This is a genomic window from Herpetosiphon llansteffanensis, assembly GCF_003205875.1.
Lineage (GTDB): Bacteria > Chloroflexota > Chloroflexia > Chloroflexales > Herpetosiphonaceae > Herpetosiphon > Herpetosiphon llansteffanensis.
Map to the genome: position 1 here is coordinate 1 of NZ_PUBZ01000092.1, position 57671 is coordinate 57671.

Annotated in this window: 48 protein-coding genes; 21 read left to right on the top strand and 27 right to left on the bottom strand. The window is 49.3% G+C overall.

Translation table 11 applies throughout. The features are described 5' to 3' along the window. The first annotated feature begins 470 nt into the window (after nt 1-470). Both C5S61_RS11500 and C5S61_RS11505 read left to right on the top strand, forming a co-directional pair. Nucleotides 471-1394 carry a phosphotransferase family protein gene (locus C5S61_RS11500; protein WP_110515200.1) on the top strand — a complete coding sequence of 308 codons (924 nt, stop codon included), beginning with the start codon at nt 471-473 and terminating at the stop codon, nt 1392-1394. Continuing rightward, nucleotides 1391-2836, top strand: a complete 1446-nt coding sequence (locus tag C5S61_RS11505) for a zinc-binding metallopeptidase family protein (protein ID WP_110515201.1) — start codon at nt 1391-1393, stop codon at nt 2834-2836. Before C5S61_RS11500 ends, C5S61_RS11505 begins: the two co-directional genes overlap by 4 nt. A 99-nt stretch (nt 2837-2935) precedes the next feature. Here C5S61_RS11505 and C5S61_RS11510 read toward each other — a convergent pair whose 3' ends face one another. Next, nucleotides 2936-3232: a hypothetical protein gene (locus tag C5S61_RS11510; RefSeq protein WP_110515202.1), complete on the bottom strand. Its 297-nt coding sequence runs from the start codon at nt 3230-3232 to the stop codon at nt 2936-2938. A 100-nt stretch (nt 3233-3332) separates the two neighbouring features. Here C5S61_RS11510 and C5S61_RS11515 point away from each other — a divergent pair, with 100 nt between their 5' ends. Continuing rightward, on the top strand, nt 3333-3668 hold the full coding sequence (locus C5S61_RS11515; protein ID WP_110515203.1) for a hypothetical protein: 336 nt from the start codon (nt 3333-3335) through the stop codon (nt 3666-3668). Here C5S61_RS11515 and C5S61_RS11520 read toward each other — a convergent pair. After that, the gene (locus tag C5S61_RS11520; protein ID WP_110515204.1) at nt 3641-3952 is read right to left on the bottom strand and encodes a hypothetical protein; all 312 of its coding nucleotides are present in this window, start codon (nt 3950-3952) and stop codon (nt 3641-3643) included. The genes C5S61_RS11515 and C5S61_RS11520 overlap by 28 nt on opposite strands. 79 nt (nt 3953-4031) lie before the next feature. On the opposite strand from C5S61_RS11520, the gene C5S61_RS11525 reads away from it, so the two are divergent. Beyond that, nucleotides 4032-4523 carry a hypothetical protein gene (locus C5S61_RS11525; RefSeq protein WP_110515205.1) on the top strand — a complete coding sequence of 164 codons (492 nt, stop codon included), beginning with the start codon at nt 4032-4034 and terminating at the stop codon, nt 4521-4523. On the opposite strand, the gene C5S61_RS11530 is transcribed toward C5S61_RS11525, so the two are convergent. From C5S61_RS11530 to C5S61_RS11555, 6 genes are all read right to left on the bottom strand, one after another. Then, nucleotides 4495-5007, bottom strand: coding sequence for a shikimate kinase (locus C5S61_RS11530; protein WP_110515206.1), 513 nt, complete (start codon nt 5005-5007; stop codon nt 4495-4497). The two genes, C5S61_RS11525 and C5S61_RS11530, sit on opposite strands and share 29 nt — an antisense overlap. 338 nt (nt 5008-5345) lie before the next feature. Next, the gene (aceA, locus tag C5S61_RS11535) at nt 5346-6638 is read right to left on the bottom strand and encodes an isocitrate lyase (protein WP_110515207.1); all 1293 of its coding nucleotides are present in this window, start codon (nt 6636-6638) and stop codon (nt 5346-5348) included. 169 nt (nt 6639-6807) lie between these two features. Further along, entirely contained in the window at nt 6808-8400 is a 1593-nt protein-coding gene (gene aceB / locus C5S61_RS11540) for a malate synthase A (protein WP_110515208.1), read from the bottom strand. A 464-nt stretch (nt 8401-8864) separates the two neighbouring features. Next, on the bottom strand, nt 8865-10550 hold the full coding sequence (locus tag C5S61_RS11545) for an MDR family MFS transporter (RefSeq protein WP_110515209.1): 1686 nt from the start codon (nt 10548-10550) through the stop codon (nt 8865-8867). A gap of 12 nt (nt 10551-10562) precedes the next feature. Beyond that, nucleotides 10563-11207 (bottom strand): TetR/AcrR family transcriptional regulator, encoded by a 645-nt coding sequence (locus C5S61_RS11550; RefSeq protein WP_164689390.1) that lies wholly within the window; start codon nt 11205-11207, stop codon nt 10563-10565. A 176-nt stretch (nt 11208-11383) separates the two neighbouring features. After that, on the bottom strand, nt 11384-12862 hold the full coding sequence (locus C5S61_RS11555) for an XRE family transcriptional regulator (protein ID WP_110515211.1): 1479 nt from the start codon (nt 12860-12862) through the stop codon (nt 11384-11386). A 204-nt stretch (nt 12863-13066) separates the two neighbouring features. Here C5S61_RS11555 and C5S61_RS11560 point away from each other — a divergent pair, with 204 nt between their 5' ends. After that, the gene (locus C5S61_RS11560; protein ID WP_110515212.1) at nt 13067-14077 is read left to right on the top strand and encodes a GNAT family N-acetyltransferase; all 1011 of its coding nucleotides are present in this window, start codon (nt 13067-13069) and stop codon (nt 14075-14077) included. A gap of 91 nt (nt 14078-14168) precedes the next feature. Here the strand turns inward: C5S61_RS11560 and C5S61_RS11565 are convergent, their stop codons facing one another. Both C5S61_RS11565 and C5S61_RS11570 read right to left on the bottom strand, forming a co-directional pair. Beyond that, nucleotides 14169-15905, bottom strand: coding sequence for a serine/threonine protein kinase (locus C5S61_RS11565; protein ID WP_110515213.1), 1737 nt, complete (start codon nt 15903-15905; stop codon nt 14169-14171). Nucleotides 15906-15916: 11 nt separating this feature from the next. Then, nucleotides 15917-16567 carry an FHA domain-containing protein gene (locus C5S61_RS11570; RefSeq protein WP_110515214.1) on the bottom strand — a complete coding sequence of 217 codons (651 nt, stop codon included), beginning with the start codon at nt 16565-16567 and terminating at the stop codon, nt 15917-15919. A 123-nt stretch (nt 16568-16690) separates the two neighbouring features. Here C5S61_RS11570 and C5S61_RS11575 point away from each other — a divergent pair, with 123 nt between their 5' ends. Continuing rightward, on the top strand, nt 16691-16906 hold the full coding sequence (locus C5S61_RS11575) for a response regulator transcription factor (RefSeq protein WP_110515215.1): 216 nt from the start codon (nt 16691-16693) through the stop codon (nt 16904-16906). Nucleotides 16907-17104: 198 nt separating this feature from the next. On the opposite strand, the gene C5S61_RS11580 is transcribed toward C5S61_RS11575, so the two are convergent. Further along, nucleotides 17105-18091, bottom strand: coding sequence for a helix-turn-helix domain-containing protein (locus C5S61_RS11580; RefSeq protein ID WP_110515216.1), 987 nt, complete (start codon nt 18089-18091; stop codon nt 17105-17107). 202 nt (nt 18092-18293) lie between these two features. Here C5S61_RS11580 and C5S61_RS11585 point away from each other — a divergent pair, with 202 nt between their 5' ends. The 3 genes from C5S61_RS11585 to C5S61_RS11595 all read left to right on the top strand — a co-directional run bounded on the left by C5S61_RS11585 (nt 18294) and on the right by C5S61_RS11595 (nt 20795). Continuing rightward, complete coding sequence (locus tag C5S61_RS11585) at nt 18294-18515, top strand: LuxR C-terminal-related transcriptional regulator (protein WP_110515217.1); 222 nt, start codon at nt 18294-18296, stop codon at nt 18513-18515. A gap of 260 nt (nt 18516-18775) precedes the next feature. After that, nucleotides 18776-19000 carry a response regulator transcription factor gene (locus C5S61_RS11590; RefSeq protein ID WP_110515218.1) on the top strand — a complete coding sequence of 75 codons (225 nt, stop codon included), beginning with the start codon at nt 18776-18778 and terminating at the stop codon, nt 18998-19000. A gap of 100 nt (nt 19001-19100) precedes the next feature. Beyond that, on the top strand, nt 19101-20795 hold the full coding sequence (locus C5S61_RS11595) for a CHAP domain-containing protein (RefSeq protein ID WP_110515219.1): 1695 nt from the start codon (nt 19101-19103) through the stop codon (nt 20793-20795). A 123-nt stretch (nt 20796-20918) separates the two neighbouring features. Here C5S61_RS11595 and C5S61_RS11600 read toward each other — a convergent pair whose 3' ends face one another. Together C5S61_RS11600 and C5S61_RS11605 are read right to left on the bottom strand one after the other, a co-directional pair. Further along, nucleotides 20919-22094 carry a MalY/PatB family protein gene (locus C5S61_RS11600; RefSeq protein WP_164689392.1) on the bottom strand — a complete coding sequence of 392 codons (1176 nt, stop codon included), beginning with the start codon at nt 22092-22094 and terminating at the stop codon, nt 20919-20921. Nucleotides 22095-22236: 142 nt separating this feature from the next. Beyond that, on the bottom strand, nt 22237-23064 hold the full coding sequence (locus tag C5S61_RS11605) for an STAS domain-containing protein (protein WP_164689393.1): 828 nt from the start codon (nt 23062-23064) through the stop codon (nt 22237-22239). Between the two features lie 254 nt (nt 23065-23318). Between C5S61_RS11605 and C5S61_RS11610 the strand changes: the two genes are divergently transcribed. Continuing rightward, on the top strand, nt 23319-25949 hold the full coding sequence (locus tag C5S61_RS11610) for a M16 family metallopeptidase (RefSeq protein ID WP_164689395.1): 2631 nt from the start codon (nt 23319-23321) through the stop codon (nt 25947-25949). 148 nt (nt 25950-26097) lie between these two features. Here the strand turns inward: C5S61_RS11610 and C5S61_RS11615 are convergent, their stop codons facing one another. Further along, complete coding sequence (locus C5S61_RS11615) at nt 26098-27216, bottom strand: trans-sulfuration enzyme family protein (RefSeq protein WP_110515372.1); 1119 nt, start codon at nt 27214-27216, stop codon at nt 26098-26100. A 148-nt stretch (nt 27217-27364) separates the two neighbouring features. On the opposite strand from C5S61_RS11615, the gene C5S61_RS11620 reads away from it, so the two are divergent. From C5S61_RS11620 to C5S61_RS11630, 3 genes are all read left to right on the top strand, one after another. Further along, nucleotides 27365-27907, top strand: a complete 543-nt coding sequence (locus C5S61_RS11620; protein ID WP_110515223.1) for a PadR family transcriptional regulator — start codon at nt 27365-27367, stop codon at nt 27905-27907. After that, nucleotides 27900-28703: an alpha/beta fold hydrolase gene (locus C5S61_RS11625; protein WP_110515224.1), complete on the top strand. Its 804-nt coding sequence runs from the start codon at nt 27900-27902 to the stop codon at nt 28701-28703. Before C5S61_RS11620 ends, C5S61_RS11625 begins: the two co-directional genes overlap by 8 nt. 74 nt (nt 28704-28777) lie before the next feature. Further along, entirely contained in the window at nt 28778-30154 is a 1377-nt protein-coding gene (locus C5S61_RS11630) for a wax synthase family protein (RefSeq protein ID WP_110515225.1), read from the top strand. Between the two features lie 464 nt (nt 30155-30618). Here the strand turns inward: C5S61_RS11630 and C5S61_RS11635 are convergent, their stop codons facing one another. Then, nucleotides 30619-32952: a Kelch repeat-containing protein gene (locus C5S61_RS11635; RefSeq protein WP_110515226.1), complete on the bottom strand. Its 2334-nt coding sequence runs from the start codon at nt 32950-32952 to the stop codon at nt 30619-30621. Between the two features lie 195 nt (nt 32953-33147). On the opposite strand from C5S61_RS11635, the gene C5S61_RS11640 reads away from it, so the two are divergent. Continuing rightward, a complete protein-coding gene (locus C5S61_RS11640; protein WP_110515227.1) occupies nt 33148-33759 on the top strand; it encodes a hypothetical protein in 612 nt (203 codons plus the stop codon). A 114-nt stretch (nt 33760-33873) separates the two neighbouring features. Continuing rightward, on the top strand, nt 33874-34590 hold the full coding sequence (locus C5S61_RS11645) for a phosphatase PAP2 family protein (RefSeq protein ID WP_164689397.1): 717 nt from the start codon (nt 33874-33876) through the stop codon (nt 34588-34590). Here C5S61_RS11645 and C5S61_RS11650 read toward each other — a convergent pair. Beyond that, nucleotides 34587-36155 (bottom strand): phytoene desaturase family protein, encoded by a 1569-nt coding sequence (locus C5S61_RS11650; protein ID WP_110515229.1) that lies wholly within the window; start codon nt 36153-36155, stop codon nt 34587-34589. The two genes, C5S61_RS11645 and C5S61_RS11650, sit on opposite strands and share 4 nt — an antisense overlap. A gap of 166 nt (nt 36156-36321) precedes the next feature. Between C5S61_RS11650 and C5S61_RS11655 the strand changes: the two genes are divergently transcribed. Together C5S61_RS11655 and C5S61_RS11660 are read left to right on the top strand one after the other, a co-directional pair. After that, nucleotides 36322-38547 (top strand): discoidin domain-containing protein, encoded by a 2226-nt coding sequence (locus C5S61_RS11655; protein ID WP_110515230.1) that lies wholly within the window; start codon nt 36322-36324, stop codon nt 38545-38547. Between the two features lie 88 nt (nt 38548-38635). Then, nucleotides 38636-39001 (top strand): cupin domain-containing protein, encoded by a 366-nt coding sequence (locus tag C5S61_RS11660; protein WP_110515231.1) that lies wholly within the window; start codon nt 38636-38638, stop codon nt 38999-39001. A 55-nt stretch (nt 39002-39056) separates the two neighbouring features. Here the strand turns inward: C5S61_RS11660 and C5S61_RS11665 are convergent, their stop codons facing one another. Both C5S61_RS11665 and C5S61_RS11670 read right to left on the bottom strand, forming a co-directional pair. Then, a complete protein-coding gene (locus C5S61_RS11665; protein WP_110515232.1) occupies nt 39057-39458 on the bottom strand; it encodes a hypothetical protein in 402 nt (133 codons plus the stop codon). A gap of 124 nt (nt 39459-39582) precedes the next feature. Further along, on the bottom strand, nt 39583-43875 hold the full coding sequence (locus C5S61_RS11670; protein WP_110515233.1) for a hypothetical protein: 4293 nt from the start codon (nt 43873-43875) through the stop codon (nt 39583-39585). Nucleotides 43876-44474: 599 nt separating this feature from the next. Here C5S61_RS11670 and C5S61_RS11675 point away from each other — a divergent pair. Further along, nucleotides 44475-46376 carry a cellulase family glycosylhydrolase gene (locus C5S61_RS11675; RefSeq protein WP_110515234.1) on the top strand — a complete coding sequence of 634 codons (1902 nt, stop codon included), beginning with the start codon at nt 44475-44477 and terminating at the stop codon, nt 46374-46376. A 266-nt stretch (nt 46377-46642) separates the two neighbouring features. Here C5S61_RS11675 and C5S61_RS11680 read toward each other — a convergent pair whose 3' ends face one another. From C5S61_RS11680 to C5S61_RS11695, 4 genes are read right to left on the bottom strand one after another with little or no spacing between them, the layout of a single operon-like run. Continuing rightward, nucleotides 46643-47194 carry a sigma-70 family RNA polymerase sigma factor gene (locus C5S61_RS11680; protein WP_110515235.1) on the bottom strand — a complete coding sequence of 184 codons (552 nt, stop codon included), beginning with the start codon at nt 47192-47194 and terminating at the stop codon, nt 46643-46645. Continuing rightward, on the bottom strand, nt 47191-48285 hold the full coding sequence (locus C5S61_RS11685; RefSeq protein WP_110515236.1) for a flavin-containing monooxygenase: 1095 nt from the start codon (nt 48283-48285) through the stop codon (nt 47191-47193). The genes C5S61_RS11680 and C5S61_RS11685 overlap by 4 nt, the downstream gene beginning before the upstream one ends. Next, entirely contained in the window at nt 48278-49504 is a 1227-nt protein-coding gene (locus C5S61_RS11690; RefSeq protein WP_110515237.1) for an MFS transporter, read from the bottom strand. The genes C5S61_RS11685 and C5S61_RS11690 overlap by 8 nt, the downstream gene beginning before the upstream one ends. Nucleotides 49505-49549: 45 nt before the next feature. Next, nucleotides 49550-50854, bottom strand: coding sequence for an NAD(P)-binding domain-containing protein (locus C5S61_RS11695; RefSeq protein WP_110515238.1), 1305 nt, complete (start codon nt 50852-50854; stop codon nt 49550-49552). Between the two features lie 276 nt (nt 50855-51130). Here C5S61_RS11695 and C5S61_RS11700 point away from each other — a divergent pair, with 276 nt between their 5' ends. From C5S61_RS11700 to C5S61_RS11710, 3 genes are read left to right on the top strand one after another with little or no spacing between them, the layout of a single operon-like run. Continuing rightward, a complete protein-coding gene (locus tag C5S61_RS11700; protein ID WP_110515239.1) occupies nt 51131-51481 on the top strand; it encodes a hypothetical protein in 351 nt (116 codons plus the stop codon). Nucleotides 51482-51515: 34 nt separating this feature from the next. Continuing rightward, a complete protein-coding gene (locus C5S61_RS11705) occupies nt 51516-51881 on the top strand; it encodes a hypothetical protein (protein WP_110515240.1) in 366 nt (121 codons plus the stop codon). A 29-nt stretch (nt 51882-51910) separates the two neighbouring features. Then, on the top strand, nt 51911-52264 hold the full coding sequence (locus tag C5S61_RS11710; protein ID WP_110515241.1) for a hypothetical protein: 354 nt from the start codon (nt 51911-51913) through the stop codon (nt 52262-52264). An 80-nt stretch (nt 52265-52344) separates the two neighbouring features. Here C5S61_RS11710 and otsB read toward each other — a convergent pair whose 3' ends face one another. From otsB to C5S61_RS11735, 5 genes are all read right to left on the bottom strand, one after another. Next, nucleotides 52345-53163 carry a trehalose-phosphatase gene (gene otsB / locus C5S61_RS11715; protein WP_110515242.1) on the bottom strand — a complete coding sequence of 273 codons (819 nt, stop codon included), beginning with the start codon at nt 53161-53163 and terminating at the stop codon, nt 52345-52347. After that, complete coding sequence (gene treS / locus C5S61_RS11720) at nt 53144-54790, bottom strand: maltose alpha-D-glucosyltransferase (RefSeq protein ID WP_110515243.1); 1647 nt, start codon at nt 54788-54790, stop codon at nt 53144-53146. The genes otsB and treS overlap by 20 nt, the downstream gene beginning before the upstream one ends. 16 nt (nt 54791-54806) lie before the next feature. Then, the gene (locus C5S61_RS11725; protein ID WP_110515244.1) at nt 54807-56276 is read right to left on the bottom strand and encodes an alpha,alpha-trehalose-phosphate synthase (UDP-forming); all 1470 of its coding nucleotides are present in this window, start codon (nt 56274-56276) and stop codon (nt 54807-54809) included. A 337-nt stretch (nt 56277-56613) separates the two neighbouring features. After that, nucleotides 56614-57195 (bottom strand): HDIG domain-containing metalloprotein, encoded by a 582-nt coding sequence (locus C5S61_RS11730; RefSeq protein WP_110515245.1) that lies wholly within the window; start codon nt 57193-57195, stop codon nt 56614-56616. A 189-nt stretch (nt 57196-57384) separates the two neighbouring features. After that, complete coding sequence (locus C5S61_RS11735; RefSeq protein ID WP_054533626.1) at nt 57385-57636, bottom strand: hypothetical protein; 252 nt, start codon at nt 57634-57636, stop codon at nt 57385-57387. Nucleotides 57637-57671 lie beyond the last annotated feature (35 nt).

Genomic DNA, 57671 nt, shown 5'->3' on the forward strand with positions numbered 1-57671 from the left:
TTCGAGCTTCGTCGGCAGCATCAGGTGTGTATAAGACACACAGGGGATCAGGAGCTAGGGGTCAGAATTTGAGCTAGCGGAAGCATAATCAGGAAAATCTGTGCCAATCTGTGGCTAAAATAACCTTCGTGTCCTTCGTGCTCTTCGTGGATCACATTTTTAACGCAGAGGCGCAGACAACAAGGGCTATCGGCTGAAGGCACTTGGCTATGGGGAAATCAATCTGAGCAATCAAAGCAATCTGTGCCAATCTGTGGCTAAAATAACTTTCGCGTGCTTCGGGGATTAATTATTAACGCAGAGACGCAGAGGAGTCGTGGCTATAGGCTGAAGGCTTTGGTCTTTCGGAACAATGGTTTGTATTTCCAATTTCGTCCGATAGCCAAAAGCCAATAGCCTCAAGTCCTGCGTAGCTTTTGCTTCAAGGTACAATCAACGTGGAGCACTATTCAGTTATTGGAGAACGTTTGATGCAGCTTGATCCACGTTTACAGCAAGCAATCGAAGCCGATTCGGGCTTTCAGCTCGAATACATCAGCTTTATCGGCGCTGGTTGGTTTGCCCAAGCTTATCAATTTGAACACCAAAATCAAACCTATGTCGTGCGCATCAGTAAGCACTACCAAGATTTTTTAAAAGATGCCTACGCCGCCCAGCACTGGGGCCAACATTTACCAATTCCGCCAATCCTTGCGCATCAGCAATTTGCTGACGGCTGGGTCTATGCCATTAGCCCATACATCGCTGGCCAAACCATCTCAGCGCTTGAACCACAACAGCTCAGCCAAATCCAGCCGCACCTGTTTCAAACAATGCACCAACTGCATCAACAAGACCTTGGCTCAAGCACTGGTTGGGGTTTAGCCAACGCTCAAGGCCAAGGCCGCTACCAAACTGGGGCCGAAGAAATTTTAGATATTGGCAATTATAAGTTTGATTACAATTGGCGAGAATGGTATGAGCGCCAAGACCAGACCGGCAGCTTATTGCGCCAAGGCTATCGCGTCATGGAACGATTGCTCAGCACAATCACCACCGAACGCTATCTTATGCATCGTGATTTTGGCTTTGATAATGTCATTTGCCAGCCGCAAGCGATTGTGGCCGTGCTCGATTGGGCCGAATTTGGCTACGGCGATTGGGTATACGATCTTGCTCAACAAAGTTGTAATGCTCAGACCAAAAACTATTTACACGCTTGGCTGCCATTTGCCCAACAGTACGATATAATTCCCGATAATTTGGAAAATCGTTTGCATTGCTATTGGCTGCACATGAACCTGACCGATCTGATTATGTCGCAGCTACGCAACGATTGGGCATGGCATCGCGACATTGTGCCAGAACTGACATGGCTGATCGAAAATCCTGTGCGAGTGAGGCTGAATTCATGAACATTACCACGCATCAAGAATTAATTGGCTGGCATCGCTATCTCGAACAACTAGGGCCGCGCCTAACCGGTAGCGAAGCTCATCAGCGCTTTATCGAATTTTTGGCCAGCGAATTAACTGCCCTCGGCTGCGAAGTCCAGCGCGATCGCTATTTTTTCACTCGATGGGAAGCCCAAGGTTGGGGCTTGGCACTACAAAACTCCAATGGCAGCGAAACAGCAATTGCCACAAGTTTTTATTACCCCTATTCCGGCTGCACGCCTGACGAAGGCATTGTTGGCGAATTGGTTGATTGTGGCAAAAGCCCAGGTAATTTTCAACAAGCAGCTGGCAAAATCGCCTTGGTCGAAGTTGCAGTTCCAGCCTTGCCAACCATGCTGTTTATTAACCCAACCAAGGCTGCCTTAGCCAGCACAACCCAACTCCCAAAAACGCTGCGCAACCCAACCCTTGGCTCGTTTCTCGGCGGTCCCGACCTGCAAGCAGCCAAAAAAGCTGGCGTTAAAGGCGTGATTTGCATGTGGTCAAACATCTCGCCAGCCAATGCAGAAGCCCAATATTTGCCCTTTACCAGCATCTACCAAGCTTGCCCAGCACTTTGGGTTGATCACATTACGGGCCAGCAACTCAAGCAGGCAGCTGCCCAAGGCCAACAGATTCGCTTCACGCTGCAAGCTACGCTAACCGAACAATGCCCAACTGAGAGTTTGTATGTGGTTTTGCATGGTCAAACATCCAACGAAAGTATTTTGGTTAACACCCATACCGACGGGCCAAACGCCCCAGAAGAGAACGGCGCGCTCGGCTTATTGGCTTTGGTACGTTGGTTCAAAAACCAGCGCCTTGAGCGCAATCTGATTTTCATTTTTGCCACCGGCCACTTTCAATTGCCCCAACTTGGCAAGCATGGTCAAGCCACCAGCACATGGCTCGCCGAGCACCCAGAATTATGGAACGGCCAGCAATTTCGGGCGGTGGCTGGCGTTACCTTGGAGCATTTAGGCTGTACCGAATGGCACGATAATCGAGCTTTCAATAGCTATCAACCAACGACCCAGCCAGAAATTGAGTTGACCTACACCACCAGCCCAATGCTTGAGCAACTGTATTACACCGCGCTCTTGCAGCGCACCAAACAGCGCGTACTAACAATCATGCCAATCAATGATATTTATTTTGGTGAAGGCGAGCCATTCTACAAAGCCAATATTCCCACAATTTCATTAATTCCTGCGCCCAATTATTTATGTGCCACGCCCAGCAATGCAGCCATCGATAAACTTGATTTTGATTTGATGCAGCAACAAATCGAAACCTTCGCTCGCGTGATTGGATTGATTGATCAAACCAGCACTGGCCGCTTGGGCGTTGCCGAATCGCAACCATTTAGCCTCGTTGGCAGCCTATTCCGCCGTATGGTTGGGGCAAATCAAGGGCACTAATCGCCTAAAGGTTCAAAATATAAAAATAAGGTGCTGAGTTGTCAATTTAGCTCAGCACCTTATCTATTTAATCCAAAATCATTTTTTTATTGCAAAATCTTATTCAAATTCCAAATCAATTTCATAATTGCCAAATAAAAAGCCGCGATAGCGCAACCAGCCACTCATATTTTCGCCAGCTTGATCGCGTAATTCAACTTTATACACCTGATCATTTTCGCCTGTGCGCCACAAATAGGGGCCAAGGCTCAGCCATGGGCGTTTGATCGCGACAATTTGATATTTTTGCTGCACAGCCCAATCTTCAATATGTTCATCGCGTTTGAGAATTTGATAGCGCCCAAGCAAAAATGCGCCACTCACAACCGCTAAAGTAACCAATACATACACTAGCATCAAAAAACTCTCCTTTCAAAACAATCTTGCTCTCAGTACGCAGTTAATAATTAAACGTTGCGCTGGCATCATTTTTGGTATGCAACCCCAAGGAGCAGCTATGCCAAAATATCCAACAACTCCCGATGGACGCTATTTTGTGGTCAATCAGCGCTTATGGCGTTGTAGCAACCCAAATCTAGCACCCGCAGAACGCCAAAATTTAGTCAATCAATTGATGCATGCTCGCCGCGCCGTTGGCCAAGCCAAGCGCCAACAAAACCAAGATGCTGAACGCACAGCTCGCGCCGAGGTTCAGCGTTGTAAAGTGGCGCTCGGCGAACGTGGCCCAGTTTGGTGGGCCGACCAAGCACCAGACTATAATCGGCGCTTGGTCAAAAACACGCCCTATTGGGAATGGTATCAAACTTACGCATCGGGACGAACATCAAGTTGATCGGAAAACAAACCCATAAACCAGCCACCACAACGTATCCACAAAGCGCGCGCCATGCCTTGCGGATCAATTACATCAACATAGAACACTGTTTGATTCTTGCCAGAACGCCAAAAAAATGGCCCCCGCCGCAGCCAGCGTTGTTCAAGCGCGATAATGCGATAGCCGTTGGCATTCGCCCATTGCTGAATTAAAGTAACCGAGCGCTTATGCTCAAATACAAGGAACGTTATGGTTAGCCCAACCAAACCGACAAATACTAAAAACGGAAATATTGAATCCATTGTAGCGATCCTTTCAAGCTCTCAATTCGTAGCATACATATCCTAGAGCTATACGCTAGGATACATGGAGAGTTTCAGCATGAACAATGAGCTATTTTTACGCCGTAAATGGACATTCAAAGCCCATAATTCGCAAGTAGTGATGATTAAACGCCCAGTCGAATCGAGCGAACATGTGATTATGAAGGCATTAATTTGGGCGTTGTATTTGCCCAACTATCCTGAGGCCCGGGTTGAAACCCCAATTGGCCTGCGCTATAAGCCCGATGTGATTGCGCTGGATAACCATGGGTTGCCGCTGTTTTGGGGCGAGGCTGGCCACGTGGGCATGGATAAATTGGAAACCTTGCTCAAACGCTATCGCCAAACCCATTTTGTGTTTGCTAAATGGGCCAGCAACGTAGAACCATTAACGCAGCTGATTGGCGAATTAACCAGCAAAATTAAACGCTCAGCGCCCATCGATCTGCTTTCAATTCCAGTTGATAGTGGCGAGCGTTTTTTTGCCGCCGATGGCACAATTACGGTTGAGCATAGCCAAATTAAGTATGTGCAGCTAACGCCGCCATAATTTGGCTGACCGTATGTTCGTGATCGTCGCGAGTGCACTGCACCGTAATATTGGCAAATTGTTGGTAGAGTGGCACGCGCTCGGCGTATAAATCGGCAAATGTTTGGCCTGGCTGCATCACAATCCCCCGCGAATCCATATCGCTGATGCGCGGCAGTAGTTCAGCAAATTCAATCGCCAGATAAACAATCGTGCCAAGCCGCTGGAAATTGGCCATGGCATCGGGGCTGTAAATTACGCTGCCGCCAGTTGCCACGACATATTGATCAAGCTCTAGCTCGGCACAATATTGATTTTCGACCGCGCAAAATTGCTCAGGGCCAAGCCGTTCGAGAATCTCAATCAAGCGGCCATGTTGGCGGGTTTGAATCACCACATCAGTATCGATAAAATCAAAGACCAACGCTTTGGCCAGTAAAATCCCCAGCGTACTTTTGCCTGAGCCAGGCATGCCAATTAAAATTACATTGCGATGCTGCGCCATTGCCAAATCTCCAAAACACAAGCGAGGTTGTATTATAGCCAAAAAACTCGCACCGCGATCTCATAGAGGGATCAGCGCGGTGCGAGCAATGCAGGGTATGTTTACCATCGCAAAACCGGCTCACTGGTTTTGCAATAGTCGCAGATCGAGTAGGATTTAGGATGTTGAAACCACGAAGAACACGAAGAGCACGAAGGCTAGGTTTTAGCCACAGATTTTTTAGATTATGTTCTATGCTCTATGCTCTATGTTCTATTTCCCTAAATCCTACTTTTCATTCCTCATCCCTCATCCTTCATCCTTTCTTTTCATCCTTCATCCCTCATCCTTCATACTTTCTAATGGGCTCCAACAAATTGTTCATGCTCGGTTGAGCCGCTCAAGGCGGTGGTCGACGAGTTGCCACCTGAAACTGCTTGAGCCACCATATCGAAGTAGCCAGTGCCAACTTCGCGTTGGTGCTTGACGGCGGTGTAGCCTTCGCTTTCGCGGTTGAATTCAGCTTGTTGCAATTGAACATAGGCGCTCATGCCTTGGTCGCGATAGCCAGTTGCCAAATCGAACATGCTGTAGTTCAAGGCGTGGAAGCCAGCTAAGGTAATAAATTGGAACTTGTAGCCCATTGCACCAAGTTCGCTTTGGAACTTAGCAATCGTGGCATCATCCAAGTTGCGCTTCCAGTTGAACGATGGCGAGCAGTTGTAGGCCAACAATTTGCCTGGATATTGAGCATGAATCGCTTCGGCAAATTTGCGCGCTTCTTCCAAATCTGGGGTTGAGGTTTCACACCAAATCAGGTCGGCATATGGCGCATAGGCCAAGCCACGAGCAATTGCTGAATCGATGCCACCGCGAATACAGAAGAAGCCTTCTGAGGTGCGTTCGCCAGTGCAAAACTCGCGGTCACGAGGATCAACGTCGCTGGTCAAAAGGTATGCACCATTGGCATCGGTGCGGGCGACGACCAAGGTTGGTACGTCCATCACATCGGCAGCCAAACGGGCGGCTTGCAGCGTGCGGATGAAGTGGCTGGTTGGGATCAAAACTTTGCCGCCCAAGTGGCCACATTTCTTTTCCGATGATAATTGATCTTCGAAGTGAACCCCAGCTGCGCCAGCTTCGATCATAGCTTTCATCATTTCGAAAGCGTTGAGCGGGCCGCCAAAGCCAGCTTCTGCATCGGCGATAATTGGCGCAAACCAGTAGGTGCCATCTTTCGCTTCCGAGTGATAAATTTGGTCGCAGCGTTGCAAGGTTTGGTTGATCCGTTTGACCACTTGAGGCACGCTATTCGCGGGATACAAGCTTTGATCGGGATACATTTGGCCGGCCATATTGGCATCGGCGGCAACCTGCCAGCCACTCAAGTAAATTGCTTTCAAGCCAGCTTTAACCATTTGCATGGCTTGATTGCCAGTCAGCGCACCCAACGCATGCACGTAATCTTCGCTGTGTAAGAGATCCCACAAGCGTTCAGCACCCATGCGAGCCAACGTTTGCTCAATAATGACTGAACCGCGCAAACGCACAACATCTTCTGCTGTATAATCGCGCTGAATCCCCTGCCAACGTGCGTCCGTTGCCCAACCCCGTTCCAGTTCTGTTGTTGAGATACCGTTCGTGGTGTTCATGGCTGACTCCTTTGTCAAATTACAATTGTGGCATGTAGCTCGTTACAATCGCCAAAGCGCTAGGGCAACGTCGCCAACGTAACGAGTGAAAATCAAATCTATCCTGACGTAGCGTTGCAGGTTTTAGTCATTGTTGTTTGATGCTAGCACCTGCACGCTGCCAATTTAATTAATCGATTTGGTCGTAAGCGGGAAGGGTGAGAAATTCGGTAAAGTTTGGATTGGCAACCAGTTGATCAAACAATTGGCTGGCCCGCGCATAATGACCGTTGCGATAGCGTTCTGCGCCAACTTCTTGTTCGATGTTGGCAAGCTCTTCAACAATCAACTCGCGTACCCATTCGAGGGTAATTTTGCGAAACTCTTCGGTAATGCCGTTGGGCTGATGCACCCATTGCCAAACTTGCGCCCGCGAGATTTCGGCGGTTGCTGCATCTTCCATCAAATTGTAGAGCGGCACGCAGCCTAAGCCACCAAGCCAAGCCTCGATATATTGAATGGCGACGCTGATATTTTTGCGCAAGCCTTGCTCGGTAATTGGCGCTGATGGCTCGAAACGCAACAAATCTTCGGCGGTAATTTCAACCTCAAGTTGTTTGCCAATTTGGTTGGCCTCAGGCATCAAGGCATCAAAGGCGGCTTTGGCCAGCGGAACCAAGCCTGGATGAGCGACCCATGTGCCGTCGTGGCCGTCGCGGGCTTCGCGCTCTTTATCTGCTTGAACTTTGCCTAGTGCTTCGGCGTTGGCTTGGGCATCGTGCTTAATCGGAATTTGAGCAGCCATACCGCCCATCGCATGCGCGCCACGGCGATGGCAGGTTTTGATCGCCAGCAACGAGTATGAGCGCATAAAGCGAGAAGTCATGGTCACGAAAGCGCGATCAGCAAGCACAAAATGCTCAAGTTTGGCAAATTTTTTGATGCAACTGAAAATGTAATCCCAGCGGCCACAGTTGAGGCCAGCAGAGTGATCACGCAATTCGTAGAGAATTTCGTCCATCTCGAAGGCCGCCAAAATTGTTTCGATCAAGACAGTTGCTTTGATCGAGCCATGGGGCAGGCCAAGTTGCTTTTGGGCAAAGACGAAAACATCATTCCACAAACGGGCTTCGCGATGGCTTTCGAGTTTTGGCAGATAGAAGTAGGGAGCAGAGCCACGGGCGAGCAAGGTTTTGGCATTGTGAAACAGATACAAGCCAAAATCGAACAAACCGCCAGCCATTGGTTCGCCATCGACGGTGACATGCTTTTCGAGCAAGTGCCAGCCGCGAGGCCGCACAAACAACACCGCAACGTGGTCGTTTAAGCGATAGGCTTTGCCAGCTTCGTTGGTGAAGCTAATCGTGCGATTGACCGCATCGCGCAAATTCAATTGACCGCTGACCAAATTATCCCAGCTTGGAGTCGTGGCATCTTCACAGTCGGCCATGAAGACGTTGGCTCCAGAGTTGAGCGCATTGATGATCATTTTGCGATCGATTGGCCCAGTGATTTCAACCCGCCGATTGCGAATTTCATCAGGAATTGGGGCAATTTGCCAGTCGCTATTACGAATATTGGCAGTTTCAGCGAGAAAATCAGGGCGTTCGCCTGCATCAAGTTGGCTTTGGCGTTCCACTCGTCCGTGCAATAAGTCACGGCGAGTTTGGTCAAAGCTGCGATGCAAAGCTGCTAAAAAGTGGAGAGCTGGTTCCGTCAACAATTCCGCCGCAGCGGGGGTGATGGGGGCGTTGATTTTCACGCCATGTTGCCGATCAGTCATGCGGTCGTTCCTTTCCGGTGCGTCACCATCGACGTTGGATTGGTGCATGGGTTTTGGTAAAAATATGCTTACTAGATAATTTTTACTATCTAGCGAATATTCACTGAGCGAAGAATATCACAATTTTTTATGACTGTCAAGCGAATATTCGCTGGCAGAAAATTTTGTATATTTTTTAATCCACGAAGGGAAGTGACTATAGGCTATGGGCTATTGGCTTTTGATTTGGCATTTCATCCCTCATAATTCATCCTTCGATTGCTCTGCTTTAAAAATTTAAACCGCGAAGAGCGCGAAGAATATTTTAGCCACAGATTCCCACAGATTGTTATGATTAGGCTCTTGGCTCTTGGCTTTTGATTTGGTATTTCATCCCTCATAATTCATAATTCATCCTTAAACAAAGAGGATCGAGCTACTGCTAGCCCGATCCCCAACAACCGATCCCCGATCCCTATATTTTATTAATGAAACGCTGCCATGCCAGCTGCGCCTGCTTCGCCATCTTGCTCAACTTGAGCAGCGGCTTTTTTACGTCCGCCACGGAGTTCGATTTCTTTGAGGAAGAAGACGACTACAAAGCCCAAAACTGTGATCCCAAAGCTGAAAATAAACACATGGTGAATGCCATCAACCAAGCCATATTTGACTGCGCCCAACAAGGTGTTGTAGAGCGCTTGGCCTTGTTCGCCACCCTGTGCAAACTGCGCCTGAATCAGCGATTGCGTTTCTGGCGAAAGCAAAATTTGCGGGTTGTTGAAGGCCGCTAAGCTTTCTGCTGGCACATTTTGGACAACTTCAGCAGGAATTGCTGCTTTGAAGGCAGGCAAATAGGCCGAGTTCATCACCGAACCCATCGCCGCCAAGGCAATCGTGCTACCAATCGAGCGGAAGAAGGTCAAGGCTGAGGTTGCTTGGCCAATCTTGTTTGGCAAGGCATTTTGGGTAATCAAGGTATACAGCGACATGCCCGCACCCATGCCCAAGCCCAAAATCACCATATCAATCGCCACATTGGTATTGGTCGAATTGAGGTCAAGTTGCAAGAGCATAAAGCCGCCGAGCACGCTAATCGCCATCCCAACAATTGCAATAATTTTGTATTTGCCAGTTGCCGCCACAATTTGGCCCGCCACCACGCTACAAATAATCGCGGTCAGCATCAATGGGGTCATAATCAAGCCGCTATTCGTAATCGAGGTGCCAATAACACCTTGCACAAACAATGGCAAGAAGAAAATATTACCAAACAGCGCCATATTCGAGATGATTGTAATCAGCACCGAAATGCGGAAAATGCTGTTTTTGAAGAGGCTTGGCTCGATAATTGGCTGGCCATTGTTGCGTTCGAGCCATGCTTCGTAGGCAATGAATGCGCCCAAAAACACAATCGATAAACCAAACATGCTCAAAACTTGAGTCGAAAGCCAGGCATACTTGGAGCCAGCCCAAGTGAAGCCCAGCAACAGCGGAACCGTGCCGACAACTAGCAAAATTGAGCCAATATAGTCAATTTTGACCCGTTGGGCTTTGCGGCCAAGGGTTGGCATCAAGAAAATCAAGGTCAAGAGCGCGATAATGCCCAGCGGCAAGTTGACGTAGAAAATCCAGCGCCATGAAACGTGTTCGGTCAGCCAGCCACCAGCGGTTGGCCCAAGGATGGCCGAAATCCCAAACACTCCACCAGTGATGCCTTGCCAGCGAGCGCGTTCGCGCGGCGTGAACAAATCGCCGACAATCGCCAAGGCAATCGGCATTAAGGCGGCTGCACCTAAGCCTTGCAAGCCACGAAAAATAATCAATTGGTTCATACTTTGGGCCGCGCCACACAAGCCAGAGCCAATCAAAAAGACAATTAAGCCAAAGATAAAGAGCGGCTTACGCCCAAACATATCTGAAAGCTTGCCATAAATTGGCACCATAACCGTTGAAGCCAACAGATAGGCCGTTGTAACCCAGGTATAGCGATCAAACCCGTGCAATTCGGTGATGACTTTGGGCATCGCCGTGCCAACGATTGTTTGATCAAGTGAGGCCAACAGCATCACCAAGAGCACGCTCAACATCGTGAGCAAGGTTTCGCGCTTGGTATAGCGTGGCTGTTCAAATTCGGCTGCTGCTGAAGCCGTTTGCTTAATTGCCGTTTCCATTCCGCGCCTTTCTTAAGCTTGCTTCCGTGAAATCCCATGGAAGAAAATTTGGATTATTTGAGGCAGCAACTCTTCAAACGCCACTGTTTGATCAGTTGTCAGATGATGATAGTTGCGAGGTGAAAGCAAATTGAGATACATCACAATCATCACTTTGGTTGAGATGTGCTGATCAAATTCCCCCTGAGCTTTGCCTTGCTCGATAATTGCCCGCAACAAACTGCGGGCATGATCGATGATTGGTTGGGTTCGTTCGTGTTTTTCGGCGAAGCGCGAACGCATATCCGCACTGCCAAACACTTCGAGAAAAATCTGCATGCGTCGCGCTTCGCTTGGATCGTAGGTACGTTGCAAAATCGCTTCCAAGCGTTCGCGGGCGCTGCTAGTGCTGGCAGCCACTTCTTCGATTACCTGCACAAAGTTTTGTAATTGCCGTTCCACCAAGGCAATCATCAAATCTTCTTTGCTGGGAAAGTGCAAATAGACCGTGCCTTTGGCAATGCCAACTTGGCCCGCAATATCGTCAATCGAGGTTTCGTGATAGCCACGCTCCAACAAAATGGTTTGGGCTGCCTCTAAAATCAGGCGCGCCCGTTCTTCGCGTTGGCGCTCTTTCAACGACACGGCAGGCTTGGTCGGTTTCTCAGGGCTTGGCATGCTCAGTTCCTTACGCTCAGCCATTATTTGACCATCAAATAAAATATGACTGATAAGTCAAATAATAACTCTAACACTATTCGATGTCAATTCGGTCATAAGTCCTAGGACTTGGGGTTAAATAATAACAGCGCCAAGGGCTGGCGCTGTTGCTGCTTGCGTTATGATTAACAACATTATGGCAATAAGGTACGCCGAATCTCAGCAATCGCGGCGTTACGGCGGTCGCGCAGTTGCTCACCCCACAGCACAGTTGGAACCGATTTCCGCACCGCACAATCGTCAATTGGGCAACGCTGGCAGGTTTCATGAATCACCGTGCGATGGATTGCAGGATCATCGACAAACTTGATCACCTTCGATAACTCAGACGTAAAGCGAAAACCAACTACAACGCTGCTACCGACGGTTGGCGTAAGTACCAAAGGTCGCGCAAAGCCAATATCCAAGAAACGATCTTGGCTTTCTAAAAATTGCGAAATTTGCACATCGACCAACGGCTGCTGCTGTGGCCCTGGCTGCTCAGATAAGTTGATCAGCAGGCGCGAGGCCAGCCAACGGCGACAATAATGCTCGTGTAAACCGATTCCACTTGGCAACAACAAGCGATTCATATTGATCCGTTTGATCAGTTTGTACGAACCCTCAACATTGTGAAAGCGCAAAAAGTGCAGCGAAATACCAAATGCCGCTGGAATAACCTCGCTAAACCGATAGAGCAACATTTCGGGCGTTACATCATAGTGATTGAGCATCGCCAGCAGCGGCTCGGCGCTCCACGTTGACTGGTTGAACAAGGTCGAAATATCGGCAATCATCGGCTGACGGGGCATTAATAAAGCTCCGCCAAAATACGAGGCTTTAAAATCGTTGGAAACTTGGCGAAACGACAACACTTGATCAGGCGTTGAGGTCACCGAGCGCTCGTTCAAGCCCAAAGCCGCATAGCCAAGCTCGCGGGCCAAGATAAATTTGCGCTGCAACTCATACAAATTTGAATTAATTAACAAAGTTTTGCGCGGCGTGTCGATATAGACCGCGCGATAATGCGAAAGCAACTCGTGATCAGCCAACGTGGTTTCATCAACCCGATAGCCAAATTGCTGCTGCAAAATCTGCTTGAGCTGCTCGATTCCCAGCGGAAACAGATTGAGTTGATATTTGGCAGCAAACGCTTCTGCTTCTTCTTCGATTTCGGGAAAATAATTTTCATGAATTTCTTGATACGAGCGTAGCGCCGCCCGAAAGAAATGCTCATCCTTCATATCGTATTGGCGCGCAATTTCCCAAATGGCGTGCAGCAAGGCGCTCGCTTTATCGGGAGCTTTGGTAAACAAGCCAACTAATTCATTAGGGTCAAGCTCAAATTCCTCGAAGGGAAAATGGCGTAACAACGGCGACGAGAGCATATTTTCAAGATAAGCCAACGCAGGATTCAGCTTAATCGAGACTAATTCGTCGTAGGCTTTGCCCAGCACATGGGCCATTTTAACAATTTTATCGGGCTTAGGATATTTGCGACCCTTCTCCATCTCGGTCACATACGATGGCGATAACTCGGCTCGTGCAGCAAATTCGGTCAGACTTAAATTGGCTTCGAGGCGGGCTTGACGCAGTTTCATGCCAAAAATTAAATTAATAACATCAGTACTCATTCGATTCCTTCATGCTGCAAAGTCTCTGAACATAGCGTGAGGCAAACACTCTCACTTAACTATACCATCAGAATCGATTGGCCTGATTATACTCAGTCGCAAGGCGGAGTTTGGGAGTCGGCCTAAGGCTGATGGCAAAGCGCGGCCAGCAAACGATACTTGAGCGCAGCAACCCATCATTACTGTAGGAGCAGCCAAAGTTTTATGACAGAGCAACAGCAAGCAATTCAGTTCGCCAATCCACCGAAAATCGACGGTTTTCAAGCTCGTTTTTTTCGTGATGATGCTGATTTCGCCCCAATGGCCGAGATTTTCACCAGCGCTTCGAACGCCTTGGCCGAACGCAATATCATCACCGCAGAGGATATTGAACGCCAATATCGCAACACACCCAATGCTGATCTGCACAAAGATTTGATCATTATGGAAGTTGATCAGCAACCGATTGGCTATGCCTTTACGCGGTGGTACGATGAAACTGCTGGCAACCGAATTTTACGCGCCATTGCCCATATTCGGCCCGAATGGCTTAATCGGGGCATTGGTCGGGCGATTCTCCCCTACCAAGAGCAGCGATTACGCGAAATTCATGCCGAAAATCCTACCAGCAACATTCCTTTTTTCCAAACCTATGGCTTTGATCGCAACCCCTACAGCGCCAAACTCTACCAACAATTTGGCTACCAGCCAGCACGCCATAGCTTCAGCATGAAGCGCGATTTGAGCCAACCAATTGGCAGCCAAACCTTGCCCGCAGGGATTGAAGTGCGCCCAAGCATCCCAGAGTTGTATCGCCAAATTTGGCTGGCCGATGCAGAAGCTTTCCGCGACCACTGGGGATTTTCCGAGCCAACAGAGCTTGATTTCCAACGCTGGGTTCAATCGCCATTCTTCCAGCCAGAGCTTTGGCAAGTGGCATGGCAGGGCGATGAAGTGGTAGGCATGGTGCTCAACTATATTGATCACAACGAAAATAGTGAGTATAACCTCAAGCGTGGCTATACCGAAGGCATTAGTGTGCGCCGACCATGGCGCAAACAAGGGGTTGCCTCAGGCTTAATCAACCGTAGTTTAGCGATCTTCCGTGATATGGGGATGACCGAGGCCGCATTAGGGGTTGATAGCGAAAATCCCACCGGCGCGTTGCGGGTTTATCAACAATGTGGCTTTGAAGTTGAATATGTTTCCACAACCTATCGCAAACCGTTAGCATAGCATAAAGAACAAACAACATAGAGCAAAGAACATAAAGCGAAGCGCTTGGCACTGCATTGGATATTCTGCTGTGCCAAGCGCTAATGACGCTTTAACGTTTGGTACGATTGACCTGATCAGTAGGAACTGAGAGATACAGATTATCAAAGCTCACTTGCTCGGTCGTGGCTCCACGAATATAAACAGCAAGATGCGGATAGCCTGAGGAGTATGTGCTATCTTCTACCTTGAGCGCATAGCGATCGTTGATAAACACCGCCATCTGATCACCTTTGACAATCAGCTCGATATGATGGGTCATATTCTTGCGCTGATCGATGCTTGGAGCAACATCCCAACCAACTCGTAGCGCATCATACGGCACTTGCTTAACAATGCGCACTCGCTGGTCAAAGCGATACAAGAGAAAATAAAAAGTTTCGGCATTGAGCAAGCCACTTTTGCGAAAAACCAAACCCAGCTCGGTCGTAGGCTCGCAAACAACGCAGGTCATATCAACCGACAACGCGAAATCTTCGACATAGGGCATAGTCGGCTGCAAATTCCAAGCAATTGATCCGCTTGGTGTATTCGAGGTTACATCAAAAATAAGCTTGCCAGCCTGCATCGAGAGCGTACTATTGGCATAATCGTCAATTGTGGTTGTCAATGACCAGTTATTGCGATTCAGCTCAAACGTATCAGAAAAAATCTGCGTCCATTGAGCAGCCTCAGCTCGTAATTGGGCGGCTTGGGTTTGCAAAATCGTGGGATCAACCAATTGGCTTGCTGGCAGCATTGTTGGCTTTGGGGTGGTTGGCGTTGCTGCATCCTGATCAAGCGAGGCCAAAGCCCTTGGGGTTGATGGTAGCGCTTGCTCCAACTCAGTTGATTGATTTGAAGCAATACGATTCAGATCAATGATTGTATAAGCAATAACTAGCAAGCCAATCAGCACGATTAAACGAAGTGCTAGCCCCACAGGCCAACGCCGTTGCCGTGGCAGAACTAGCGGGGAAGCCAATAATTGGCGTTTAAAATCGCCAATCGAGGCTGGGCGCAATGCTGGATTCAGGGCGAGGGCTTGCTCAAAGGCTTGGTCAATGTGGCCAGGAATCGTCGGCTGATGGGTGGCTAAAGGAATCAACGGGTCAGTCACGCCCGCCGCAACTGCGACCGCGCGCTCCAATGAATCAACCGGCGCAACCCCAGCCAAACCATAATAAAAGGTTGCCGCCAAAGCATACAAATCGCTGCGCTGATCGACTTGGCCGCCATTGCGCTGTTCAAGTGCAGCATAATTGGGGCTAAATCCGTTGACAACCTCATCAATCGTCGAGTTGGCCGTAACTTGCGAGGAACCTTGCGCCAGCCCAAAATCTAACAGCACCAAATTTCCGCTAGCAGTAATTTTAATATTTTGCGGTTTGATGTCGCGGTGAATAATGGGCGGCTTTTGCTGATGCAAATATTCGATAATCATGCCTAAATCGTTGATCCATTGCAGTGCCTGTTCTAGGCCAAGTGGTGCACCTTGACGGGTAACCAAGTCAGCAAGGGTATCGCCTTCGATCAACTCCATCACCACAAAGAACATTGCTTGTTCAACGAAACAATCAAAGACCTGCGGCAAACCAGCATGATTGAGCCCGCCTAAAATCCGAGCTTCAGGAATAAAGCGCGCATAATTTGCGTCCTCGTACACAATTTGCTTAATCGCTACCCAACGTCGAATAGTTTTATCCAGCGCTTTATAAACAATCCCTGAGCCACCACGCCCGATAATCTCGTGCACTTGATAGCGTTGCTGAATCAAACTGCCTTGGGTAAAGATCTTAAATGCTTGCATCAGTTCACCATTCACAGTAACTTATAGCCAAGATTGGGATAGGTCATAATTATTTCGCCTGGATAAATATCGGCCAATAGCATGCGTAATTGGCTCATATGCGTATGCAAGTTGGGATTATCCAAGTTTGGCTGATAGCGATAATCTGGGGGTTGGTAGGCGCGCACACATGCTTCAAGCGAACAGATTCGGCCACGTTGATCATACAAATATTTGAGTAATTTAAATTTCATTGTGCCAGCCCGAATTGGCACAGGTGTTTGATTAAGGTAGAACTGCAAATGTTGTTCTGCAAATAATAATGTATATTCAGCCTGAGATTCTACTTCAGTGGTTGCATTATCACACATAAATATCAATAAGCGCCGCAAAGTACCAAAGCCAATGCTATCATTATTGTTTAATCGATAAGGCTGATTTGGCTCAATCTTATAATCATTAACAAATGTTCCGTTCCGACTTGCGCGATCAAGCAACCAAAAGTGCTCAGCAGCAAAATAAATTTCGGCATGATAACGCGAAACGTTACGTTTATCGATATGCACTGTATTATCAACCATTCGACCAATTGTGCATGGTTGATCAAAGAGAAAACAACTTTGCGGAGTAATCGCACTATCAGTTGCAAGGAGTTTGGCCAAGGCCAATCTGGTGATTGTCATCGCCGCGATACCTCGGCAGATAGAAAAAAGTTTTAGCTTGATTAAAGGCGATCTAAATAGATCTTTTCGCTCCTGTTGGGTAGGATGAGCAACATCAAAGCAACCAAGCCAAACGGAGTATCTATGCCCAAGCCAGCAACCCAACTTACCGCCAGCGAACAGCGCATTATGCACATTCTGATTCAAGGCAAAACCAACAAAGCAATCGCCCACATGCTCCACACCACCGAAGGCACGATTGAAAGTAGCCTGCATCGAATTTATGGCAAACTCAACGTTGATAATCGCGTCAGTGCGACGCTGGCCTATCTCGCACTTGAACCTACCGCCCGAAGCTAGGCCTACCAACGTGCTAGGAAATCCTAGCAGCGCAATTATACCGCAATCCATTCATGCTGCTCACTTCTAATCCAGCTGGCAAGCATCGATCTTCGTGCTTCAGCAACTCGAGGATTACGATCAAAGCTCAGGTTTTTGGCCCGAATCTGTACTGATTTGGGTCGAACTTGAGCTTTTAATTAACATTTTCTTTGTTGCTTACGCGGAATGTTCGTTGGCTGCAAAGCTATTTGGGGGCGTGTAAAGCCGAAAATCTTGGAAACGGCAAATAACCGGAGTGGGCGATTGGCTAATAATTCCCAGATCAAGCCGCGCCTGCGGTAAGCGCTCAATTTCCGCCGAACCAACCAAAACATTATTGATAAAAAAAGTATGTTTCCGCCCAATAACCAATAATCCCAACTGATTAAACTCAGCTGGGCGAATCATTGGGGCATTGGTACGATCAAGGTGAATCTGAAAATAGTCGCCGCCGTTGCGCGTGCTAATCACCGAAGCAATTTGCAACTGGTCGCGAATGCGAAAAATCGCGTGGCTGGCATCGCTAATTTCTTCAAAAATCAGCGCAAAACCATCGTTCTCGCTGCCGCCAGCGATTCGCTGAGCATAAACGCTCAGATAGTAGCTCGGTGGCGCAAAACAGTGGGAATCGCCGCCAGTAAAAACATCATTATGAAAATAATTATGTAATGTTAACTGATAATTACCATTGATCATTGTTCGTTCAACGCGGCAAACTCCATCATCTTTATAGCCCAAACCCCAATGCTGGCTATTTGAAATAAACGTATCGTGCATCACAAGCTGCCATGTTGCTTGTACCGTCGCCAGCGAAACATCAAGATCATCAACTGCATCGACCCGCGAAACCAGCTCCTCGCGATAGCGCACAATCGCATATTTCTGCAACACATCATGCGCTGTGCCATAGGTATTCCATTCTTCCTTGACCGAACACAGCAGCAAATCGGCCTCTAGCGCAGTCAAGCCCAACGCTGTAGCTAAGCGTAATACCTGATCTTTGAAGCGCGGCGTATGCTTGCCGGTAAACCAATTACTCAGAGTTGGCACCGACATACCAACCTTTTGCGCAAGGCTATTTTGATTGATAATCTCGCTCCGGCTGCGTTCAAAGAAGATGCATAACAATTCGGCAAAGGTATAGGCTTGATAGCGATAATCCATTATTCCCCCTGAAAATCCACCAGATTAGCTGTTCAACGCTGCAATTGGTTCGCGAGTGCTAAAAAAACATAACTGCAATGGGCAGCGGCTTGGTAGAGTAGCTGTATCAAGTTCTTGTGCTGCGCAGCATACGGAATTCAGACCAACCAAACAGCGTGAATTAGAGGATTCATGCTTAATTGAAGCAAGGAGCCTGTGCCGTATGAATAGCCTTAGTGCGCGTGAATGTGATGTGTTGAAATTGGTTGATCAAGGCTGTAGTGATGCAGAAATTGCTCAACATTTGGATATTTCAATTTGGACTGTGCGCACTCATCTGCGCAATAGCGCGAGCAAACTTGGGGTTAAATCGCGCCAACAAGCAGTCTATGCTGCCCGTAATCTGCAAGTGATCAAACCAGCGGCGCAGGGCAAAAATCGCTAAATTTAGCGATGTGTTTTCCTAGGCGATTGCGTATCATCGTGCTAGCCCATAATCCAGTGATTCACAACTAGAGAGCAGTGCTTGCAACAATTTTCCGATTCGTTTTTGCCGCTTGCAGGAGGCTCAAACTATCCGCCTATGGTAGTTAGGGCAACAATTGATGGTGGATGTCAGGCTCTTTGCAGGGCATCCACTATCAACCCAAAATTATGGTGCATCTTCAAGTTCAGGTTAGGCACAATTAAGCCAAAGGAGCATTCATGAGCAAGCAAGCAGTTCAACTCACGGCCAACGAGCAGCGGATTATGCAAATTCTGATTCAAGGCAAAACCAACAAAGCAATCGCCCATTTGCTGCACACCACCGAAGGCACAATTGAAACCAGCCTGCATCGAATTTATGTCAAATTGAATGTTGATAATCGCGTCAGTGCCACCCTAGCCTATCTTGCGATTGAACCCATTGAGCATACTAGGGATGCCTAGCATAACCACAAACTGCTAGGGATGCCTAGCAGCGCAATTATACCGCGATCGTTATACTCTGCTCAACCCAAACATTTAAATTTTGTAAAAGGAGGATGCGATGCATAGGCAGCACTGGCGGCTTTTATCAATTGTAGGCTTACTACTCAGTGTTGGTATCTGGATGAAACCAGTCACAGCAGCTACAACAGCAAATTCAAATCGCTTGGTTGAGCCATCGATGGGTTTTGAGTTCGCGAATCTCGATCAGTGGGTTCCGAGCATTTTTGCCGAGAATGGCCCACAGAAAGATGCACAGGTAGTGCAACGAAGTATTGGTTTTGTGCATCACACGACCCCTTCTTTGCTAGCAATCGTGAGCACCTTTGCGAATCCTAAAGGGCTGAACAGCAGCGATTGGGCTACGCGCTATGACTATCAACGAACTAATGCGGAGTATCAGATTGAAGCAATTAAGTGGCAAGACCATGATGCACAGTTGGTCAGCGAGCAGCAACTCAGTCGCCAATCAACTGGCACACCCAGCCATTTACGCTTGATTGTGGCGGTTGATCAACAGATCATGGTTTTTGAGTATATTGGCTATAGCGTCAAACGAGCTGAATTTCTAGCGTGGCTTGAGGATATTACCCTCATTCAGGCCCAAAAATTCCAGCCATCACCCCTCAGTAACGATGTAAAAACCGCCTTTACCCAAGCGAATCAACCATTAACCATTTCAGTCCAAAATTGTTGTGGGATTAGCGACCCTGAGTATAATCCTTTTCCTTGTAATAGCAGTGCTGGCAATGGCAATTGCACATGGTGGGTGCGCTACCGGCGCACTGGCAACAATATTGCCAATTTGTATAGCTGTACTGGCAATGCGAATACGTGGGATGAATGCGCCGCCAGTTATTACCCGCAGTTGCTCAGTAACGTCCCTAGCGTTAAAAGTGCGGCGGTTTGGATGGGAGCCAATGATAACCACGTCGCATTTGTGGAACAAGTGAATGGTCCAGTTAATATTACAATGTCACAGATGAATTGGGGCGGCCCATGTCCGCAATCAACCATCACCCAAAGCAGTCTGAATAAGAAATTTATTCGCCATCCTGATGCACCGCAACCTGAACCAGTAAAACGTTGGTTTTTACGCAACGATTTATCAACTGGCAATTCCCATTTGGCCTTCGATTATGGCTTGAAATCAGATAAAGCGATCGTTGGCGATTGGGATGGCGATGGCGATGACACGCCGGGCGTTGTGCGCGGAACGAAATGGTATCTCTCAAATAGCTATGGCGAACCCTATACAATCAGTTTTGAGTATGGTTCACTGGGCGATATTCCGGTTGTTGGCGATTGGGATGGCGATGGCGATGACACGCCTGGCCTGTTTCGCGGAACAACATGGTATCTCTCAAATAGCCTGAATGGTGGCTGGGCTGATATTTCATTAGGCTTTGGCGAGCCTGGCGATATTCCAGTCGTTGGCGATTGGGATGGCGATGGCGATGATACACCTGGCGTTGTACGTGGTATAAGCTGGTATCTTTCCAAAAATCTCAATGGTGGTTGGGCTGATATTTCTTTTGGTTTTGGCGAGCTTGGCGATACATTCATTGTTGGCGATTGGGATGGCGATGGCGATGATACGCCCGGCGTTGTGCGCGGCAATATGTGGTATCTCTCAAATAATTTCAATGGTGGCTGGGCTGATCTCTCATTTATGTATGGCGATCCAGGCAGCTTTCCAATTGTTGGTAGTTGGGGAGATGGCGACCTGAATAGCGAGATTGGCACAATTCCTTAGAACATCAATCTATGGCAGCAAAGCAGCACGCGATCGTTCAAATCGCGTGCTGCATTCAAATTTCCCCAAATCTTCTATGTTCTATGTTCTATGTTCTATGTTCTATGCTCTTTGTTCTATGCTCTATGATCTTTGCTCTTCCAAGGCCAATTGCATGCGGCGCAATCCTTCGGCCAGCACTGAGCGAGGCGTGGCAAAATTGACCCGCCAAAAACCGAGGCCAGCCTCGCCATATAAGCCACCTTTTTCTGGCCCAACCTTAGCCTGAGTACGAAAACGCTCGGTCAATTCGTCTTCGCTCCAGCCAGTCACCCGAAAATCGAGCCATGCCAAGTAGGTGCCTTCGAGCGGAGTTACGCGCACCTGCGGATGCTCAGCAAAGGTTTGTTCAATCAGGCGATAGTTTTCGCGCAGATATTCACGCAAACTATCGAGCCATTCAGCCCCAGCTTCGTAGGCCACGGTCAGGCCAATATCGCCAAACACCGTGCCAACGTGATAGCCACTGCGGCCTTTTTCTTCCTCGTAGCGCTTACGCTGCTCTTCGTTGGCAATCACGCCATACGAGGTTGTCAAGCCAGGCAAGTTGAAGGTTTTGCTCGGTGCGGCCAAGGTAATCAGCAGGTCGGCCAAATCGGGGCGCAAACGGCCAAGCGGGGTAAATTCGGCAAATAGGGTTAAATCGCAGTGAATTTCATCGCTAACGATCATCACGTTATGCTGCAAACACAAATCAGCAATTCGATTCAGTTCATCTGCATTCCAAACCCGACCAACCGGATTATGCGGGCTGCACAAAACCAACATTTTGGCTTGGGCTAATTTGGCATCGAGATCAGCAAAATCAATTTGGTAGCGACCATCGACTTCAAGCAGCCGATTTTCAATAATCGTTCGGCCATTATCAGTAATCGCCCCATAAAACGGTGCATACACTGGCGGCTGAACCACAATCCCATCGCCTGCTTGGGTAAAAGCGCGCACTGCCACATTCAGCGCAAACACAACCCCAGGATTAATCACCAGCTGTTCTTGCGGAATTTCCCAGTTATGACGGGTCTGGTTCCAGTGTTGAATTGCCTTGAACATGCGCTCAGGACGAGCAGCATAGCCATAAATTGGGTGTTGAGCACGCTCGATTAAGGCCGCTGTAACCGCTGGCGGCGAGCGAAAATCCATATCAGCAACCCACAATGGCAACACATCAGCGCCGCCAAGGTATTGCTCGCGCATATCCCACTTTACCGAATTGGTGTTAACTCGATCAATCACCTGATCAAAAAAATCCGCAGCAATCATGCATGCTTCCTCACGGCCACAAACAAGCTTCTTCAGCACCAGAACCATGCAACAACTCGGCGCTGAGCCGCTCAACGGTTCTGTTGGCAGTAATTGTACTACCAATTTGGGCCTGATTTCAGGCTAAGCAGCATTCAATCAATTAGCGACGATAGGCTTTGGCTGCTTGCTGTTTCTGGCGTTCAAAGGCATATTCAACGCCAGCTTGCAACGTGCCTTGGGTGCGCACACCCTGCAAATTCACCCCAAGTTGCACCAACGTTTGCGCCATCTCAGGCCGAATGCCAACCAACAGCACTTCGGCTCCAACCAATTTAGCAGCTTGGGCCGATTGAATTAAATGGTGAGCAACTTGGGTATCAACCACCGGAACCCCCGTTACATCGATCAACACAGTCGAGGCTTGCTCTTCGCTGATGCGATTCAAGAGCGCTTCGGTAATGCGGCTGGCCCGTTGTTCGCCCAGAGTACCAATCAATGGCACGACCAACACGCCTTGGGAAAGCGGAATAATCGGCGTGGAAATTTCGGCAATTTGGCTGGCCTGATCACGAATATGTTGCTCGCGGGTTTTAAGAATCGTATCGGAGAGTTTCATTGCGCCAGTATAGACAATCGCATGCATGCGTTGCATCCACCACAGCAACGCAGCGGGATTCGCCTCGAAGCTTTGGCTCAGATCTTTGCTAATCACCTCGACACCCATATTGATGCCAAACAAAATATCTTCGACCGATGCGCCTTGTTCAGCACGTTGCGGGCCTATGCGCATCAAAAAATTGGGCATTGACTCGACCGTGCCATTGTTCAGATCAGCCACAAACGCCAGGTAGGCATAGCGAATTGAGGTTTCTAATTGCTCATAGCTAAAACTGCGATAGAGATTAATTTTGGCATTAAATACCCGATCAGTCGCGGTTTTAACATACTGGTCAAGGTGCGCTTGAATATGGTCAAGAATGAGTTGCATGACAGGCTCCATTGCTGGCGCACCAGTGATCGCACGTGGGACATTGATCAGCGTGGCGCTGAATGATTTTGTTGATCAATAAGGGCTAAATTCATCATAGCCTAGAATAATCGCCCTCGCAATCCTGTTTATTCGCCCGTACTTTGTCCCCTCTAAGTGGGATTTTGGCAGTGTGAATGTTAATAGCTTGTAAGCAGCGCGGCCAGCTTTTCGGTTCTATAATACTCTCAGGTTTCTTTTGCAGGAGACAGATGATGACACTTGCAACCAATGTTCATCGGCTGCCCAATGGCTTGACCGTGATTACCCGCGAAGTCCATACCGCGCCAATCGCCACCAACTGGATTTGGTATAAAGTTGGCGGACGCAACGAACGGGTGGGAATTTCGGGCATTTCGCACTGGTGTGAGCATATGTTGTTCAAAGGCACGCCCTCGATGCCCAAAGGTGCCTTCGATGCGACAATTGCCCGCAATGGCGGTACTTTCAATGGCTTTACTTGGATCGACTACACCGCCTATTATGAAACATTGCCAGCCGATCGCTTGAAATTGGGCTTGCAAATCGAAGCTGATCGCATGGTCAATTCATCGTTTGATCCTGATGAGGTCGCTTCCGAGCGCACGGTGATTATCTCCGAACGCGAGGGCAACGAAAATAGCCCGAGTTTTTGGCTTGATGAAGAATTACGCTCCACCGCTTTCAAGGTTCACCCCTATCGGAATGGCGTAATCGGTTGGAAGAGCGACCTGCGTGCCATGACCCGCGAAGATTTATATACCCACTATAAAACCTTTTATGCGCCCAACAATGCTGTACTCGTCGTGGTCGGCGCTTTCAAAACCGACGAAGTGCTCAAGCAAATCGAAGAATTGTATGGACGGATTCCTCAAGGATTGCCATTGCCCGAAGTGCGCGGCGAAGAGCCAGAGCAACAAGGTGAACGGCGGGTTCATGTTTCGCGGCCCGGACCCAACTCGATGATTCAAGTTGCGTTCCATGCGCCACCAGCAACCTCGCCCGATTGGGCTGCCTTAACGGTGCTTGATGCTGTTTTGACCGGCGGCAAATCGCCGTCGTTCACAGGTGGCGGCGCTCAAACCAATCGTTCAGCCCGCTTATATCGGGCTTTGGTCGAAGGCGAGTTGGCCACTGGGGCCTATTCGTCGTTTATGGCGACACTTGATCCATTTTTATTTGAAGTTGGTGCAACCGTGCGGCCTGATCGCACAGTCGAGCAAGTTGAGCAAGCGCTTTATGGCGAAATTGAAAAGCTACAACAAACGCCAATTAGCACTGAAGAATTGCACAAAATTCAGCGTCAAGTGCGTGCCCAACAAGCCTATAGCCTCGAACGCATTAGCAATCAGGCCATGGTTTTGGGTATGTGGCAAACCCTCGATAGCTACGAGCGCGCCGATAGTTCGTTGGAAGAGATTGCTGCTGTTACCGCTGCCGATGTGCAACGAGTTGCCCAAGAATACCTTGCGCCACAAAAACGCAATGTGGGAATTTTCACCCCAAGCAATAGCAGCGGCGGTGGCCACATTACCCCAACCGCCCGCACATTTCACCCAGCGCTAAGCTTTTATAATGCCAAAGCCGCTGAGGATGAAGCAACTGCCGCTGCTAATAATGGCTCGCAGGCAACCCGCCATGTGCTCAGCAATGGAATTGTTGTGTTATTGCAGCGCAATCCCAACAGCCCAACCGTGAGCATTCAAGGCGAAATTGCGCTTGGTCAAGTGCACGAACCAGCAGCATTAAATGGCGTGGCCGTGTTCACTGCCTCGGCGCTCAATCGTGGCACAACCACACACAGCTTCCACGATATTACCAATCTCACCGAAGATCGCGGCTGCTCGATTGCCGCCAGCGCAGGCCGCCACACCACATCGTTTGGGGGTAAAGCGCTGAGCGATGACGCACCATTAATTTTAGAATTATTGGCTGATGTGCTGCGCAACCCAACCTTCCCCGAACGCGAGATTGAGCGCCTACGCACCCAATTTGTAACGATGCTCCGCCAAAGCGAGCAAGATACACGTTCGCAAGCATCAAAGGCTGCCCGCGAACAGCTGTATCCCAGCGATCATCCGTATTATTTGTCGCCCAATGGCTCGCTCGAAACCGTGCCAGCCATCACGACCGCCGATTTAGCAGCCTTTGCCAAGCGCTATCACCCAGCAGCAACCACCATTGCGATTGTTGGCGATATTGATGAAACGACGATTTTGGCCGAAGTTGAGCGCTGGTTTGGCGATTGGCAAGGCCAAGGCGAGCCGCCAACCACCAATGTGCCAGAAGTTGCGCAACCGCAAAAGGTGCAACGCCGCGAAATTGTGGTTGAAGGCAAAACCCAATCTGACCTTGTTTGGGCAGTGCCAGGCTTAGCCCGCACCGACCCCGATTTTTATGCAGCCATGATGGCCAATTTGGTGCTTGGACAATTAGGCCTGATGGGCCGTTTGGGTGAGAATGTGCGCGACAAACAAGGCTTGGCCTATTACGCCACCAGCCGCATTGATGCCGATGTTGGAGCAGGCGCATGGGTCGTCTATGCAGGGATCAATGCCAAAAACGTTGATCGCGCACTCAACGCAATTCAAGAGGAAGTTGATCGCTTGCTGGCCGAAGGCATTAGCGAACTCGAACGCAGCGATTCGGTCGCCTATCTCACGGGTATGTTGGGCATTAGCCTTGAAGCCAATAGCGGCATCGCCAACATGCTCTTAAATATCGAGCGATTCAAGCTTGGGCTGGATTATGTTCAACGCTACCCCGAAATTATTGGCTCGGTAACACTTGAGCAAATTCATGCCGCTGCCAAACGCTTGCTCTCCGCCGATCGCTATGTGATTGGCGTAGCTGGGCCAGCTGCCTAAAAACGAGGTGGCAGATTTCAGGGGTCAGGGTTCAGTTAACTATTCATCAATCGATATTAAAGGGAAACGCAGAGCCTTGAAACTCTTGCGTTTCCCACCAGCGTCGGCATGCAGGATGTCGAATCGCGATCATGCCACGCACTACTATTTAGCTGGTTGCAGCCTCGATCGCTGCTGCAAGATCAGTCCACAAATCCTCAACATCCTCAATCCCAACGCTCAAACGCAATAACGATGGCGGCAGATGCTCCTGCCCCGGTATTGCCGCCCGCCGTTCCATCGTCGATTCAACGGCACCAAGGCTGGTCGCATGCTGAATTAATTGCACCTGCTTGCAAACTTCATCGGCAACCTCAGCTCCGCCCACCAGATCAAACGAAATAATTGTGCCAAAGCCTTTGAGCACTCGTTTCGCCGTAGCATGAGTTGGATGCGAGGCCAAGCCAGGATAGCGCACACGCATAACCTGCGAATGTCCCTCAAGCCGCTCGGCTAGCAACATCGCGCTTTGTTGCGACCGCTGAAGCCGAACCGCCAAAGTCCGCGCTCCACGCACTGCCAAAAAAGCTTCAAGCGTGCCTGGTGTAGCTCCAGTTAATTCACGCGATTTTTTAAGCGCATGCCAGAAGGCAAGATCATTGGTCGTCGCAACACCAGCCAACAAATCTGAGTGCCCGCCAATAAATTTAGTTGCCGATTGCAAGGCGACAGTTGCGCCAAATTTGAGCGGCTGCTGGTTGAGCGGGGTCGCAAAGGTATTGTCGACCGCAACAATCGCACTTGCTTTGCGCTGCGCAGCACAAATAACCGCTAAATCGGCAACCGTTAGCAATGGATTTGATGGCGATTCGAGCCAAATCAAATCGGCAGTAGCACACGCAGCAACCCACGTAGCAGTATCATCAACTGCAATGCGCTGCAGCGACCAACGCCCGCGTTCAGCTCCAGCCATGGCCAGCCCAGCAACGCCTTGATAACAATCATCAGGCAATACCACCAGCGCGCCAACCGCCAGTTGATCAAATACTGCCGCAATTGCCGCCATGCCCGAAGCAAACGCTAGCGCTTTACCACCTTCTAAGCCACCAACGACAGCTTCAAGTGCCTCCCACGTTGGCGTGCCATCGTCGCGCGAGTATTCGCGGCCACTGCCAATCAGAAAGTTCGAGGCTGGAACAAGCGGCACATTCAGCGAATCGCCTGGCTGCGAACCACGCCCCGCTGAAACCAGCCACGATTCTGGTTTGATGTCTGATGAATGAGCCATAGCGACCTCCCAAATAACAAGCATTGCGCTCCAAAACTCACTGTTGATCATAGCAAATCAGGGCTGGCGCTTCAAACTGCTACTCACCTAATCGCTTGACAAGTGCAAAATTCATATTACTATTAGATATATAACTTAAGGATATATTATGGAATATGTAATTTTAGGATTATTGCTGCTCAAGCCGCGCAGCAGCTACGAAATCAAGAAAATTCTGGAGGAAACGATCTCGCTGTTTTATAGTGCAAGTTTTGGCAGCATCAACAGCGCACTCGAAAAACTGATCGCTAAGCAAGCAGTTACCGTGGAAGAACAGATTGAAGCTGGTCGATTCAAAAAAATCTACAGCCTCACGCCCGTGGGGAAAATTGCCTTCGAGCAATGGCTGGCAAGTGCCATTCCCCAAGAGAAAGTCAAAGAACCAGCCTTGACGCGCTTGTTTTTTATGGGCTTTCTCACGCCAAGCGAGCGGCTGCGGCTGGTGCGCGAACATCTCACAAGTTTGCAAATCGTGCATGCCCAGCTCAATAGCTTGCTGCGCGAGCGCGAACAAACCAACGTTGACCCACACCAGCAAGCAATCGCCGATTTTCAATGGCTGACTTTGGAATATGGCGTGGCCTACTACAACTTCAGCATCAACTGGTATCAACAACTACTAACCAAGCTTGAGGAAACGAGCCATGAGTGAAGAGCTACACGCCAAAATAATGTCATTGCACAATTTTGATTTGCACTACTACACCCTAGGCAATCCCAGTAACCCAAGTTTGGTGTTGATTCACCCAGCGTTTGGCGATCATCAATGTTTTGTCCAGCAGATTGAAATTTTCGCCAAACAATATTATGTTATCTTAATCGATCTACCAGGCCATGGCCGTTCGCAGCCAAACCAAAGCTTGATTGGAATCGAGCGCACTCCAGAATATGTGGCGGCGATTTTGCAGGCAGAAAACCAGCAGCAAACCCATGTGTTGGGGGTTTCGCTTGGCTCACTCATCGCGCAAGAATTTTGCTATCGCTATCCCGCCTTGGTCAAAAGCCTGATTGTGGTTGGTGGCTACAGCATTTTTGGCGATCAACGAGCGGTCATGCGGGCGCAACGCAAAGAAATGCTGAAATGGGTGTTTTTGGTCATATTTTCGATGGAGCGTTTTCGGCGGTATGTTGCCAAAACGAGCGTGTTGTATCCAGCAGGCCAAACCTTGTTTTACCAACGCATGCAGCATTTTTCGCGCTCATCGTTTCGATTAATGAGCAAATTAAATCAACTGATGCACCCAAACCAAGCAGCCCCAAAGCAGCCATTATTGATTTTGGTTGGCGAGCATGATCAGGCAATTATTGTGCAAGCAGGCCGCGAATGGCAGCAGCGCCAGCCAAGCGCTGAGCAGCATGTGTTGCCAAACGCTGGCCATTGCGCCAACATGGATAATCCCGAATTATTCAATCAGCGTGTGCTCGATTTTTTGCACCAAGCCCAATAAGGTTGTAACAGCCGCGTAACAGCGTGGCCTTATGCTCAGCTCAGGTTGATAAGCTTGAAGCAAATGAGGCTACGATGCAAACATTAATCTGGTGGATGTACTGGCCAAGCTGTTGGATTGGCATTGTTGCGAGTGCGTGGTATCTTCCCAATCGCTGGCGCTCTGGTGTGGGTTGGGGCATCTTGGGGGCTGGTGGAGCATTCAGTTTATGGCTAGCAGCAGATTTGGCCGCGTGGCAACGGCTACTAACCAGCACCGCTGGATTGATTTTATTGCTCAAAGCGAGGGTGCTTTTGCAGCTCCCCCGCCAAGAATTGCGGCGTTATTCGCGCTTAGGCTTAGGTTTGTTTATGACAATCTGGCCGGGCATGAATCCAGCACCATTTCGCCAACGCCGCCAAATTCAGCGTGAACTTGGCCCCACAATTATTCAAGGTTGGGTTGGGGTAATGGCTGGCAGTTGTGGATTGGTGCTGAGCGCCTATCTTTTGCCATGGCTCGGCCAAGAATCGGCAAGTTGGATGTTTCTTCTGAGTATCTTGGGGCTTGGCCATTTTGGCCTTGCCCATTGGCTGAACGCTGGCTTATGGTATTGGGGCTGGCCGGTTGCCGCATTATTTCGCCAGCCATTGCGCAGCCGTTCGTTGCGCGATTTTTGGAGCGTGCGCTGGAATACGGCCTTTGTGGAAATGAACAAGCAACTCTTTTTGCGTCCGCTCGCCCGCTTTGGCCCAACGAGTATGGTGCTTGGCATATTTCTGCTCTCTGGAATCTTCCATGAACTTGGTTTAAGCTACCCAGCCCAAGCTGGTTGGGGTCAGCCAATGGCCTATTTTGGCCTCCACGCAGGGCTAATGTGGCTTGAACGCAAGTTTAATCTGGCGCAACGCTGGCCGCAATGGCTTTTGCGCTGTTGGACATGGCTGGCGATTGTTGGGCCATTGCCATGGCTGTTTCATGGTCAATTTCGCCAAGCGCTGATTGTTCCGGCACTGCATTGGGGCCAACAACGCTTGCATAGCCAAACGCTTGATTGGTATTTGAGTTGGGGCCTTAGTTTGGCAGCAGTGGCCCACGCCGTGATTTTGATCGCGAGTTTTCAAGTGCCCAAACGGCTCAATTGGCACAACGATCTCGCTCAATTAACTCCATTCAATCGCAAAATTATGTGGACATATGGCGGCTTTATTGTGTTGTGTATCATCGTTTTTGGCTGCTTATTGGCGTGGCTCAAAAGCGATATTTTGCAAGGCCAACCAGCCGCTTTAGGCTTGGTTGCATTCAACGGGCTTTTTTGGACGGCTAGGGTTGTGGTTGATTTTAGCTATTTCAAGCATAGCGATTGGCCAGCAGGCTTGCTGTTTGTAATTGGCCATTGTTGCCTTAGCAGCACCTTCATAGCAATTGTCATCGTCGATTGGGCGGTAATTGGCTGGCATTTATTGGGCTGAAATGAGCGTAGGCATTCCCTCACCCCAACCCCTCTCCCGTGCGCGGGCGAGGGGCTTTAACGTCGTGGTTCTGGCCTCGTTTCGTCGTAAAAACTAATACTCCCCCCGCCAGTGTTTTCGTGGGAGCAGGGGGTTGGCTTTCAAGGGTCGGTTTAAGATCCCCTCACCCCAACCCCTCTCCCGTGCGCGGGCGAGGGGCTTTAATCGTGTGGTTCTATCGCAATTTGCCGATAAAAATAGGTGCTCCCCCTCGCCCGCGTGCAGTGGGAGAGGGGGCTAGGGGGTGCTTACAGGGGTAGGCGTTAAGATCCCCTCACCCCAACCCCTCTCCCACGCGGCGGGCGAGGGGCTTTAATCGTGTGGTTCTATCGCAATTTGCCGATAAAAATAGGTGCTCCCCCTCGCCCGCGTGCAGTGGGCGAGGGGGCTGGGGGGTGAGGGAACACCCAACAATAAACACCCCACTATTTACTAGCCCACGGCACATAAATTCGAATTCGTTGCTCAGCTAGGGTTGCCGTCGGTGAATCGGTTGCTGTCGGCAATTCGGTCGGCGTACTCGTTGCAGTCACGCTGGGAGTTGGCGTTGCCGTCGCCGTTGCTGTTGGTACAGCGGTTGGTATTAATGTATTGGTCGGATTCGATGTTGGCAATTCGGTTGGCGTATGTGTTGCCGTTGGTACATCGGTTGACGTACTCGTTGCTGTTGGCATGTCTGTTGGCAATTCGGTTGCCGTATTCGTCGGAAGCGCCGTTGGCGTGGCCGTGGCCGTATTCGTTGGCGTATTAGTCGCGGTTGCGGTTGGCATTTCTGTTGGTATTTCAGTTGGCGTGTTAGTCGCGGTTTCAGTTGGCGTATTAGTTTCGGTTGGGGTGGCGGTTGCAGGCGCTTGGGTAGCAGCCCCAGGATTATAAACCTCAAAAATACGCGATTGGCTGCTCGTGGCTTGGGTTCCGCCAGCAGGCACGTAGATCCGCCCGCCAACCAACATTGGCGCATGACCTTGACGTGCTGTGGGCATGGCAGCCACGCTGCGCCAACGCTTCGTCACAGGATTGTACACATCAACCCGATCGCTGACACTCGCTTGATCTGAGCCGCCCATTAGATAAAATTCGCCTTTGTACCAAATGGCTTGGCCAAGATCCGCCCGCGCTTGCGGCAAAGGCGGAATTGTCTGGTCGCTCACGCTGCTCGTCCATGTTTGGGTTAGCGGATCATAGATTTGCACATCGGCGCTGGCCGCCCCAGTTGTACCGCTGGCTCGCCCGCCAAACAAGTAGAAATAACGCCCATCAGTGCCGCCAGCAGCGCCATTGCGCGCCAAGGGCATTGTTGGCAACGAAGCCCACGTATTGGCTGTGGGATCATAGACCGCATGATAATTTGAGGTATTGCCGCTCACAATCCCGCCAGCAACATAGATTTTGCCATCAATTAATGCAGAGCTAGCGGCCATGGTGGCAAATGGCATCGCCGCGCCTTGCGACCAAGTATTGCTCGAAGGCTGATAGATTTGGACTTTGCCAGCGCTTGTGCCTGCTCCGCCGAACAAATAGAGTCGTTGATTCCAAACTTGGGCCGTGTGGCTATGGCTTTTATATGGGCGTTGCGCCAAACCAGCATTCCACGAGTTCGCACCAAGATCGAAGGCCGCCGTCGCGCCATTGCTCTCGCCAACCAAATACATTTTATTGCCAATAATCCCGCCAGAAGCCTCACCGAGCGAGATTGGCAAGGTTCGAGCCAGTTCCCAATGATCTTCAAGCTGGCCAATCCACATTTCTGGGTTGGGCACATAGCCGCCAGTTGTAACCAAAATTTTATTGCCATAAGCTGCGCCCACTGGAGTTTTGCGCACGCCAGGAATCGAGGTTAATTTCATCCAAACATTGTCGTTGGGATCATAGAGCATCACATCGGCGGAAGCCAAGCCATAATCGCCACCGTTGACAGAGCCGCCAACAACCATAATTCGCCCATCGACTTCAAACACCGACGAGGTGATATGGCCGCGGCCTTTGGGCAAATCGGCCACGCGCGTCCAGCTATCGCTGCTCGGATCATACCGATCAACTTCAACTTGGCTGCTCGTCGATTCAGCGGCTAAATATTGGCCGCCAATCGCATAGATATAGCCATTCAGCGTTGCCGCGCCAAGGTGATTGCGGGCGTTGGGCATGGGTGCGGCGGTGCGCCAAACGTGGGTATCCAAATTAAGCACAAAATGCTGGTCGCTGTCCCATTCTTCGAGCTGGCGATCGCGGCGATGTGCACCGCCAAAAAAGTGAATTTCGCGGCCCAACTTGGTTGCTCCAGCTGCGCCCCGATCTGCTGGCAAATCTGGGCCACGGCTCCAAGCATTGGTAATGGTGTTGTAAACCCACACATGCTGCGTGCTGCCGCCTGGCGAATCGCCAATATAGCCACCAAGCACATAAATTAAATCCCCATCGGCAACAACTGGCGCATGGGTGATCGCTTCGGGAATATTTGCGCAAATTCGCCATTGATTGGTAGTGATGTTATAGGCAAAAACTGTATCGGTGGCCTGCACTTGGTTGGTGTAAAACCCGCCAATCACATACAAGCTATCGCCAACGATTGCCCCGCCAGCCTCAAAACGAGCCAAAGGAATCGGCTGAAACGTATTCCAATTAAACATATTTGGGTTTGCAGCAACACGAGAATTGGAAACGGGAGGAGCAATTTGGGCTTTGGTCGGGGTTAAATAGCCAAGCCCAAACAAACCGAGAATGCTGAACAGCAGCAACCAACGAACCGAGATCAAGCGCATAACATCCCTAAAGCAGCGCCAATTAAGCGCAATGCAGTTAATCAGCAAACTGGATATAGCCAAAACGACCGGTGCAGGCTATTATACAAAGAGAGTCAAGCTGAAAGCGCAAATCAATTTCATATTCATTCACAGTGCTGCAACAACTGTGAAATTGTTGTCGTCCAATCGAGGCCAAAACCATAGGAGGAAGTTATGCAACCATATACCGATCACGATACCGAACGCGCGCGCCAAATTGAGGCCGCCCAAGCTCAATATCCGATCTATCAAACCAATCAACAAGCGCCAAGCAACAAACTTTTAGATCAACTGACTGCCCAGCGCGATTCGCGCGGTATTGCAGCAATTGGCTTGATCGTGTTTGGGGTTTTATGGTTTCTAGCGCGTTTGATGGGCGGCACTGATTTTGGGATCGATTCCGATTCATTTATTGCAGGCATGATTTTATTTACGATTGCCAGCTGTTTCTTTTTCTTTGCCTTTGCCAAACGCCTGTTTGGGCTGTTTATTCCCGCAGCAATTCTGACTGGACTTGCGGTTGGGATTCCCTTTGCCGAGCTAACTAATGGGATATCGGTTGTTTGGGGCTTGGCCTTGAGTTTTGGGTCAATTGGCCTGCTTGGCAAGCCGCTGTTTCGCACCAACGGCTTTTGGGGCTTTATTCCGGCCTCGATTTTGTTTGTTGTTGGTACGATTATCGCAATTACCACCTTGCCAGGTTTCCTAAGTCTTGGTATGGTATGGGTGCCGATCGTGCTAATCGGGGCAGGTCTCTACCTTGGGTGGGGCCGCAGCCGGATCTAGTCATACTCGGCAGTATTGAACAACCACGGAGCCAATTCCTCGGCTCCGTGGTTTTTTTGTTGGCCTTAAGCCTGCTATAGTGGCCCACTAGCTAGCTTAATGGAGTTCTATTCGATGCAACAATCGCAAACCAACAACACATGGGAACCTGATGTTTCCGAAACTGCAATCGGCGGCTTGCGCGCAATTCTGATTTCTACCGCCGCCACTGCTGGCTTGATTGCCATTTTTTGGTGGCTTTCAGGCTTTATTAATAATGACATTAACCAATTTGATCTTGATGGCTTGGCTGGTGGGTTTTGGTTGCGCAGCCATGAGCCCTATCTCACGCCAATTTTTTATCTGGCAACCTGGATTGGCACGCTCTATGGCTTAAGTTTCCAAACCCTCATCGTCGGTTATTGGCTTTATCGGCGCAAGCCAGCAGCATGGCGCAGCCGCTTGAGCTTAATCGTGTTAGCCCTGCTTGGCGCGGCAATTTGGATGACGGTGCTCAAACAGGGCTTCGAGCGGCCACGCCCCAGTATCTTCGAGCCAGCCTACCAGATTAGCACCTATAGCTTTCCCAGTGGCCATGCCATGGCAGCCGCAGCGTGGTACGGCAGTTTGGCAATCGCCCTTAGTTATGACCAGCGCCAACAACGGCGTTGGGGAATGCTTAGCGCTTTGGCTGCCATGGCTGTGCTAATTGGCATCTCACGCGTGGTTTTTGCAGTCCATTATCCTACCGATATTAGCGCTGGCTGGATTGGCGGCATCGCATGGTTAGCCTGCTTACGAGCCGTGTGGCATGGCATTAGTTGGCAGCGGCAGCGCCGCCGAGCCAATTAACTTAACAATTGCTTGGCCACAATATAGCCAGAACCGCCATTAATTCCATGGCCCGGCCAGGTTGCGGCCCCTAGCATAAAGATATTTGGCACCAAGGTTTGATGGCTTGGTTGGGCTGGCATTGGCCGCAACACATAGCTTTGCGCCAGATCATGCGCGCCACCATAGGGATCGCCAGGCCCAAGATTGGGGCTAAATTGCGCCAAGTTGGTTGGCGTAATCACGTTTATTCCCAAAACACTCGAAGGAATATTCGGAATATGACGTTCAACGATTGCTAAAATGCGTTCAACAAAACGCTTGGTTAGATCGCCTGTCCATGTGCCATCGCCAACCGCAATCTGGTCAGCAGCATCGCCAAGTGGGCGGCACGGCACTTCGAGCACTTGCACGCGCATAATCGCCTTGCCTGCAGGCGCACGGCTTGGGTCGAGGTTGGTTGGGCAATCAACAGTAAAGGTTGGATTGCTCGGCAACAAGCCCGCCATCGCTTGAGCAACCGCTAAGGTGCATTGATTCAAGCCATCGGTTAAATGCGGCTGGCCAATCCGATTAAAGCGGGCATCAGGCCAACGCGGCGGCTCGCTGAGCGCCAAATGAATTTGCACGCAACCCCGCCCATAACGATAATTTTTGGCTTGTTGCAGCACATGATCCAGCTGCGGCGTATCGGCCAACAAGCGCAAATACAGTTGATCAGGATTGACCGACGCAATCACATGCTCGCGCACCTTGAAGGCCTCGCCAGTATTAGTATGCACTTCGCTGGCCTTGCCATTATCGAGCACAATTTTGGTTGCTGCGGTTTGGGTGCGAATCACGCCGCCATGATCGCTGATTAAACGGCCCAAAGCCACGGCTAATTGCTCACTGCCACCCTCAGGCGTGGCCATGCCAGCACCCATCGTTGCCAATACAATCAGATAAACCCACAAACCACTGCCAATTTCATCGGGATTGCGGCCAAGATGCATCACCCATGGCGCAAGCATAGCCTGCATCACTGGCGATTGAAATGGACTGACCACATGGCGCGCTGTTTCAAACAGCAACTTACTAAATGGCGAGTAGCCTGCTTCGCCATGCAGCAAGCGTTGAATAATCGTTTGTGCTGCGGGCGCTTGCAAATCCATGGCAAACAAGCGAAACACATCATCAACATAGGGATTGAATGCACCAAGCATTTGACCAAAGATTGCGCCATCGCCCGTTGCTAAGCGCTCAGCCTCAGCCAACACAGCCTCGAAGGCTTGAGGCAAAATCGCGGTGCGGCCATCGCTAAACGATACACCAGTTGGAATATCGGTGTTGATGTAGCGCAAACCGCGCGCGGTTAAATCAGCGCCAAGCTCAGCATAGGCTTGGCTGGTCGTAAAAAGCGGGTGGGCCGAGGAATAGACATCGTGCTTGAAGCCAGGCAAGGTTAGTTCTTCTGTGCGGACAAGGCCACCAATGCGATCGTTGTTTTCGAGCACCAACACCGATTTGCCTGCTCGCGCCAAATAGGCTGCCGCAATCAGGGCATTGTGTCCGCTGCCAATCACCACATTATCGTAGCTATCCATAACACTCCTTTCACACGTCGATAGAGCAAAAGGTAGCGCTAGCTAGCTATTCAAACAGCAAATTCAAGTCATCTTTGATTGAAACCCTTGCATAAGCATATCTTAACATGCTTTAATTACTTTCATTGGAATAAGTAGCGGTCTTTTGATCAAAGGAGCGACAACGATGTTCTTAAATGGACGCTTTTCTGCTCGTGCTGGATCACGCTTGGCCTTATTGGCATGTTTGCTGCTCAGCCCAATGCTGTTTTTGAGCAAGCCTCAAAGCACATTTGCCGCAACCAACCTAGCCTTGGGCAAAACGGCGCTTGCCTCAAGCAGCGAAAATGCGGCCACAGCAGCCAACTTTGCTGTCGATGGCAATGTAGATACTCGTTGGAGTAGCAGTTTTGCCGATGGCCAATGGTTGCGGGTCGATCTTGGCAGCGTGCAAAGCTTCAATCGGATTGTTTTGCGGTGGGAAGCAGCCTACGCCACCAGCTACCGCATCCAAATTTCCAATGATGCTGCCACGTGGACGACAATCCAAACCATTACAAACAGCGATGGCAATCTTGACGATCTAAGTATCAGTGGTACAGGCCGTTATTTGCGGGTCGAAGGCATCACTCGCGCCACAGCGTATGGCATTTCGTTATTTGAATTTGAAGTTTATGGCGCTGCAAATAGTAGCAATCTTGCATTAAACACAATAACGCTTGCCTCAAGCAGCGAAAATATGGCCACAGCAGCCAACTTTGCTGTCGATGGCAATGTAGATACTCGTTGGAGTAGCAGCTTTGCCGATGGCCAATGGTTGCGGGTCGATCTCGGCAGCGTGCAAAGCTTCAATCGGATTGTTTTGCGTTGGGAAGCAGCCTACGCCAGCAGCTACCGCATCCAAAGCTCCAATGATGCTGCCACGTGGACGACCATCCAAACTATCAGCAACAGCGATGGCAATCTCGACGATTTGAGCATCACTGGTACAGGCCGTTATTTGCGGGTCGAAGGCATCACCCGTGCAACCCAATATGGCATTTCGTTGTTTGAGGTTGAGGTTTATAGCGGCAGCATTCAACCAACGGTTCAACCGACGGCTCAGCCCACCGCGCAACCAACCAGCATTCCAAATAGCTGTCCAACGTCGAGCAACATTGCCTTAAATAAACCAGCCTATGCTTGGTTTTATGAATCGAAAACTTCAACTCCGGCCCAAGCCGTTGATGGCAACGCCACGACCACGCGCTGGAGCCATCTCTGGTATCCAAGCGGGCCAGCCAATGCTTGGTTGTATGTTGATTTAGGTTCAACGAATGCCACAATCAATCGCGTGCGCATCTTGTGGGAAGCAGCCTACGCCGCCGATTATCAAATTCAAATCTCAAATGATCGCAGCAATTGGACGAATTTGCGCAGCGTGGTTGGCAACACCCAAACCAGCAACGACTACAATCTGACTCCGGTTACTGGGCGCTATCTGCGCATCAACATGACCAAAAAGGCCACCGAATATGGCTATTCGATTTGGGAATTGGAAGTCTACGGCTGCAATGCTGGCAACCCAAGCTACGATCCAGCGCCAGCCCCATTGACTGGGAGCTATAGTCGAGTTTGGGTTGAAAATTTTGATGGCAACAGCTTGAACATGAGCAATTGGGCCTACGATAACGATGTGCATGTCAATGGCGAGCAGCAGCAATATACCAGCAACAATGTCGCAGTCAGCGGCGGTACACTGAAAATCACTGCCCGCAAAGAAACCGCCAACGGCTATCCCTTCACTTCAGGCCGAATTTTCGGTTTAGGCCGCCAAAGCTTCTTATATGGCAAGATGGTTGCGCGCATGAAGATGCCAGTTGGCGAAGGCTATTGGCCAGCCTTCTGGATGATGGGCGCAAATATCAATGAAGTTGGCTGGCCCGGCAACGGCGAGCTTGATATTATGGAAAATATTGGCTATGGCAACTGGACATCAGGCGCATTGCATGGCCCAGGCTATTGGGGCGCTGGCTCTGCTGGCGGCTTGGTTAATTTACCAGCAGGCCAAACAACTGGCGATTGGCACACCTACGCCGTCGAATGGGACCCAACCTTTATCAAATGGTTCGTTGATGATCGCGAAATTCTGAGCTTTACCCGTGCCCAAATTATCGCCGATTATGGCCAATGGACTTATGATAATCCCAAATTCTTTATCTTGAACTTGGCTTTGGGCGGCGAATATCCCGCTGGCTACAATGGCTGCACTGGCAATCCATTACCAGCAGGCTGCGCCTACTTCGGCCTCAAACAATCAACTGTCGATAGCATTGTGGCAGGCAATGGCTTGCTCGAAGTTGATTATGTTGAAGTTTGGCAAAAACCAGCTTCAGCAGCCCAATACTTGCCACTTGCCCAACAATCCAAATAGGATTAATCTCAATCAGCAACCAGACGGATGCGCGCTGGTATTCGTCTGGTTATCATTTAATCAGCCATTCGCTTTAAGGAGCAAATCGATGCCGTCAGTGATTAATCTGCTTGAGAAATTTGGTCATTTCAACGATTATTGGAATCCACGTGTAATCGGCGAGCTGAACGGCCAACAAGTTAAATTGGCAAAACTTCAAGGAGCTTTCGAGTGGCATCATCACGAGTATGAAGATGAATTATTTTTCGTGGTGCAAGGCCGCTTGCGCATGCAACTGCGTGATGGTGATCAAGTGCTGAATCAAGGCGACATGTTGATTGTACCGCGTGGGGTTGAGCATTGTCCCGTAGCTGAAACCGAGGAAGTTTGGTTGATGATGTTTGAGCCAGCAACCACGCTTAACACTGGCAATTTGAATAACGAGCGCACCCGCAGCAAACTCGAACAAATTTAGCCAAGGCATAAACAAGCCTCTCATAGTTTCGCTGCTACGAGAGGCTGCTGATCAATTAAATTGTACCGCGCACGTAGGCTTGGCCAATTGTAAACGTCATAATTACAAACAAAAAGGAGCCAACTGTGACTGCTGCTGCAAAACGGGTTTTGAGCTGCGGGCGCGCAATCGGAATCCAATAAAACAGCGAGCAAAAGAAAAGTGGTGCTAGCCCGCCTACATAATGAATATATAATTGTACGACACCAAGCCCTTGATCAAGCAATTTAATCCCCAGCAGTGCTTGAATCATAATCACCAGTTGCATGCTAATAATCGCCACATTAGCCCAGCGATTAAGCTCTTTGCCTTTCCAAGCCAACCAACAGGTATAACCCATCGCCAAAAGGCTAACTATGATCACAAGCGACCCCATATGCATGTGAATAGTTGGCGAAAGGAACATACGATCGATCACAAAGACCTCCTAAATAGATTCTGAGAACCATTCTCACCGCATCTCGAACTGTATCATAAAAATCTCGCTTAATAAAAAACCGTCCTGTTTGTTGAACAAACAGGGCGGTTGAGCTTGAGCAGATTTATTCGCCTTTCATTGCGATTGGCAAGAAAATCTTAACTTGGGTTGGTTGTGTCGTGCTGGTTGCGGTTGGTACGTTCGTACTTGTCGCCGTTGGCACGTTCGTACTCGTCGCGGTTGGAACATTGGTTGCCGTCGCAGTTGGCACGTTCGTACTCGTTGCCGTTGGGACATTGGTTGCCGTTGCAGTGGCAGTTACAATTGCCGTGGCCGTCGCCGTTGGCACGGTTGCCGTTGCGGTCGCAATCGATGTTGCGGTCGCGGTTGCAATCGATGTTGCCGTTGCGGTTACGGTTGGGACATCAGTTGCCGTCGCCGTTGGTACGTCAGTTGCCGTTGCGGTCGCGGTCGGAACATTCGTTGCCGTCGCCGTTGGTACGTCAGTTGCCGTTGCGGTCGGAACCTCAGTTGCCGTCGCCGTTGGTACGTCAGTTGCCGTTGCGGTCGGAACCTCAGTTGCCGTCGCCGTTGGTACGTCAGTTGCCGTTGCGGTCGGAACATTCGTTGCCGTTGGCACATCGGTCGCCGTTGCCGTTGCGGTTGGCACATCGGTCGCCGTTGCCGTTGGCACGTCGGTTGCCGTCGCGGTTGGTACGTCAGTTGCCGTCGCGGTCGGAACATTCGTCGCCGTCGCGGTTGGGACATCGGTCGCGGTTGCGGTCGGAACATTCGTTGCCGTCGCCGTTGGAACTTCGGTTGCCGTTGGCACGTCGGTTGCCGTCGCCGTTGGAACATCAGTTGCCGTCGCCGTTGGAACATCAGTTGCCGTCGCCGTTGGAACATTCGTTGCCGTCGCGGTTGGAACTTCGGTTGCCGTCGCGGTTGGAACTTCGGTTGCCGTCGCCGTTGGAACCTCAGTTGCCGTTGGCACAACACTGGTCGCCGTTGGCACTGGCGTATTGGTTGCCGCAGGTGCATCAAAGACTACTGGGTTAGTACCATTCGCAAATTCGGTTGCATTATTGTAGCTATCGTTATCAGGATTGCCACTCGCACCATCATCACCAGTACCACTCAATGGATCAAGACCATAGGTTACTTCCCAGCCATCTGGCAAGGTATCATTATCACTATCGCTATCGTTTGGATTCGTATTATTAGTATATTCAGCTGCGTTGTTCAAGCCATCAGCGTCAGGGTCGCCAGCTGCGCCATCATCACCAGTGCTGCTCAATGGATCAAGGCTATTATCAACTTCCCAGCCATCAGGTAAGCTGTCGTTATCGCTGTCACTATCGTTTGGATTCGTGCCCGCAATTGCTTCAGCGCCATCATTCAAGCCATCGTTATCGCTATCAGCATCCTGGGGATTCGTAGCATTTTGATATTCTTGCAGGTTGGTCGAGCCATCAGTATCTGGGTCGCCGGATGCACCATCATCGCCAATCCCACTCAATGGATTCAGGCTATTGCTGATTTCCCAACCATCGGGCAAGTTATCATTATCGCTGTCGCTATCATTTGGATCAGTGCCAGCAACAGTTTCAGCGCCGTCACTCAAACCATCATCATCACTGTCGTTATCATTTGGATTCGTCGCATTTTGATATTCTTGCAAGTTGGTTGAGCTGTCACCGTCTGGGTCGCCAGCTGCACCATTATTTCCTGTGCCGCTCAATGGATCAAGGCTATTATCAACTTCCCAGCCATCAGGCAAACCATCGCCATCACTATCACTATTGTTTGGATTCGTGCCCAACGAGGCTTCTTCACCATCAGTCAAGCCATCATTATCACTGTCGTTATCATTCGGGTTCGTACCTGCCGCGTATTCGGCTGCGTTATTCGAGCCATCAGCATCAGGGTCGCCAGCTGCACCATTATTGCCAGCGCCACTCAATGGATCAAGCCCATTGCTAGCTTCCCAACCATCGGGCAAGGTGTCGTTATCCGTGTCACTGTCGTTAGGATCAGTGCCCGCTGCCACCTCAGCACCATCGTTCAAGCCATCGCTATCGCTATCGGCAACTTGAGGATTAGTGTTGTTGACAAATTCAGCACCGTTATTCAAGCCATCATTGTCGGGATCGCCAGCTGCATCATTGGGATTCAATGGATTCAAGCCATTGTTCAATTCCCAGCCGTCTGGCAAGTTGTCATTGTCGGTGTCGCTATCGTTTGGATTTGTACCAGCAACAGCTTCAGCGCCATCATTCAAGCCGTCGTTATCGCTGTCGTTATCATTAGGGTTGGTGCCTGCTGCATATTCGGCTGCGTTATTCGAGCCATCAGCATCAGGGTCGCCAGCACCACCATTATTGCCAGTTCCACTCAATGGGTCAAGCCCATTATCGACTTCCCAGCCATCGGGTAAGCCATCGCCGTCACTATCAGCATTATTTGGATTCGTGCCCAACGAAGCTTCTTCACCATCATTCAAGCCATCGTTATCGCTGTCATTATCGTTGGGGTTGGTGCCATTTTGATATTCTTGCAAGTTGGTTGAACTATCAGCATCAGGGTCGCCAGCTGCACCCTGGTTGCCAGTTGCATTCAATGGATTCAAACTATTGGTAACTTCCCAGCCATCAGGCAAACCATCGCCATCACTATCAGCATTATTCGGATTCGTTCCCAACGCAGCTTCAGCGCCGTCATTCAAGCCATCGTTGTCGCTATCATTATCGTTGGGATGCGTGCCTGCTGCGTATTCAGCGGCATTGTTTGCGCCATCAGCATCAGGGTCGCCAGTTGCCCCATTGTTACCAGTGCTATTCAATGGATTCAAGCCATGGTTGACTTCCCAGCCATCGGGCAAGGTATCGCCATCGCTATCGGCATTATTCGGGTTCGTGCCAGCGCTGGCTTCAGCGCCATCAGTCAAGCCATCGTTGTCGCTATCATTATCATTTGGGTTGGTGCCATTTTGATATTCTTGCAAGTTGGTTGAGCTATCAGCATCAGGGTCGCCAGCTGCACCATTTGCGCCAGTGTTGCTTAATGGATTGAGGGTGTTTGCAACTTCCCAGCCATCGGGCAAGCCATCGGCATCGCTATCAGCATTATTGGGATTCGTACCCAAGGTCGATTCCTGGCCGTCCGTCAAGCTATCGTTGTCGCTATCGTTATCATTTGGATTGGTAGCATTTTGATATTCTTGTAGGTTGGTCGAGCCATCAGCATCGGGGTCACCTGATCCACCTTGGTTGCCGCTTGCATTCAATGGATTCAGGCTATTAGTAACTTCCCAGCCATCGGGTAAGCCATCGGTATCACTATCAGCATTATTTGGATTCGTGCCAAGCGCAGTTTCAGCACCATCATTTAATCCATCGCCATCGGTATCAGCATTTTTGGGATTCGTCCCTTTTTGATATTCTTGCAAATTGGTTGACCCATCGTTATCAGGATCACCAGCTGCGCCATTTGCGCCAGTTGCGCTCAATGGATTCAGCGTATAGGTGACTTCCCAACCATCGGGCAAGCCATCAGCATCACTATCTGGGTTGTTAGGATTAGTGCCAGCGGTCGTTTCAGCGCCGTCATTCAAGCCATCGCCATCAGTATCTGGATTTTTGGGATTGGTCGATTTTTGATATTCTTGCAGATTGGTCGAGCCATCGCTATCTGGATCGCCGGCTGCGCCATTCGCGCCAGTCGCATCTTTCGGATTTAGCGTATAGGTGACTTCCCAACCATCGGGCATGCCATCGCCATCAGTATCAGGATTGTTTGGGTTAGTCCCATTGACGATTTCCTGGCCATCATTCAAGCCATCATCATCACTATCAGGATCGAGGGGGTTAGTTCCGTTGGCAATCTCATCACTATCATTCACCCCATCATTATCGCTATGGGGGCGAAATGATTTCGTTGCAACTGCATCAATTTGATATGCAGTTAACAGTGAGGTAAAGCGGACATAGCGGTAGGGAGTAGGTTTATTTGCATAGGTTACAGTGGTTGAATAAATCGAACCAATTGATAAACCTACAAAGTTTAAGGGAGCTGAGGATATCACTTGGCGGCTACTATTGAGGAACTGAACTGTTGGAGCTATTTGTACCCCTAAGCCAGCGTAATAGACCACAAGGTCGCCAGTGCCTTCTTCGTTTGCACCCATATCGAGAGTAAGATTTAAGCCGACCAACCCAATCACAGTTGTTGTAGTACCGTTTGGTGCGCCAACCGCATTATTGCCATTAACAATCACACCACTCGTACTCGAATCAACCGCATTAGCGTAGGGAGTCTCTCCAGCAGCTGCTGCAGAGCGTGCCATACCAAGATTAAGAACGACGATGAAGGCGAGTAAAAGCCGCCCATAATTGCGCTGAGACCGGAAGAAATTCATACGATTGCTCCTCTGAAATGGCTACATGTCGCGTTCAAGAATGCTGAAGAACTGAGTAAATTGGCCTACCAGCTGCATCACAGTGGTTAATCGCTGCATTCGATAAAAATCAATCGTACCGATTAGGTAATGCAGCACAATAGCTGGGATACTCAGACTTCAAAGTTACAAATATCAATCACATAGACCACAAGACACTGCATCAAATCATGGATGCTAGCATATCCATCACAAGCTTGTTGTTGATCAACATTGATCGACGATTGGCAGAAAATGCAGCTACATCCTATACCATGCCGATTCAGATTTCGGTAATCTTTAGTCCTATATGCTTGAATTACCATGGTAATACAGGGGATGGGCTAGTACCACTTCTTGCTTAACCGTTATCACCCCAAACGGTGGGTTATACCACGAAGAGGTGATAGGCTTTTTATGGCTCAATTGCTCAAAATAGGGCTTCACAAATCAAAACTATTAATGTATTTTTAGAATTATGGATGAGAGCTATGCGGTAATTGAGGAATCGGTTTCAATAATAAGCGAGCAGATGCGCAATCGTATCGACCCCGATCGATTTAAGCACGAAGGGACAACGTATGTCACAGAAACACCGTTCGTTTCGCACCAGGCTGGCAATGCTTAGCGGTCTCGTAGCGCTGGTTCTAGCCAGCCAACCTGCAAGCACCAAGCCAACCGCCGCCGCCGCAACTTGTGAGGTTACCTACACAATTTCGAATCAATGGGAGACTGGCTTTACTGCCAATGTCAGTGTTAAGAATCTTGGAATCGGTCTCAATAATTGGCAACTAGGCTGGGATTTTGCTGGCAATCAGACGATTACGAATCTTTGGAATGGCACGCTTAGCCAAACTGGGCCTAGTGTGAGCGTGGCGAATCCTGCATGGGCCGCTAGTTTGCCAAGCAATGGTACTGCAAGCTTTGGCTTCCAAGCGAGTTACAGTGGCAGCAATTTGCTACCAACAGCGTTTAAGCTCAATGGAGTCAATTGTGGTGGCGATCAGCCCAATCCAACCCCAACCAACACGCTCGCGCCAACAACGCGGCCAGCAACCAGCACGCCAACAACCCCACCAAATACCTCAATTCCCACATTAACTGGTACGCCACGGCCAACCAACACTACGATTCCAACCAGTATTGCCACGGCCACCAGCACGCCACGGCCAACCAACACCGCGATTCCAACCAGCATTGCAACGGCCACTAGCACGCCAATCGGCAATAGCAACACCGACGATTGGTTGCATACCAACGGCAATCAAATTGTCGATAGTGCAGGCCGCCCTGTTTGGCTAACAGGAGTCAATTGGTTTGGATTTAACGCAACTGAACGGGTTTTTCATGGTTTGTGGTCGGCAAATTTAACCACAATGTTGCAAAGCATCGCGCAGCGTGGCTTGAATATTATTCGCGTACCAATCTCGACCGAATTAATTTTGGAGTGGAAAGCTGGAATTTTCAAAGCGCCTAATGTCAATACCTATGCCAATCCCGAATTAGAAGGCTTGACTTCGTTGCAAATTTTCGATCGTTTTGTGCTGCTTTCAAAGCAATTTGGCATCAAAGTGATGATCGATGTGCATAGCGCCGAGGCTGATAACGCTGGCCATTATGCTCCATTGTGGTACAAAGGTACGATCACCAGCGAACAGTTTTATCAGGCTTGGGAATGGATTACCGATCGTTACAAAAATGATGATACGGTTATCGCAATGGATATTAAGAACGAGCCACACGGCACTGCTCACGATAATCAAACCAGCGGCCAATTTGCCAAATGGGATAATTCGAGCGACATCAATAATTGGAAATATGTCTGCGAAACTGCCAGCAAGCGCATTCTTGCAATCAATCCCAATGTGTTGGTGTTGTGCGAGGGCAACGAGGTTTATCCCAAAGCAGGGGCCAATTACAGCTCAAATAATAAAAACGATTACTATTTCACGTGGTGGGGCGGTAATTTACGCGGCGTGCGCGATTATCCAGTCAACCTAGGAGCCAACCAAGATCAATTGGTCTATTCGCCACACGATTATGGCCCGTTGGTGTTCAATCAATCGTGGTTCTACCCTGGTTTTAGCAAAGAAACGCTTTACAACGATGTTTGGCAGCCAAACTGGTTTTTTATTCACGAAGAGAATATTGCACCGTTGTTTATTGGCGAATGGGGTGGCTTTTTGGATGGCGGCGCAAACGAACAATGGATGAAAGCGTTGCGTGATTTGATCAAAGAGCACTATTTACATCATACGTTTTGGGTGCTCAACCCTAACTCTGGCGATACCGGCGGCCTTTTGGGCTACGATTGGGCCACGTGGGATGAGGCCAAATATGCGTTGCTCAAGCCAGCATTATGGGCTGATCGCAATGGTAAATTCGTTAGCTTAGATCATCAAATTCCGCTTGGTGGCGCGGCTACGGGCACAACAATTACCAACTATTATCAACAAACCAACCCAGCCCCAACCAACCCCTAAGCATTGTTTTAAATAGTAAAAGGCCTTGACATGAAAACATGTCAAGGCCTTTGCTTTTATGTCAATAAAAAACTAGCAACAATCGCAGCAATCGCCTGAGCAGCAGGTTGCTTGTTCTTCTGCTGAGCAGCAGTCGTTGCTTGATTGGGTGGGTTCGTTCGTTGCCATGAGTGGCCTCCTGTAAATAAATAATGGTGCAAGCTGCGCATTGAATCATTCACATGCGCTGTACTATTAAAGACGGGCAATTGGCAAAAGGACGCAGATTAAACCAGCTGAATTGATTGCTGTTGTGAATAACAACCCAACACATGACCATCAGCATCGCGCTCAACGGCACAACATTGCTCAAACAGCTGGCGTAATTTCTGGCGCGCACGTTGAACCCGCGATTTTGTGCCCGAAAACGACAAGCCCAATTCGATGCTCAAGGCCTGTTGACTGATGCCTTCAAAGGCTGTGCGTTGCAAAACCAAGCGATCTTGGGCAGGCAAACGGGCCAACATTTGCTGCATACACTGGTCAAAGCCAGCTAAAATTGGTGGTGCTTGTTGCTGTTCAGCTGCCAAGGTCTCATCAAGCTCGCTGGTTTCGCGGCGGCTGCGATAGCGATCGATAAGTTTGCGGCGGGCAATTTGCCACAGCCAAGCCCGACTCCGCTCAGGATCGTGAAGTTGCTCGCGTTTGAGATAGGCAGCCAGAAAAATATCTTGCAACAAATCTTCGACCGCAGTGGAATCAGCCAAACGTGCGGCTAAAAATCGGCGTAGCTGCTCGGCTGAGTTCAACCAAAGCTGGTGCAAATCAGGCTGATTCATTGCCACACCGCCCAACGACAACAACGAACTGGTTGATTTATCTGCGCTTGAAGCTGGCGCACAACCCGCGCTGCATCAGCGCCAACGCCCCGCAAAGTTGCCGAAGCAAAATTATATTGTTGCTCCAAGCCAACATAGTACAAGTTATCAACCGTGGTGCTAACCCCAGCCTTGTGTAATGGCAAACCAGCCTGATCCAGTGCGTTGAGGTTTTGCAGATAGCCTAAAGCTGGCCGATAGCCAGTTGCAAATAACACAACATCAACCTGCTCGGGCTGACCATCGGCCCAAACAATTCCAGTTTCGGTAAAACGCTCAAACATTGCCCGCCGCTGTGGTTGGTTTTGATTAATTTTTCTGCTATACAGACCAGTATCGAGGACAATACCTTCAGTACGTTGCTGAATCCAGCGGCCCAAACGGCTGTTGAGCGCCAAGCGATCAAAGCCAGTGAGCCACCACCACCAATGCAGATCGCGTCCGGCAATCGTTTGCGCCTGAAAGCGAATCGGCTGGCGGGTGGCAAGGGTTACGTTGGCAACTTCAGCAAGCTCAATTGCAATTTGAATGGCCGAATTGCCAGCGCCAACAACAATCACCCGTTTGCCAAGCAACGCATTGGGATCGCGATAGCTGGCGCTATGCAAAATCTGGCCTTGAAATAACGCTTGATCGGGCAATTGGGGGATAAAAGGCCGCGAAAATGCTCCGCTTGCTGCAATAATCTGGCCAGCTTGAAAAACCCGACCATCGTTTGCTAGCAGGCGAAAACCATTCTGCTGGCGTTCGATAGTGCGAATTGGCGTATTGGTTTGAATTGGCAACTTAAAATGCTCAGCATAGCGGCGCAAATAGGCCACCACCGCAGCGCGATCAGGATAACTATCAGCAGGCGCAGGAAAATCAAGGCCCGGCAAACTCGAAAAACGAGCAGGGGAAAAGAGCTTCAAACTATCATAATAGGCTGGCCACGAGCCACCAACCAGCGGCTGGGCCTCGAGAATTTGAAACGGTAATTTGGCTTGTTGCAGCCAATAGCCAGCAGCTAAACCAGCCTGGCCTGCGCCGATCACAATCGTTTGATTAAGCATTACTTGCACCTCGAATGACATAAATTGCTGCTGCGCTGATCAGACACATCAGCAACAACAACCCAAAGAGTGGTTGATAACTATGCAGCAGCGCCACCAAAAAGCTGGCTAAAACTGGAGCCAATGCTCGCGCGGTTGTCGTCAACAACGATAAAGCGCCGCTGATGCTGGCATATTGCGCGGTGCCGAACACATCGGCCACCAAGGCTGCTCGAGTTGGGGTCAACGCGCCAGAACCAGCACCAAACAAGCAGGCAAAGAGCATTAACCCCATCACGCTTGGCACCAATAAGAAGATTGCAAACGCTAGGCTTTGCAACAAACACAACATCCACGCTAATTGCACTTGGGGCAAACGCCGCCCTACGCTACCAATCAAAATTCGGCTGGGAATTTGCGACCCACCTAAGACTGCAACCGCCAAGGCCTGAATTTCCGGCGCATAGCCTTGGGCGTTAATCGCCGAGATCAAATGCACGCCAAGCGTAAATGTTGCCATTGTGGTCAGTCCAAACGCCAAAGCCAACCACCAAAATGCGCCAACCCGCACGGCCTTGCCCAATGACATCGATGCTTGGATCGGCGGCGTGGGAGCAGTGGCAGCAACTGAATGCGGCGCTCCATCTGGCAGTAAGCCCAAATCGGCAGGTTTGGCCCGTAGCACCAAGCCATGCAGCGGAATCGTGAGTATTGCCAAACCACCAGCTAGCCAAAGTAAGACTTCGCGCCAAGCCATTGTGCTGAGTAAATGCGTGGTTAAGGGCACATACACAACGCTCGCCAAACCGCCACCAACTGTCAAAATGGTGAGTGCATGTTGGCGTTTACGCTGAAACCATGTCGCAACGACGGCAAACGCTGGCTCATATAAAATTGCCGCCATCGCCACCCCCAAGCCAGCCCAAATAAGATACCAAGCTACGAGCGATTGGACGTTAGCCCATGCCACAACTAAAACCGTTGCCAAACACGAGCCAAGCGTCATCAAACCGCGTGCGCCATGGCGATCGAGCCAGCGGCCTATTGGCAGCGCAACAATCCCTGAAATAAACAACGCTAACGAAAATCCGCCAGTAAAATGAGCCTGCGGCCAACCCAACTCCTGCTGCATCGGAGCCAAAAGCACGCTAAATGCGTAATAAATCACGCCCCACGAAGTCATTTCAGTAAATCCCAGCGTGCTCACAATCCACCAGCCATAAAATGGGCTTTGCCGCATAACCAAATCCTCTTTTAGTTCACAATTGCTTGATCAGCGGCCATTCTACAACTGCAAAAGAATTTCGCTGCTAGCTGGCGTTGTGCCACAACAGGCCTCACCACCAAATTGAGTTTTACAGACCCCAGTTTCTGGCAAAACCAACTGCACCTCGCGGGCAGCCTGCCAATCGCCAACAATTGCCGCCACAACCGAGCGCACTTGCTCGTAGCCGGTACGCATCAAAAATGTTGGCGCACGACCATAGCTTTTCATGCCCACAATGTAGAAATTTGGCTCAGGATGGCGTAATTCTTCAGCGCCATGAGGGCGCACCGTGCCACAACTATGCTCATTTGGGTCAATTAAGGGAGCCAAAACGCGCGGACTTTCGACTGCCGAATCAAGCTCCAAACGCACTTCGCTAAGCATAGTCAAATCGGGGCGGAAGCCAGTTGTGGCAATCACTTGATCAAAACCATTGAGCTGACGTTCAGCAGCGTGCAAATTTAGTTGTTGGCTGGTTTGGCTGATCGTATCAATCCGAAAACCAGTAACCACCTTAAGGCGGCCACTCGCCAGCAGTTGCTCCACCTGAGCGCCTAAAACCCCACGCTGGACCAACTGATCGTTTGCGCCACCGCCATACAAGGCAGCATCAAGCTGTTCGCGGCGCATAATCCAGGTAATCGTGGTTGCTGGCGCTTGTTCAGCGAGGGTAGCCAAATCGAGCAGCGCATTAAAAGCTGAATGACCACTCCCAACCACCGCCACCGCACGATTGGCATAGCGTGCGCGCTCGCTGCCCAAAATATCGGGAATGCCATAGTAAATGTGCGTTGCGGCGCTGGCTTCGCCCAAGGCTGGCACACCTGCTGCCCCCAATGGATTTGGGCTGCGATACGTTCCGGAGGCATCAATCACTGCTTTGGCATGAATTTGCTGGGTCGTACCAGCAGTTTCGACTGTGAGTACAAATGGAGTCGTTGCGCGCCCTGCATTTTTCAATTTATCCAAACCCAAGCGCGTGATTGACACAACCTTGCTATTGAGTCGGAGTTGCGGTGCAATTTGGGGTAGTTGCGCCAATGGCGCTAAATAATCGCGCACCAATTCAGCTCCAGTTGGAAATTGGCTTAAATCGGGTGCTTGCCAACCAGTGGCACGCAACAGCGTTTCAGCCAGCGGATCAAGGTTGAATTCCCAAGGCGAGAATAGGCGCACATGGCCCCAAGTTTGCACCGAATCAGCCACGCGATGGCCGGCTTCAAAAATAATCGGTGTTTGATTGCGCGCCACCAAATGCGCTGCTGCTGCTAAACCAACCGGCCCCGACCCAATTACTGCCACTGGTAACGCTGCAAAATCCATCCAAAACCTCCATAATCGTAGATTGAAAATTTTCAATCCTAAGCTGAAACAAAAATCCACCAAAAATACTGATGGATTGAATTTTTTCGATAAGCAATTGCTAAAAATACGCTAGCCTTGTGCTGGCTAGCATGCGAAGTTTGGTTGTTGCTTAGCCTAACATAGAGATTGAAAAAAATCAATATGAAAAAAATGAGGCTAATTGCAACCACACACCGATTGCTTCGTATCATGGCGCTGTGTATACTACAAACACGACAACTCAGGAGAGAAGCCATGAAAATCTATCTTTCGCTCAACTCACTACCAGAGCTTGACGGCTACCCTAAGCCCCAAAAACGCCTGCTCTGGAAACAAGCGCTAAAAGCAAATCGTAAAAACAAAAGGGTTTGGCTTGGCTACGCTGTGCTCTTTGTCGGGATCATTACTGCGATAGTGCTTTTTCCAAAGCTAGATAGCCTTTGGATGGGCATGCTGTTGGGTGCAATCACTGGTGGAATTATCGGCTTAATCAGTAATTCCATTATTATTGCTGCACTGCGCCCAACTTTAGCTCACTATCGCCGTGAGCTTGAACATGCTACTGTGCAAAATGATCATGATTATTTTGTGCCACATGCTTTTTAATTTCTATCGTTCAAATAATTTTAGGATGTGATCGATGAAAATCTATCTTTCAACGACCTCAGTACCCGAACTTCAGGCTTATCCTAAAAATCAACATCGTTTATTAATTAAGCAGGCAACTAAAGAAAATATGCTGAATCCACTATTATGGTTTGGGTATGGCATACTGATTCTCAGCCTGTTGATTGTGATGCCAGCGGCAAGTATCTTCATGGTTTTTTATATGCAGCTAGTATTTCCATTGTCATTTCTAATTAGCATTCTTATTGGTGGAACTATTGGATTTGTAAGTGTCCAAATTCTCTATGCTGCACTGCGCCCAACTTTAGCCCGCTATCGCCGTGAGCTTGAGCAGGCTACTGCACAAAATGATTATGATTACTTCGTGCCCCATGCTTAATTAATCTCAATTCTAGTACAGGAATAGCCATGAAAATTTATTGGTCGAATAATGCAGTTCCTGAATTGCAAGGGCTTGATAAACATACACAGCTTGATTTGCGCTATCGGGCAATTAAAGCTAATCGTTATAATCTACGCTTATGGTTGGGTTTTCTAGCCATATTTGCGGGCTGTATGGAAATATTCGCAATAATTACATTTAATATTCCTTTTTCATTATTATCACCAATTCTTCAATTTTCGCTAACAATTTTATTTACATTTTGCTTTAATCAATATATTATTCGATTAATTCGACCACATTTACGTTTATATCGCACAGAATTAGATAAACCACGCTCAAACGATGATAACGATTATTTTGTACCACCTGCATTATAGCTATAACAAAAGCTCCAATCTGCAACCTGTTCTTAAACAAGTGTAGATTGGAGCTACCTGAATTGCGAATTTGGCAAATGCTAGCTATTCGTTGCTTGAACCTGAACCAGCCGCTGCTCAAGAATCCATTGCAGCACTTCGGCGGTTGAACCAACGCCATCGATACAAATATCGGCAGTTTCGGCCACCGATGGATGCGATTCTGGATTGATCACGCCAATCGCCACCGCTTGGCAACCACGTTCGCGAGCCGCTGCAATCGCCCGAAAGCCATCAACATCGGTCAAATCGTCGCCGAAGAAGATGGCGGCTTCGAGTTTTTGCTCTTCGATCAGCCAGCCGACTGCGCTGCCTTTATGCCAACTGACTGGTGGCCGAACCTCGAAAATCATCAAGCCTTCGGTGATAATCAAATTGTGGGCGGAAGCTAATTCGCCCAGCACTTTGCGCAACCAGGCCTCAGCAGCAGCTTGATCGGTAGCCAAACGATAGTGCAAGGTTGCAGTGATGCCCTTGGATTCAAGCACAACGCCTTCGGGCAAGGCATAGCGCTCCATCGCCACCACAAACTCGCGCACCGCAGCGCTAAACGGTTGGGCGGCAGGCACAAGCACACCGCCATCTTGGCCCCAAACTTCCAAGCCATGATTGCCGATATAGCGCATAGCTGGCAGTTGCAACATACGCTGAACATCGCGGGCCGCTCGACCGGAAACAGCCGCCACCAAGGGCAGATGCTCCGCTAACTGGCTTAAGGCGGCTCTGCATAAGGGATCAACCGTCGCACCATCGGGCGTTGGCGCAATCCTGCTGATCGTCCCATCAATATCGGTGATCAATCCCAAACGCTCGACGGCGATAATTGGTTGCAGGCGTTGTTTAAGCGTCGTCGAGAGCAAGGCGCGCTCCTTCTAAGCGGAACCACATAAAACCATGTGGCGCTAACGAGAGAAAGTATGGTGTTTCGGCCACTGTTGGAAATGGCGTTTCGCCAATCAATTCAACCAAGCGCATGCCCGCAAATTCAGCCAAATCAAGCTCGACTGGCTGGATAAAACGCGAAAGATTATTCACAATCAGCACAATTTGGTCGGAATAGCTGCGCAAATAGGCCAAAACTTTGCGATTTTGGGTTTCGAGAATCCGAATATCGCCGCGGCCAAAAACCGAATAGCGCTTGCGCACCCGAATCAGCCGCTTCATCCAATTCAGCAGCGATGATTGGACGCGCTCTTGGGCTTCGACATTGATCGCTTGATAGCCATAGACTGGATCGATAATTACTGGGCTATACAAACGGGCAAAATCGGCAGCTGAAAATCCTGCATTACGGTCGCCATTCCATTGCATCGGGGTTCGCACGCCATTACGGTCGCCAAGATAAATATTATCGCCCATACCAATTTCATCGCCATAATAAATAATTGGCGAGCCAGGCAAACTTAACAGCATGCTATTCATTAATTCCATCCGTCGCCGCGCGTTATCCATCAAGGGTGCTAAACGGCGACGAATGCCGATATTGATTTTCATGCGTGGATCGGCTGCATATTCACGATACATATAATCACGTTCTTCATCGGTAACCATTTCGAGGGTCAATTCATCGTGATTGCGTAAAAATGTTGCCCATTGACAATTATCGGGAATTTTTGGCGTTTGGCGTACAATATCGATAATTGGCGTGCTATCTTCTTTGCGAATCGCCATAAACATACGTGGCATAACCGGAAAATTAAACGCCATATGAAATTCATCATCATCACCAAAATAATGGCGCACATCATCCGGCCATTGATTTGCTTCGGCCAGCAACACACAATTAGGATAATTCTGATCGACAAATTCACGCATTTTGCGCAAAATTGCATGAGTTTCAGGTAAGTTTTCGCAATTTGTGCCATCGCGTTCGATCAAGTAGGGCACTGCATCAATGCGAAAGCCATCGACCCCGCGATCGAGCCAAAAACGCATAATATTGAACATTTCTTCCAATACAGCCGGATTCTCATAATTCAAATCGGGCTGGTGGCTAAAGAAACGATGCCAATAATAGGATTCCGAAGCATCATCCCAAGCCCAATTTGAGCGTTCAGTATCGGTGAAAATAATTCGTGCATCGCGATACAGTTGATTGTTATCGCTCCACACATAATAATCGCGATACGGCGAATCTGGTTGGCGAGCAGCTTGGAACCATGGATGTTGATCCGAAGTATGATTAACTACAAGGTCAATCATAACCCGCAAGCCACGCGAATGGGCTGCTTCGAAAAATGTAACCACATCTTCCATCGTGCCATAACTAGGATGCACATTACAATAATCGGCCACATCATAGCCATCATCTTTGCCAGGCGATGGATAGAACGGCAATAACCATAAACAATCGACCCCTAAACTTTGCAAATAATCCAAGCGCGAAATTAGGCCACGAAAATCGCCATTACCATCGCCATTACTATCTTGAAAAGCTCGTACATGCAATTCGTAAAAGATTGCATCTTTATACCAATCGTTCTGCATAAAACTCCTTTAGTAGCTAGCGCGCTTCCAAACCTGAGGCTTGTTCAACCGACTCTGAACGCTTAACATTGGCAGCTTGCAAAAACGTATTAACCCACCAGTAAATATCATATTGATTGATTGAATGGCGCAATTTGCTAATGTGTTCTATTCGTTCAGCACGCGGCATTGTGACAGCATTATAAATTGCTTGGGCCGTTCCAGTAAGATCATACGGATTAACCGTCAATGAATGTTCAGATAGTTGCATTGCAGCGCCAGCAAATTCGCTAAGGATGAGCACGCCATCATCAGGGCCACAAACCGCATATTCCTTTGCTACAAGATTCATGCCATCCTTTAACGGCGTGATTAATGCGGCATGAGCAGCACGATAATAGGCTAATAATTCGTCGCGGGGCAACGAGCGATAGATATAATGAATCGGAACCCAGCCAATTTTGGTATATTTGCCATTAATATCACTCACCAATTGCTGAATTGTTTGTTTTAATTCGGCATATTCATTAATATCTTCACGGCTTGGTACCACAACTTGGGTTAATGAAATTGTTTGTTGCAGCTCAGGATAGGTTTCAAGCAAAGTACTAAATGCCTGCAAGCGTTCTGGAATCCCTTTGGTATAATCCAAACGATCAACACCAAGAATTAATTTACGCGCCGGAAATGATTCGCGAATCTGGCCATACAAACTATCGACATCTTGGGTATGCGCAGCAGCGCGAAATTCATGGGGATCGATGCTAATTGGAAAGAAGCCAACTTTGGTTGGATTACGATCGGCGTGTGAAATTAATGGATATTCGCCAGAACGATCGATCTCTGCATCAGGCAATAATGATTCAACACAAATCAAGAAATTATTCAAATCGCGATTGGTTTGGAAGCCAAGCAAATCGTATTCCAGCAAGCCATTGAGAATTTGCTCGCGCCATGGCAATTTTAGAAAAATATCGATATGGGGAAAAGGAATATGTAAAAAGAAGCCAATATGGGCATCAATACCAAGCTGGCGTAATTCACAGGCAACATTAATTAATTGATAATCTTGAACCCAAATATAATTATCATCACGATAATGTTGGGCGATAGTTTCAGCATATTTACGATTCACTTGCTCATAGGTATTCCAATAACTTGGGTCGAAATTACAGCGCGATTGTAAATCGTGAAACAAGGGCCAAATAATTTCATTGGAAAAGCCCAAATAAAACTTCTCCTGTTCTTCTTGGCTCAAGTGAATCGCGTGCATATGATAGCCAATTGAATTGGTAGCATCTTCGAGCAATTGATCAACCGTCTGATCAGCATCATTGGTTCCCGACCAGCCGATCCATGTCCCGCGGGCTTGACGCAAGATTGGGTCAAGTGCAGTGACCAAGCCACCAGAGGCAGGTTTGAGCATCGGCGTGCCATTGGGTTGCTCAGCGATTGTAATCGGCAGGCGATTAGAAACAATCATCAGACGATTCGGTAATTCTTGCATGATTTGCCATCCTTCTAAAACACAGCGTTTATATCAATCCACAGCAAAATACGCAGCAATACAGCAGTATTGCAGGCAAATACAGCACAGCGTTGAGCAGATACAGCGGTTGATTAGCAGGGATAGTGCCAGAAATTGCGCGAAGTTGCCTAGTTAATCAAGCGATTTAGCCGATTGGAATGCTGAGGAATGAAGTTTAATGGCCAACTCATGCTGCAACTACATGTTAATGGATGTTCAAAGATAAAATGTTTGTAACCACGAAGAGCACGAAGAAGCACGAAGTTACGTATTCGCATTTAGCGATTCTTCGCGTTCTTCGCGGTTAGGTTGAAAGCTAAATTCCATTCAAGCCTAGGGCGACCGCATTGCCGCGCAGAGCCGTAATCACTTCCTCAATCAAGGTTTCGAGCGGCACATCGAGTTCTTGCGCACCGCGAATAATATCCTCGCGATTGACGGCGCGGGCAAAGGCTTTATCCTTCATCTTCTTTTTAACTGAACTGACTTCGACGCTGTGCACGCTCTTATCGGGCCGCACTAAGGCCACGGCGGTGACAAAACCTGAGAGCTCATCGACCGCATAAAGCGTTTTTTCCATGGGCGTGTTGCGCTCAACATGGCAATAATCGGCATGTGATAAAATAGCGCGACAAATCTCCTCGCTCCACCCGAGTTCACGGAGCACCCGCACTGCTTCGGAGGGATGTTCGGCTGTAGGAGATTGGGCAGCATTGGGAAAACGCTCATAATCGAGGTCGTGAATCAGGCCTACAGTTGCCCAAAGCTCGGCATCAGCCTGTTGACGTTGCGCCATATGACGCATGGAGGTAGAAACCGCAAGGCAGTGTTTGCGCAAACTTTCGCTTTGGACCCATTCAGCCAGCAATGCTTCGGCGGCAGCATAACTATTGACCATCGAGATCTCCTAAAAATAGCTAGCAGATTGTAGCAAGTTGCGGGAGCTAAAAAGCAAAGAACACAGAACCAACTCGTTCTATGTTCTTCTTGTATCAATCGCTCCAGCCATATCCACGCAAATGAAACACGAGGCACTGGAAAACGCATTTGGGGTTATAGATGGGGCATTGGCGTTGCCAGCAAAGGTTTATAAGCCTTCGCCATCAAGCCATGCTTGAACCGCAGCATCATCAGCGCCGGTCTGACCACCTGAGATATAGCGAAAACGTTCGCCATAGCCTTCCATAATATCGTTGCGCTTTGCTTCGGTATCAGCGTCGGAAGCAGTGTCATCAATGCTGATTACACTACCCGACTCAAGATCGAGATAACAACTAATCGTCGTATCGGCGGTGCGCAAGGCCTCCAGAATTTGTGCGCGGTCAATGGGCGCAGCCATGGTTGAGTCCTCCTAAGGGTTAGTTGAACGTCGTG

Coding starts and splice junctions, on each gene's coding strand:
- C5S61_RS11660 (WP_110515231.1), top strand. CDS start 38,636: ATGCCGTCAGTGATTAATCTGCTTGAGAAATTTGGTCATTTCAACGAT.
- C5S61_RS11630 (WP_110515225.1), top strand. CDS start 28,778: ATGCAAACATTAATCTGGTGGATGTACTGGCCAAGCTGTTGGATTGGC.
- C5S61_RS11725 (WP_110515244.1), bottom strand. CDS start 56,276: ATGCAAGAATTACCGAATCGTCTGATGATTGTTTCTAATCGCCTGCCG.
- C5S61_RS11690 (WP_110515237.1), bottom strand. CDS start 49,504: ATGCGGCAAAGCCCATTTTATGGCTGGTGGATTGTGAGCACGCTGGGA.
- C5S61_RS11615 (WP_110515372.1), bottom strand. CDS start 27,216: ATGGCTCATTCATCAGACATCAAACCAGAATCGTGGCTGGTTTCAGCG.
- C5S61_RS11610 (WP_164689395.1), top strand. CDS start 23,319: ATGACACTTGCAACCAATGTTCATCGGCTGCCCAATGGCTTGACCGTG.
- treS (WP_110515243.1), bottom strand. CDS start 54,790: ATGCAGAACGATTGGTATAAAGATGCAATCTTTTACGAATTGCATGTA.
- C5S61_RS11580 (WP_110515216.1), bottom strand. CDS start 18,091: ATGGATTATCGCTATCAAGCCTATACCTTTGCCGAATTGTTATGCATC.
- C5S61_RS11595 (WP_110515219.1), top strand. CDS start 19,101: ATGCATAGGCAGCACTGGCGGCTTTTATCAATTGTAGGCTTACTACTC.
- C5S61_RS11640 (WP_110515227.1), top strand. CDS start 33,148: ATGCAACCATATACCGATCACGATACCGAACGCGCGCGCCAAATTGAG.
- C5S61_RS11555 (WP_110515211.1), bottom strand. CDS start 12,862: ATGAGTACTGATGTTATTAATTTAATTTTTGGCATGAAACTGCGTCAA.
- C5S61_RS11545 (WP_110515209.1), bottom strand. CDS start 10,550: ATGGAAACGGCAATTAAGCAAACGGCTTCAGCAGCAGCCGAATTTGAA.
- C5S61_RS11730 (WP_110515245.1), bottom strand. CDS start 57,195: ATGGTCAATAGTTATGCTGCCGCCGAAGCATTGCTGGCTGAATGGGTC.
- C5S61_RS11670 (WP_110515233.1), bottom strand. CDS start 43,875: ATGAATTTCTTCCGGTCTCAGCGCAATTATGGGCGGCTTTTACTCGCC.
- C5S61_RS11505 (WP_110515201.1), top strand. CDS start 1,391: ATGAACATTACCACGCATCAAGAATTAATTGGCTGGCATCGCTATCTC.
- C5S61_RS11620 (WP_110515223.1), top strand. CDS start 27,365: ATGGAATATGTAATTTTAGGATTATTGCTGCTCAAGCCGCGCAGCAGC.
- C5S61_RS11560 (WP_110515212.1), top strand. CDS start 13,067: ATGACAGAGCAACAGCAAGCAATTCAGTTCGCCAATCCACCGAAAATC.
- C5S61_RS11575 (WP_110515215.1), top strand. CDS start 16,691: ATGCCCAAGCCAGCAACCCAACTTACCGCCAGCGAACAGCGCATTATG.
- C5S61_RS11520 (WP_110515204.1), bottom strand. CDS start 3,952: ATGGATTCAATATTTCCGTTTTTAGTATTTGTCGGTTTGGTTGGGCTA.
- C5S61_RS11530 (WP_110515206.1), bottom strand. CDS start 5,007: ATGGCGCAGCATCGCAATGTAATTTTAATTGGCATGCCTGGCTCAGGC.
- C5S61_RS11710 (WP_110515241.1), top strand. CDS start 51,911: ATGAAAATTTATTGGTCGAATAATGCAGTTCCTGAATTGCAAGGGCTT.
- C5S61_RS11705 (WP_110515240.1), top strand. CDS start 51,516: ATGAAAATCTATCTTTCAACGACCTCAGTACCCGAACTTCAGGCTTAT.
- C5S61_RS11605 (WP_164689393.1), bottom strand. CDS start 23,064: ATGCAACTCATTCTTGACCATATTCAAGCGCACCTTGACCAGTATGTT.
- C5S61_RS11650 (WP_110515229.1), bottom strand. CDS start 36,155: ATGGATAGCTACGATAATGTGGTGATTGGCAGCGGACACAATGCCCTG.
- C5S61_RS11500 (WP_110515200.1), top strand. CDS start 471: ATGCAGCTTGATCCACGTTTACAGCAAGCAATCGAAGCCGATTCGGGC.
- C5S61_RS11565 (WP_110515213.1), bottom strand. CDS start 15,905: ATGCAAGCATTTAAGATCTTTACCCAAGGCAGTTTGATTCAGCAACGC.
- C5S61_RS11590 (WP_110515218.1), top strand. CDS start 18,776: ATGAGCAAGCAAGCAGTTCAACTCACGGCCAACGAGCAGCGGATTATG.
- C5S61_RS11700 (WP_110515239.1), top strand. CDS start 51,131: ATGAAAATCTATCTTTCGCTCAACTCACTACCAGAGCTTGACGGCTAC.
- C5S61_RS11645 (WP_164689397.1), top strand. CDS start 33,874: ATGCAACAATCGCAAACCAACAACACATGGGAACCTGATGTTTCCGAA.
- C5S61_RS11680 (WP_110515235.1), bottom strand. CDS start 47,194: ATGAATCAGCCTGATTTGCACCAGCTTTGGTTGAACTCAGCCGAGCAG.
- C5S61_RS11550 (WP_164689390.1), bottom strand. CDS start 11,207: ATGCCAAGCCCTGAGAAACCGACCAAGCCTGCCGTGTCGTTGAAAGAG.
- C5S61_RS11510 (WP_110515202.1), bottom strand. CDS start 3,232: ATGCTAGTGTATGTATTGGTTACTTTAGCGGTTGTGAGTGGCGCATTT.
- C5S61_RS11625 (WP_110515224.1), top strand. CDS start 27,900: ATGAGTGAAGAGCTACACGCCAAAATAATGTCATTGCACAATTTTGAT.
- C5S61_RS11735 (WP_054533626.1), bottom strand. CDS start 57,636: ATGGCTGCGCCCATTGACCGCGCACAAATTCTGGAGGCCTTGCGCACC.
- C5S61_RS11655 (WP_110515230.1), top strand. CDS start 36,322: ATGTTCTTAAATGGACGCTTTTCTGCTCGTGCTGGATCACGCTTGGCC.
- aceB (WP_110515208.1), bottom strand. CDS start 8,400: ATGACTGATCGGCAACATGGCGTGAAAATCAACGCCCCCATCACCCCC.
- C5S61_RS11685 (WP_110515236.1), bottom strand. CDS start 48,285: ATGCTTAATCAAACGATTGTGATCGGCGCAGGCCAGGCTGGTTTAGCT.
- C5S61_RS11600 (WP_164689392.1), bottom strand. CDS start 22,094: ATGATTGCTGCGGATTTTTTTGATCAGGTGATTGATCGAGTTAACACC.
- C5S61_RS11585 (WP_110515217.1), top strand. CDS start 18,294: ATGAATAGCCTTAGTGCGCGTGAATGTGATGTGTTGAAATTGGTTGAT.
- C5S61_RS11525 (WP_110515205.1), top strand. CDS start 4,032: ATGAACAATGAGCTATTTTTACGCCGTAAATGGACATTCAAAGCCCAT.
- aceA (WP_110515207.1), bottom strand. CDS start 6,638: ATGAACACCACGAACGGTATCTCAACAACAGAACTGGAACGGGGTTGG.
- C5S61_RS11695 (WP_110515238.1), bottom strand. CDS start 50,854: ATGGATTTTGCAGCGTTACCAGTGGCAGTAATTGGGTCGGGGCCGGTT.
- C5S61_RS11635 (WP_110515226.1), bottom strand. CDS start 32,952: ATGCGCTTGATCTCGGTTCGTTGGTTGCTGCTGTTCAGCATTCTCGGT.
- C5S61_RS11675 (WP_110515234.1), top strand. CDS start 44,475: ATGTCACAGAAACACCGTTCGTTTCGCACCAGGCTGGCAATGCTTAGC.
- C5S61_RS11515 (WP_110515203.1), top strand. CDS start 3,333: ATGCCAAAATATCCAACAACTCCCGATGGACGCTATTTTGTGGTCAAT.
- C5S61_RS11570 (WP_110515214.1), bottom strand. CDS start 16,567: ATGACAATCACCAGATTGGCCTTGGCCAAACTCCTTGCAACTGATAGT.